Raw genomic sequence first — 57,671 nt, forward strand, 5'->3', positions numbered from 1 at the left:
AAGCACGCCGGTGCGAAGACCGTCGTCGTCCGGCTCGGCTACGGCACCGACGAACTGTCGGTGCAGATCGACGACGACGGCCGCGGCGGTGCGGCGCCTGCGGGCAACGGCATCCGCGGCATGACCGAACGCGCGCAGGCTCTCGGCGGCGAGGTGACCGCCGCTCCGCGCGAAGGCGGCGGTTACCGGGTGCGCGCCCGGCTGCCGGTGCGATGATGGGCCGATGATCCGGGTCCTGCTCGTCGACGACCAGCGGCTCGTCCGCGCCGGATTCCGGTCCATTTTGGATGGTGAGGACGACATCGCCGTCGTGGCCGAGGCCGCGAACGGGCGCGAAGCACTGCAAGCCGCGCACGACCACCACCCGGACGTCGTGCTGATGGACATCCGCATGCCCGTGCTCGACGGCCTCGCCGCCACCCGGCACCTCCTGGAAGACCCGAGCGTGCACACGAAGGTCGTCATCCTCACGACGTTCGACCTCGACGAAGACGTCTACGGCGCACTGCGCGCGGGCGCGAGCGGCTTCCTGGTCAAGGACACCGAACCCGAAGAGCTGATCCACGCCGTCCGGGTGGTGGCCCGCGGCGACGCGCTGCTGGCGCCGTCGATCACCCGGCGGCTGATCGCGGAGTTCGCCGCGCGCGTCACCCGCCCGGCGCCGTCGCCGGCCCTCGACCGGCTCACCGACCGCGAGCGCGAGGTGCTGTCCCTGGTCGCGTCCGGACTGTCGAACGACGAAATCGCCCGCGAGCTGACGCTCAGCCCGGCGACGGCGAAGACGCACGTGAGCCGCATCATGACCAAGACCGGCACGCGGGACCGGGCGCAGCTCGTCGTCCTCGCCTACGAGTCGGGCGCGGTGACGCCGCGCTGGCTGACGCCCTGAGCCGTACTCCCACGGGAGTACGGGAAACGCCTTAGGGGACACCGGCGGGAGCAGGGGAAGTGTCCTCCCGCGCGCGACGCGGAGCAGGGCCGGTTTCGCGAATCCTTGTCCACCATGGACACCATCACTCGCCCCACCGGGGGAAGCCTGGCCCGTGTGGCCGGCTGGGCGCAGCGTCACCGGTGGCTCGCCGTCGCACTGTGGGCGCTGGTCCTCATCGGCGTCACGGTCACGTCCCGCCTCACCGGCGACGCGTTCCACGACGACAACTCACTGCCCGGCACCGAATCCCAGCAGGTCGTCGACCTGCTCAAGACGACTGCGCAGGCCGGCGCGAGCGCGCAGATCGTGCTGAAGGCCGACGACGGGCTCGCCACGCATCGATCACTGATAGAGACCATGCTGGGCGATGTCCGATTGCAGCCGCACGTGCGGTCGGTGACCGAGCCGTTCGAGACGCTGTCGCCCGACGGGCGGATCGGCTACGCCACCGTCACCTTCGACGCGGCGTCGACCGACCTCCCCTACGACGACATCGTCAAGTTCGCTGACGCCGCGAAGCAGGTCGGCCCCGTCGAGGTCGGGCTGGCCGGCGATCCGGTCGAACGGATCTCCGGCGGCGGCGGGCCCGCGGAAGGCGTCGGGCTGCTCGCCGCACTGGTCATCCTCGTGTTCCTGTTCCGCTCGCTGCTCGCGGCCGGGTTGCCGGTGCTCACCGCGGTGTTCGCCGTCGGCAGCACGCTCGGGGTGATCACCGTCGTCTCGCACTTCGTCGACATCGCCGGCTACACGTCGCCGCTGATGATGCTGGTCGGGTTCGGCGTCGGCGTGGATTACGCGTTGCTCATCTTCTCGCGCTACCGCACGGAGATCCTCGCCGGGCACGACCGCGACACCGCCACCCGGCGCGCGCTCGACACCGCCGGCCGCTCGGTGCTGTTCGCCGGGACGACGGTGATCATCGCGCTGCTCGGCCTCCTCGCACTCGGGCTCGGCGGGCTGCGCGGAGTTGCGCTGTCGGTCGCGCTCACCGTCCTGATGACGATGCTCGCGTCGGTGACGCTCCTGCCCGCGCTGCTGTCGCTGTTCGGCAAGCGGCTCGAGCGCGGCATCCGCCGGCACGCCGCGAAACGCGACCACGGCAAGGTCTGGCGGCGGCTCGCGGACGGCGTCCAGCGACGTCCCGCAGCGCCGCTGGCGATCGGCCTGCTCCTCCTCATCGGACTGTCGATCCCGGCCGCGGGAATGCGCCTCGGGTTCGCCGACGCGAGCACCGACCCCGCCGGCTCGACCACGCGGAAGGCTTACGACCTGCTGGCCGAGGGTTTCGGACCGGGTTTCACCGGCCCTCTAGCAGTGATCAGTGTGGACGGCGATCCCGTCGCGGTGCAGCAGACGCTCGCGTCGACGCCGGGTATCGCCCGCGCACTGCCCCCGATGGGTCGGACCGTCCTCGCGTTCCCGACGACGTCACCACAGGACGAAGGGACCGCCGAGCTCGTAACGCGCCTGAGGGCCGATGTCCTCCCGAAACTGCCGGGTCACTACCTCGTCGGAGGCTCGGTCGCGGCCGCGACCGACTTCGCCGGCGCCGTCGCCGATCGGCTGCCGCTGTTCGTGCTGGTCGTCGTCGGGCTGTCCGCGCTGCTGCTGATGGTCGTGTTCCGGTCGATCCTCGTCCCGCTCAAGGCCGCCCTGCTCAACCTGCTGAGCATCGGCGCCTCGCTCGGTGTGATGACGCTGGTGTTCGGCGACGGCTGGTTCGGCGCGCAGCCCGGCCCGATCGAGGCATTCGTGCCGGTGATGATCTTCGCGATCGTCTTCGGGCTGTCGATGGACTACGAGGTGTTCCTCGTGTCGCGGATGCACGAGGAATGGCGGCGCACGGGCGACGCGCGGCTGGCGGTCCGCGAAGGGCTCGCCGCGACCGGCGGCGTCATCACCGCGGCCGGCGCGATCATGGTGCTGGTGTTCGGCGCGTTCTTGCTCGACCCGTCGCGGATGCTGGCGCAGTTCGGGCTGGGCCTGGCGGTCGCGGTGCTGCTGGACGCGCTGGTGATCCGCTGCCTGGTCGTCCCGGCGGTGATGCGGCTGCTCGGCGCGCGGGCGTGGTGGCTGCCGCGGTGGCTGGACCGCCGGCTGCCGCACCTCGCGCTGGAGCCGTGACGCGGGGATGGCCACCACAGCGTGGCGGCCATCCCCTCCCCCTCGGCGCGCGCCGGCCGACGTGGATCCCCGGCGCCGAGTGAAGCTACCGATCACGGGGGAACGCGGAAGGGTGCGCGGCGAGGTCGGCGACCTGGGGGTTTCGTGGCCGCCGGCGGCAGATTTGCCGGTCAGCTCCCCCAGGCCGCCGGTGCTTCGGACAGGCGGAACGCCAGCGTGCCGCCGGTCCGCAGGAAGGACGCGTCGAGCTTCCAGTCCCGCTGCGGCCGTCCGGACCGCCGGACGTCGGCGACGTACTTCCCGCTGCCGGACGTCGTGATCCGGATCGGCGCGCCACCCACCGGCCGGAGCACGGCGCTGGGGAACAGCGGGCTCGAAAGCAGCAGTTCCGCCGTACCCGGCGCCCGCGGGTAGAGGCCGAGCGCGGCGAAGACGTACCAGGCGGACATCGTGCCGAGGTCGTCGTTACCGGGCAGTCCCGACGGGCCGGTCGTGTAGACGGTGTTCACCAGCTGCCGGACGGTCTCCTGCGTCTTCGCCGGCTGCCCGAGCTCGTTGTACAGCCACGGAGCGTGGATGTCGGGCTCGTTCGTCGGGTCGTACTTGAGCGGGCCGCCGCCCTTGAGCTGCCAGTTCCCGCTCGCGTCGTGGAAGAAGCCGTCGAGGCGGGTGACCGCGGCGGCCTTGCCGCCCATGGCGTCGGCGAGCCCGGACACGTCCTGCGGGACCATCCAGGTGTAGGCCGCCGCGCTTCCCTGCGCGAAGCCGCGGTCGCTCGCGGGGTCGAACGGGGTCACCCAGCCGCCGTCGACGTTGCGTGCCTGCGCGTACCCGGTGGCGGTATTGAAGACGTTCCGCCAGTACGCGCCCCGCGCGTGCAGTTCCGCAGCTTCGCGCGTGCGGCCCAGCAGCTCCGCGAAATGTCCGATTGCCGAGTCGGCGACGGCGTCTTCGAGCGTCTCGGCGGCGCCGCCCCAGCAGTGGCAGACGTCGTTGGGTGCGTAGTGCGACGTCAGGTACTGCGCGAGATTCGGCCGCTGGCCGACGCACTGGCCGGGGCAGCCGCCGTCCTGCAGGCCCTCCGGCCGGGGCACGGTCGCCTGCCGGTACAGCGAGTCGAACGCGCCGCGGTAGTCGAAGTTGCGCACGCCCATGGCGTAGATCGTCGCGACTGTCGCTGCGGAAGGGTCGCCGGTCATCACGTGCGTTGCGCCGTTGACGTGCACCCAGCGGTCCCAGACGCCGTCGTTCTGGCGGGCGTAATTGTACAGCGACTGTACGAAGTTCCCGGCCACGCGCGGTTCCAGCAACGCCAGCAGCTGCACCTGCGCGCGGTACTGGTCCCAGCCGGAGAAGTTCGAGTACTGCGCGTCCTGCCCGCGCTCGACGCGGTGGGGTTGCCGGTCCATGCCCGGGTACTGGCCGTCGACGTCGCTGACGACATTGGGCTGCTGGAAGCTGTGGTACAGCGCGGTGGTGAAGACGATCCGCTGGTTCGCCGTGCCCCCGCCGACGTCCACGCGGCTCAGCTCGGCGTTCCAGGCCTTCTTCGTCCTCGCGGCGATGCTCTCCACCGTGGACCTGTCCGATTGCTCGGTCCGCAGGTTGCGTTCCGCGCCTTCGAGGGAGACGTACGAGATCGCGATCCGCATGGTGACGTCGCTGCCGGGCGCGAAGGTGACGTAGCCGCCCGAGCCGCGTCCGGCGCGGTCCTTGCCGGTCGCGTAGCCTTCGCCGCCGGTCTGGTCCAGGCCGCCGGGCTGGAGGGTTGCGTCCTTCCACGTCCCGGTGCCGGCGAAGGGCTGGTCGAACCGCGCGGTGAAGTACAGCCGGTAGTAGGACTTGCGGTTGTTGACGCCGCCGTTCGCGCGGCGGCCGCAGAACGCGCCGGTGAGCACGGACCCGGTCACCGCGCGGTTCGCCGGGTCGAGGTGGGTCGCGGCGTCTTCGCTGCCGTTGAGCGAGTTCGACGTGCGGAAGAGCAGGGACGCGGATTTGCCCTGCGGGTAGTGCAGGGCGACGACCGCGGAGCGTTCGCTCGCGGCCGCGTCCGTCGTGACGCCGTTCTGCAGGCCGAGACGGTATCGTCCCGGCGTTGCGGCTTCGTCGGCGTGGCTGAAGTTGCTCGCGTAGACGGCGTCGGTGGTATCGGCGGTCGGCGAGGAGGTGACGTCGCCGGCGAAGGGCAGGATCGGCACGTCGCCGGCGGCGCCCGGGTTGCAGCCGGCGCCGTTGACGTGGGTGAGGCTGAAACCGCGGATGCGGGTGGTGTCGTACTGGTAGCCGTTGGCGGCACCGGTCGAGGTCTGGTCGCCGCGGGTGCTGGTCGGGCTCCAGGCGAGCATCCCGAACGGCGCGGTCGCACCGGGATAGGTGTTGCCGTCGCCCGCCGAGCCGATGAGCGGGTCGACGAAGTCGGCGGGGCTGAGGTCGGCGGCCGTTGACATCGTTGTCAACGTCGACGCGAGGAGGGCGGCGGCGAGTACCACCGTGACAGGACGGCGCATGGGCGGAGGTTAACGCGCGTTCAGTGGCTTTCGGGCGAACGCAAACGGACAACCTGCCGGACACTTCGGCCCGCGGCGAACGCTCCGGCGCCTACGTTCGCGGTCATGGAGATCAAGCCCCGCATCCTGTACTTCGGCACGCCGGTGGTGCTGCTCAGCACCGAGAACGACGACGGCAGCGCGAACCTCGCCCCGATGTCGTCGGCGTGGGCGCTCGGCTGGACGGTGGTGCTCGGGATCGCCGCCGACGGGCAGACCGCGCACAACCTGCGCGCGCGTCCGGACGTCGTCGTCAACCTGCCCGCTCCGGAGCAGTGGGAGGCCGTCGAGCGGCTCGCGCCGCTGACCGGTCGCACTCCGGTCCCGGAGACCAAGCCGATGTTCCGCCACGAGCCGGCGAAGTTCGAGGCTGCGGGGTTGACGCCGGTACCGTCGCGGCTCGTGCGCCCGCCGCGGGTGGCGGAGTGTCCGCTGCAGCTGGAGGCTCGAACAGTGATAGGGCAATCGGACACCGGCCGGGAGTTTCTGATCGTCGAAGCCGAGGTGCTCGCGGTGCACGCGGAGCCGAGCCTGGTGGTGCCGGGCACCGAGCACGTCGACCCGAAGGCGTGGAGTCCGCTGATCTACAACTTCCGGCACTACTTCGGGCTCGGCGCCGAACTCGGGCACACCTTCCGGTCCGAGACACGCTGAAGGGGCCCTCCCCGGCCGGGAGAGCCCCTTCAGTGACTGCACTTATTCGTAGATCTCGCCCTTGGCGGCCTTGTCCACCAGCGACTGCGGCGGCTCGAAGTGGTCGCCGTAGCGGGCGGCCAGCTCACGGGCCCGGTCGACGAAGCCCTGCAGGCCACCCTCGTACTGGTTGATGTACTGGATGACACCGCCCGTCCACGCCGGGAAGCCGATGCCGAAGATCGAGCCGATGTTGGCGTCGGCCACCGACGTCAGCACGCCCTCGTCGAAGCACTTGACCGTCTCCAGGGCCTCGGCGAAGAGCATCCGCTCCTTGAGGTCCTCGAACGGCACCTGCGCCGAGCCGGACTTGAACGCGTCGCGCAGACCCGGCCACAAGCCGGTCCGCTTGCCGTCTTCTCCATAGGAGTAGAAGCCCGCGCCCGTCGAGCGGCCCTTGCGGTCGAACTCCTCGACCATCCGGTCGATCACGGTCTCCGACGCGTGCGCCTTCCACGTGCCGCCCGCGGCCTCGATCGCCTCGCGGGTCTCCTTGCGGATCTTGCGCGGCAGGGTCAGCGTCAGCTCGTCCATCAGCTGCAGCGGCGGCGCCGGGTAGCCGGCCTGCGAACCCGCCTGCTCGATCGACGCCGGCTCGACGCCCTCGCCCAGCGCGGCGACGGCCTCGTTGATGAACGTGCCGATCACGCGCGAGGTGAAGAAGCCGCGGCTGTCGTTGACGACGATCGGGGTCTTCTTGATCTGCAGCGTGTAGTCGAAGACCTTCGCCAGCGTCGCCGGCGACGTCTTCTCGCCGCAGATGATCTCGACCAGCGGCATCTTGTCCACCGGCGAGAAGAAGTGGATCCCGATGAAGTCCTCGGTGCGCTGCACGCCCTCGGCGAGGGTGGTGATCGGCAGCGTCGAGGTGTTGGAACCCAGCACCGCGTCGGCGTTGACGACGCTCTCGATCTCGCCGAACACCTTGTGCTTCAGCTCGACGCTCTCGAACACGGCCTCGATGACGAAGTCGACGCCCGCGAAGTCGGCCGGGTCACCGGTCGGCTTGATCTTCGCCAGCAGCGCGTCCGACTTCTCCTGTGTGGTCTTGCCGCGCGAGAGGGCCTTCTGCTCGAGCTTCTCCGCGTAGCCCTTGCCCTTCTCGGCCGCCTCCTGCGAGACGTCCTTGAGGACGACGTCGATGCCGGCCTTCGCCGACACGTACGCGATAGCGGCGCCCATCATCCCGGCACCGAGGACGCCGACCTTCTTAGCGGTGTACTTCTCGAAGCCGTCGGGACGCGAACCGCCGGAGTTGATGGTCTGCAGGTCGAAGAAGAACGCCTTCGTCATGTTCTTCGAGACCTGGCCGGTCGCGAGGTGGATGAAGTAACGCGTCTCGATCTGGATCGCGGTGTCGAAGTCGACCTGCGCGCCCTCGATCGCGGCGGCCAGGATCGCCCGCGGCGCCGGCATGTTCGCGCCCTTGATCTGCTTGCGCAGGTTCGCCGGGAACGCCGGCAGGTTGGCCGCGAAGCTCGGGTTCGACGGGGTGCCGCCCGGGATCTTGTAGCCCTTGACGTCCCACGGCTGCACGCCGCCCTCGGGGTTCGCCTTGATCCACGCCTTCGCGGCGGGGACGAGCTCCTCGACCGTGCCGACGAGCTCGTGCACCAGGCCGAGCTCCAGCGCCTTGGCCGGACGGTGCCGCTGGCCCTGCAGCAGGACGTTCAGCAGCGCGCTCTGGATGCCGAGCAGGCGCACGGTGCGCACGACGCCACCGCCGCCGGGCAGCAGGCCCAGCGTCACCTCGGGCAGGCCGATCTGGCTGCCCTTGACGTCGGCGGCGATGCGGTGGTGCGTCGCCAGCGCGATCTCCAGGCCACCGCCGAGCGCGGCGCCGTTGATCGCCGCGACGACCGGCTTGCCGAGCTGCTCGATGCGGCGCATCTGGCCCTTCATCGCGCCGCTGCCCTCGGTCAGCTCGACCGCGTTCTCGGGCTTCGCCTGGATGAGGTCGTTCAGGTCGCCGCCGGCGAAGAACGTCTTCTTCGCGGACGTGATCACCACGCCGGTGATGGAGTCCTTCTCGGCCTCCAGGCGGTCCACCGTGACGCCGAGCGACTCGCGGAAGGCGGCGTTCATCGTGTTCGCCGACTGGTTCGGGTCGTCCAGGGTCAGGGTGACGATGCCGTCGGAGTCCTGCTCCCAGCGGATGGTCTTGCTCTCGGCCATTGTGGTCCTCACACCCGCTCGATGATGGTCGCGACGCCCATGCCGCCGCCGATGCACAGGGTCACCAGGGCGCGGCGCGCCTGGCGGCGTTCCAGCTCGTCGACCACGGTGCCGACCAGCATCGCGCCGGTGGCGCCGAGCGGGTGGCCCATGGCGATCGCGCCGCCGTTGACGTTGACCTTGTCCTCGTCGAGGTGCAGGTCCTTGATCCACTTGAGCACGACGGACGCGAACGCCTCGTTGAGCTCCCACAGGTCGATGTCCTCGGGCTTGAGGCCCGCGGCCTTCAGGACCTTCTCGGTGGCCGGCGTGGGGCCGGTGAGCATGATCGTCGGCTCGGAGCCGATCGACGCGGTCGCCACGATCCGGGCGCGCGGGGTCAGCCCGAAGGTCTTGCCGACCTGCTCGGAGCCGACGAGGACCAGCGCGGCGCCGTCGACGATGCCGGAGGAGTTGCCGCCGGTGTGGACGTGGTTGATGCGCTCGACCGAGTGGTACTTCTGCAGCGCGACGGCGTCGAAGCCGCCCAGCTCGCCGATGCCGGCGAAGGCGGGCTTGAGCTTGCCGAGGCCCTCGACGGTCGAGCCGGGACGGCGGTGCTCGTCGTGGTCCAGGACGGTGACGCCGTTGATGTCCTTGACCGGGACGACGGACTTGGCGAAGTAGCCGCCGGACCAGGCCGCCTCGGCGCGGTCCTGCGAGCGGACGGCCCAGCGGTCGACGTCCTCGCGGGAGAAGCCTTCGATGGTCGCGATCAGGTCGGCGCCGGTGCCCTGCGGGACGATGTAGTTGTCGTACGCGGTGGCCGGGTCCATGAACAGCGCGCCGCCGTCGGAGCCCATCGGCACGCGCGACATCGACTCGACGCCGCCGGCGATGATCAGGTTGTCCCAGCCGGAGCGGACCTTCTGCGCGGCGGTGTTGGTGGCCTCGAGACCGGAGGCGCAGAAGCGGTTGAGCTGCACGCCCGCGACGGTTTCGGGCAGGCCGGCGTTCAGCGCGGCGGTGCGCGCGATGACCGCGCCCTGCTCGCCGACCGGGGAGACGACGCCCAGGACGATGTCGTCGATCGCCTTCGGGTCGAGGTTCGGGTGGCGGACCTTCAGTTCGTTGATTAGACCGACCACCAGGTCGACCGGCTTGGTGCCGTGCAGGGCACCGCCCTTGTTCTTGCCGCGAGGCGTGCGGATCGCCTCGTAGATGTAGGCCTCGCTACTCACTGACTACTCCTCGCGAGCGTTTCGGACGTCGTTGTGCCTAGCCGTGTCACGGCCGACTATACCGGCCAGTAGGGCTAATGCCCATTAACATATCGCCGGATAACCCCATGGTGTCAATGGGTTGCAGGTGTGCCATGAGCCGCTATCGTTCACTCACCATGACCGACGTCGAACGCAGCTCGCGCCCCCGCGACCGCAAGGCCCAGCTGGCCGCGGTGGCGGCGGAGCTGTTCCGCGCGCGGGGCTTCCCCGGCGTCGGCATCAAGGACATCGCGGACGCGGCCGGCGTGACCGGGCCGGCGTTGTACCGCCACTTCGCGGACAAGCAGGCGATCCTGGCGTACGTCGTCCTGAGTGGTTTCGAGGACCTGGAGGCGGCGACGGCGGAGGCGCTGTCGGACTCGGCTCCACCCGACGGACAGCTGAAAGACCTGCTCGGACGGCTCGCGACGCAGGCGGTCGAGCGTCGCGAGATCGCGGCGCTCTGGCGCTGGGAGGGACGTCACCTCCCGAAGGGAGACCAGCGCGAGATCGCGCGCCGGTCGACGCTGGCGCTGACAGCGTGGTCGAAGGTGCTGCTCGTGCAGCGCCCGGAGCTGCCGGCCGAGGACGCGGAGCTGCTCTGCTGGGCGGCTCTATCAGTGTTCGGGAGCGTGTCGGTGCACCACACGTCGGTGGCGCGCCGCCGGTTCGCCGCGCTGCTGGTCGAGCTGGCGTGGGCTGTGCTGAACGCCACACTCCCGGCGCCGTCCTCCGAGCCGCCGTCCCCGGTGCTGAGCCTGGGCACGCCGTCGCGCCGCGAGCAGGTCCTGGCGGAGGCAACGGCACTGTTCGCCCAGCGCGGCTTCCACGACGTCAGCATGGAGGACATCGGAGCGGCCGCGGGCATCGCGGGCCCGAGCGTCTACCGCCACTTCCCGAGCAAGGCGGCACTGATGGTGGCCATCGGCCACCGCGCGGCGGACCGCCTGGCGCTGGCGGCCGAGCAGGCCCTCCGCGCACCGGACGAGCACACGGCGTTGCGCCGGCTGGCTGCGTCGTACGTGCACACGATCCTGCACACGCCGGAGCTGCTGGTGTCGTTCTCGGCGGACCGGGTGACGATGCCGGACCGCGACAAGGCAGACCTGCTGCGGGTGCAACGCGGCTACGTGGGCCAGTGGGTGACGTTGCTTTCGGCAGTGCGCCCGGAGCTGCCCGCGCGCGAAGCGAAAATTACAGTCCATGCAGCGTTAACGATCGCTAACGACCTGGCCCGCACCCGCCGCGTGGCCTCCCGCGCGAACTTCGAGGCCGAGCTGACGACGTTGCTCCACACCGCGCTCGGCGTCGGCTGATCGGCGCACGGCCTCCGTCCCTGTCGCAACCGCTCGGAATGCGGGACAATGAAACCGGGCCGACGGGGTCCGTTCTCCCTGCGAGAGGGGAAATCGTGACGCAGCAACCGCGCTCGGGCGGAGAAGCGGGAATCGATTCGGAGCTTCTCGACCTCGGCGGCGTGTCGCTCGCGCGGCTGCGCACCCTCGACGGCAGCGAATTGCGCAAGGCGTTACGGCATGCGGTCGAAAGGGTCACCTACATCCCGGTGACGGCAAGCGAGGGCCAGGGCGCGAAACGGGTCGATTGAGAGGCGGTACTTCCGGTGCCCAACGGCCAAAACGCCCTCGGACTCGGCACGCACCATCTCCCGTGGCCGGACTTCGACTCGCTCGCCCGGTCCGAGGGCGACCCGGGTCCGGTCCGCGGACTCCGGGCGGCGGAACGCAGCCGCCGGCTCCTGCTGCTGCGCTCGCTGATCGACCAGACGACCAAATCGGCCGATCTGTTCACCCCGCTGCCCTCGCCCGAAACGGCCTGGGAATTGCTCGCCAGGGTCGAACGCGTTGCGCCCGCGGAGATCGAGCTGATTCTCGCGCACCCCTACACCGGCAGCTGGGCCGGCTACACGACCCGGTTGTGCCGCCAGGACGTCACCGGGGTCTGCCCGTTCTGGGTGCATATCGGGCATGTCCACGCCCTCGCGGCCGCCGCGGCGATCCGCGCCGGACTCCCGTTCGAGACGGAAGTCCCGGTTTGGCAGGGAAAGGTTTCCCTGCCGACGCTGGGAATGGCGACCCTCCGCACCGACGCCCCGTTTTCGGTGGCGCGGGTGAGCTGCCGCAACGGCGAAGCGAAGGTGGAGAACCAGGGTTCGCTCGTGCGGCTTCCCAAGGACCGCACCACCGACGCCCCCGGCTGGTGGGGGGTCCGCGAAGCGGTGATGTGGTCGGGCGAGCGGCGGCTGGCCGTCCGGCTCGACGACCTCGATCCCTACCGAGGACTGTACGAGCCGCTGCCGCCGCGCCGGCTGACGTCGGTGGAGACCGAGGCGTGGCGCACGGCTCTCGGCGATGCCTGGCACCTGCTGGCCACCCTGCTGCCCGGCCTCGCCGACACGCTCCCGGAAGGGCTCGACTCGCTGGTCCCCGATCCGGCCGTCCCGTTCCGGCTGCCCAGTGCGTCGACCGGCGAGGCGTTCGGCAGCGCCATCATCGCCTACGGCGACCACGCCCCGACCCTCGCGGCCGCCCTGGTGCACGAGTTCCAGCACATCCGGCTCGGCGGGCTGCTGCACCTGGCCCGGCTCTACGTGGACGATCCGCGGGAGCGGTTTTACGCGCCGTGGCGAGAAGATCCGCGTCCCATCGGCGGTGTGCTGCACGGGATCTACGCCTTCTTCGGCGTGACGATGTTCTGGCGCGCCCTCGCCGCCGCCGAGCCGGACGACCAGCTCGCCGCGTTCGAATTCGCGCTGTGGCGGGCCCAGACCTGGCGCACGCTCAAGGTGATGCGCGCGGATCCGAGCCTCACCACGGCCGGCCGGCGATTCCTCGACGGCGTCGCGGAACGGCTCGAACCGTGGCAGGACGAACCCGTCGCGCCAGGACCGGCCACGTGGGCCGTCGCGGCAGCAAGGGATCACTACGCGGCCTGGCGAATTCGTCACCTGCGCCCGGATCCGGCGACGGCCGACACGCTCGCAGCTGCGTGGCGGGCAGGCCGGTCGCGCCCCGGCGCCGGGCCGCTGCCGGAACTGCGAGACCCGACCCCCGTCCCGGACGGCCCGTGGCACGACGCCCGCACGGACCTCCTCCGGCTCCGGCTCGGTCCCGGCGGCGAAACCGCGCTGGCGAACCGGGGCCCCGCGGTGCCCGGCGTGACGGAGGGGGATCTCGCTTGGGCAGCGGGACGCGCGGAGGACGCCGTCACCGGCTACCGCAGGCTGCTGTCGCGGGAACCCGACGATCCGTGCGCGCTGGTGGGCCTCGGGCTGGCCCTCGCCGCACGCAGCGCCGGCCCCGCGTCCCGGGCCCTGCTGCACCGCCCGGAACTGGTCCGGGCGGTGCACCGCCTGCTCCGCGACGACACCGGCACGGCTCCACCCGTCGAATCGGTCGCCGGGTGGATCGGCCGCTTCACGAACTGACTACATCGGCATCGGGTCGATGTCGCAGTCGGCCCGGATTCCCTGGGACGCGTTGATCGTGCCGGGGTGGTCTTCGCTCAGCACCAGCCGGTACCGGACCATCACGTCCTCGTAGAGCCGGTCCGCCTCCGCCGTCTCGCCCAGCACGCGCAGGTCGATCGACCGGTTCAGCTGGACTGCCAGCGTGGTCGGGTGGTCGGTGCCCAGCACGCGGCGAGTCCGCTCGAGTAGATCGGCGTCCATGACGGCCGCCTCGTCGATCCGGTCGAGCGCGAACAGGTCGCTCGCGACGTTGATCGCGCACACGATCGTGTGCGGGTGGTCCTCGCCGAGCTGGCTGCGGAACTCCTCGAGCGACCGCTCGTCCAGCACTCGCGCACTCGCCGGATCACCGGACAACCGCAGGCTCACGCCGAGGTCGAGCGCCGCGGACAGGGTGTGGGGGTGTTTCTCGCCCAGGCTTTCGCGGTAGAGGTCGAAAACCTGTTCACCCAGCGAGCGCGCCTTGCCGAACTCCCGAGCGTGCCGCAGGTCGATCGAGTGCCCGAGCGCGCACGCCATCGCGTTCGGATGCCGGTTGCCGTACCGGATCCTGAACCGCCGCAGCGCATCCGCGGACAACGCGCGGGCCGCTTCGTGGTCGCCGTCCTTGCGGGTCGCCACGGCCTGGTAGTACCGGCGGCGCAGGGTGCCGACGCTGTCGCCGCCGTAGAGCTGTTGCGCCCGCTCGGCGATGTTCTCCAGCTCGATCCGCGCCCACGCGTAGTCACCCAGCTCACGCTTGGCGATGACCATCAGCACCTGGGTGCCGATGGTCGTGACGTTGTCGAAGCCGAAGACTTCGACGCGCCGGTTGTAGGTGTCCTCGGCGAGCTCGCTTGCCCGCTGGTACTCGCCGGTGAGCAGCAGCGCGATGACGAAGTCGTGCGCGGCGACGAGGGCGATCGGGTCGTCTTGGCCGAACAGGCCCCGCGCCTTCAGGTACGTCTCTTCGTTGTACCGCCGCGCGTCCGCGAACTGCCCCTTCGCCTTGAGGATGAGCGCGTAGGTCAACTGTGCGTTGAGCGTCTCCTCGCTGTCCTGGCCCTTCGCCTCGAGGTACCGGCTCAGCGTGCGCTGACTCGTCTCCGCCGCCTTGGTGTACTTGCCCAGCGACCACTGGTAGTAGGCCAGCCGCTCCGACGCCTCCAGCTCCTGCAGCGGCGGATCGTCCAGCGGTTCTTCGCCTCGCTCGGCGCGGGCCAGCCGGTCCTTCTCCCACGTTCTGACGGCGAGCTCGGCCAGGTTCAGCGCGCCCTGGTGGTCACCCCAGTGGTGCAGGAACCGGAACAGGTTGATGACCAGCTGCCGCACCCACCCGTCGGTGCACTCGACGAGTTCCGCATCGTTGATGTGCGGCAGCACCTCCTGGTAGCGCGGCCACTGCCGGGGCGAGGACGGGTCGTTCGGGTCCAGGTTCGCCAGCAGCATGTGCGCACCGTGGCGCATCTCGAGCCGGTGCTGGTCGCTCATCCGGTTGCGCAGCACCAGCTGGACCAGCCGGTGCAGCAGGATCGTGTCGCTGCGGTGGTCGATCTTCGCGAGGCCGTAGCGGTTGATGTCGCGGACCGCGCGGGCGAGCCGCATCGGGTCGCGCAGGGCGGCGTCGAGTTCCGGGGAGATCGACACCCCGCGGACGCCGGCGAACAGGCTGCGGGTGATGGGCTCCGGGGCGAAGAACGCGCACACCTGCAGCAGCTGGTGGGCCGCCGGGCTGCGCGAGCTGAGTTCGTCGAACGACACGTTCCACGCCGCGGCGACGGAAACCTCGTAGTCGCGCGGTTTCGAGGTGTCGAGGATTTCGGCGACCTTCTCGTCGAACAGCCGCAGGTACTCCTCGGCCGACATCCCGGTCTCGGCCAGCCAGGCGGCCGCCTGCTCGATCGCCAGCGGCAGGTCGCCGAGCTTTTCGGCGATCCGGTCCGCGTCCTCGTCGGCCAGCTCGGGACCGCGGCGGCCGAGCAGCAGCTTGCTCTCCTCGCGCTCGAACACGGCGACTTCGAGCGGACGCGCGATCCCGGCCCAGTCCGGGTTCCGCGACGTCACGAGGATTTCGCCGGTGCCGCCGACCGGGAAGAACGGCCGGACCACGTCGGGGTCCTCCGCGGAGTCGAACACGAGCAGCCAGCGCCGGTAGGGCGCGCCGATCCGGAGGGCTTCGAGCACGGCGGGCACCGCGGTGATCGCCTCGTCGGCGCCCTCCAGCCGCAGGTGCTGGGCGAGCTCGGTCAGCGACGTGCGGATCGCCGTCGGCTGGGTCGCCTGGATCCACCAGACGACCTCGTAGTCCTGCAGGTGCCGGTAGATGTACTCGACCGCCATCTGCGTCTTCCCGATACCGCCCATGCCGTGCAGCGCGGCGGGCAGCACGGCGGTGGTCCCGACGCCGAGGCGCTGCCCCAGCTGGTCGAGCAGCTCCCGGCGACCGGTGAAGTTCGCGTTGCGCGGCGGGATCGCGCCCCAGACCGGCGGCGCTTCCTCGCCGGGGCGCCGCTCGTGGCGTTCGGTCGCCCGGACCTTGGCCACCACCTCGGCCCGCGACCGCGGGGGCAGCTCGGTCACCGCCACGTCGTCCGCCGGCGGGCCGGCGACGGGCTGGGTTGCATCGGGGTGGTTCCGGAGAACCGCGCTATCGGGCGCCTGGGACATCGTGTCACTCACCGGTTCGTTCTCTGTGATCGTCGTGCTGCTGTCTCTAAGCCTTGATCGGTCGCGACCCGGGCCGACTTGTGCCTCTGCCTCGATCGTGTCGAGTCGGTCGGCCCGGGACAGATACGGCCCGGAAAGGGCCCGCATCACCGCCCGTTCGAGGGCGACGTCCTCGGCGGTGTCGGCCGCCGGGTCCGGGTCGGGCGTGCTGTCGGGTTCGATCAGCGCCTCCCGCAACCGATTCAGGGCGGGGTGGTCACCGCCGAAGCGCTGCAGCGCCGTGTCGACCGCGCGCACGGTCTCCGAACGCCGCGCGCCGCTGAGGAGGACTTCGCGCACCTGCGCCGGGATCCGCCAGCCGGCGTCCTCCCACGAACTGCCGTCCCCGGCCGGTTCGAGCAGGCCGGAGGTGAAGACCTCGGCCAGGTGCGCCGGGCCCGAGTCGCTGACCAGCTTCGTCTGCAACGCGCGGGCGACGCCGACGCTGACCGGGACGGCGGCGAGCAGCGTGGCCAGCCGGTAGGCCGGCGGCGACGCCAAGCTGCGGAACCGTTTCACGCGGTCGCGGGCCGAAGGCGCTTCGGCGGGTTCGTCGGCCACCTCGGCCACGCGCGGCCGGTCGCGGGCCAGCAGCACCTTCGACGTCAGGCCTTCCCCGCCGCCGGTGACCAGGCCCGCCCACCAGCGCAGCCAGCGTGGCCCCAGTTCCAGCACGGGCACCGGCACCGCGCCCGTCTTGAGCTCTTCGGTGCCTTCGGGATCCAGCCAGCCGTCGAGCAGATCCCAGTGGTAGCGGCGGTTCGGGCGGAGCGCGCCGCGGACCGTCACGAGCGCGCGGTGCAGTTCCAGGCCGCCGCGACGCCAGAGCCGCTGCGGCATCAGGTTCACGATCGCGACCGGCATCGCGCGCGCCCACAGCGCGAGCACCGGCGAGACCAGGTCTCGGCGCCAGGCATCGCCGACGCCGTCGGTCAGCACGAGCACCACCCGGCTGCCGGACGGGTCCAGCAGTTCGGCGGGACCGCGGGCCGGGGTGTCCGACGTGCCGCCGCGCAGCACCGGGCCGAGCACCGTCCCGTCCTCGGCGTAGCCGGCCTTCCCGGTGTCCAGCAGGCGGAGCTGGACGGACCGGAAGGCGCCCAGCCGCTCCAGGAGCGTGACGAAGTCGGCGACGGTCGAACGCCAGAGGGCCAGCGACGGCGCGGCGTCGATGACGACGGTCAGGTCGAGCCACCGCCGCCTGCCCTGCGTCGTGATCGGGAACCAGCGCCCGGTCTCGGACGCGTTCTCGGCCGTCCTGGCTTCGTCGAGTTCGACGTCTTCCTCGCGCAGCGATCGCACCTTCTGCTTGAACGGCCGCAAAGCCCGGATCAGCTCCGCCTGCCGCGGCAAAGCGGGCGGGGCCGGCGCGACCTCGGTTTCCTCGGGCCCGAACGGGAACACCACCGCGGGCACCGACGGCGCTCGCGGATCGCCAGACGCGGTCCGGCCGCTCTGCACGGTCACGCCCACCAGTTCGACGCGGTCACCCGGGGCCGACGACGGCCCCGGCGCACCACCGGGTTCGCCGGACACCCCGGGTTCACCCGGATCGGTGACCGAAGGGCCTGCCGTGCCGGGCGGCCGGTACGCACTCGCCGGCGCCGGCTTCGGCGGGCTGCCCCGCATCACCGACGCCAGCAGCAGCGCGTCGGCGAGCTCTCGCCACGTCAGGTCGTGGGCGTCCGGAACGCCTGCCGGTCCGCCCGCCATTTCACGACACCAGGGAGTTCAGCTGGCGCCACAACGCGTCCACGAGCCGCGGCCACGAGTCGCCGTTTTCCGAGTAGGCACCGGAAGTGGCCAGGTAAACCGCGTCGAGCAGCTTGTCCGCGGGCAGGCCGCCGAGCGCCGCGCTGCGGGCGACGAACTCCTCGATCAGCCGGGACCGGTGCTCGTTGCCCGGGTCGACCGCGTGCGCCGCCACCATCGCGGCGAGCTGCTCGGTGTCCGGGTCCTTCGTTTCGAACCGCAGGCACCGGCGCAGGAACGCGGGCGGGAAATCGCGCTCGCCGTTGCTCGTGATGACGACGACCGGGAACGCCGCGCACGCGACCCGGCCGCCCTTGAGCACCGCGGTGCCGTTCGGATCGGCGGTGAACACCTCGACCAGCGGCGAACGCCGGGCGGATCTGGCCAGCTCGGGAATGGTGAATTCGCCGTCTTCGAAGACGTTCAGGAGATCGTGCGGGAGATCCGAATCGGATTTGTCCAGCTCGTCGATCAGGAGCACGCGCGGCAGCCGCCGCGGCAGGAATGCGGTGCCGAGTTCCGCGAGCCGGACGAATTCCCCGATCGGTGGATCGGGGTGCTCGCCGGACGGCGCAGCGGAAACGGCCGATCGGGTGCCGGCGGCCTGCGCGCGGCCGATCGCGTCATAGCCGTACAGACCCGATTTCAACGTGGTCAGCGACGTGATCGGCCACCGGAGTACCCGCCCCAGGCCCAGTTCCCGCGAAATGCGATAGGCCAATGTCGATTTACCGCTTCCCGGGCGCCCGGTGACGAGCAGCGGACGGCGGAGGTACAACGCCGCGTTGACCATCTCGACCTCGTGCGGGTCGACGTGCCGCGCCGAGAGGTGGTGTTCCAGGCCCAGCCTGCGGTCCGCTTCGCCATCGTCCGGCGGGACGAGATCCAGTTCCGGCAACGGGCCGCCGGTGAAGGAGCGCCACGGCGGCGCGGGCGGCAACCGTTCGGCGAGCACGACGTCCTGCAACGGCCGGCCGGTTCCGCGGTAGATCCACCAGTCGGGTGGCCCGTCAGGATGCACGGTTGTCACCGAATCCTCCCTGCTCGGAAGGGTCCGGTACGTCGTCGCCAAGGAACACCAGCCGGCTCGGGTCGTCCCACAACACCACCAGGTCACGGAAAACGTCGATATCGAACGGTACCTGCCGGCCCTGGAAAACCGCCTGACGGGACTCTTGCGTCCGGGCAGGCAAATCCCCCAATCGATCGCCACCGACAAGCCAGGCTACCACCTCACGCAAGACATCCGAACCGGCACTCGGGTGCCAGACAAGGGCCGGAAGGCCCGCCCGGAATGCCGTGAAAAGCTGATCATGCCCGGGAATGGGGCGGACCGGCGGCGACTCGCTGAGCACCATCATGACCCACTGCTGGTCACTCAGGATGGCCCCCAGCCGGAGCTGCTCTTCGGTGTCCTTCTCCCGGCAGAAATACACCCGATCCACCGAAGGATCGGTCATCAGCGCCGACCACCGCACCCGCCATCTCCGGTGCCATTGGCGCGAGTTCATCCGTTCCAGCGATCGGACGACGATCGGATAGGACAGGAAGAGCGGTTGCGGGTCACCGGAACGCCGCTCGGTCGCCCACGTGTGCACGGGAATGTTCAACAGCGAACGCGGCAGGACGAATTCCAGCACGACGTCGGCCGCCCGCCCGGACCAGGCCCGTTCCGCCTGGAGGACGAGATCGTCGACGTGGTCCTCGAGGTCGGGAGTCCGCACGAGGACGCTTTCGCCGCACGGCGGCGGCCACTCGTCCGGCTCGTCCTGGCGCCACGAGCACACGAGGTACCGGTCGGGTTCGATCCCGTCCGGCTGGACGACGATCATCAGGTGCAGTTTCCCGCCCTGGCGCCGGGTTTGCGCGAGCCGGGCGCGGAGATCTGCGAGTGCGGCGTCGAGCCGGTAGCGGCGCGCCTGCCCGTTCGTCCAGTCGCGCAGGGGCCCGCGGCGCGCCTCCGCGCACTCCGCGGCGATCAGTTCGACGAAGATCAACGCCGGCGGCAGCTCGCCCGGCGCGGCGTTGAAGTCCGCAAGGCAGCAGAAGGCCGCCCAGGCGTCCTCGAACTTCGGCGGTGGCGCGGAGTTCCGCGCGGCCTGGCGGGCCGCGGCGACCAGGCCCGACGGCGTGAACCCGGCCAGCCACCGCCGCAGCCGTTCCTGTTCGGCCTCCGGCACCACGTCGTGCACCGGCAGCGCCGAGACCAGCCGGTGCACTTCCGCGTACTCCGGCGTGCCCGGCCGCATCAGTTCGAGCACCGCGGCCAGGATGGCCATTCCGTCGTCGACCCGGCTGCAGATGTTCACGATCTCGATCAGCTGGTCACGCGCGGTCAGCTGATCCGAAATGGCGAACGGCACCTTGAGCGCGGCCCGGAGTTCGCCGAGCATCAGGGAGCGGATGGATCTGTCGTCGGCGAAGCCCGCTTCGACCAGGACGTCCACCAACGCCTTGCGGACCGCTATCCCCACCGTGGCCCGTCTCAGCCCAGACGACACCTGACGAACCACCTCCCCGCCCGGGAAATCGTGAGTTTACCCAGTTCCGCTTCCGCCTGAAGGGCAAAAGCTGGACATTGCTCAGCGAGCGGCGCTCCCGGGCCACCGTTCGACGAGTTCGGCGAGCCGCCCGGCCTGCGGTGATTCCGGGTCCAGGGTCCGGACCACCTCCAACAGGCGGCGCAGCCCGTCCTCGAACCGCAGGCACGTCCTCGCCAGCGCGATCACGTGGAGGCGGTCCTGGGACTGGTAGGAAACCTGGTCCGCGATTTCCCGGCGCGGGAACATTTCCAACAACAGCCGGCGGCTTTCCGCACCCCGGATGCACGGCACGGCCATCATCGCGTCGACCAGCGCCGGGAAATCGTCCGCCGCGTCGGACTGGCGCAGTGGCGGGGCACCGAGCAGGCGCAGCCAGGCGACCGTCGTGGTTTCCTTGACCGAAACCGGGATCCGCCGGTAATCGGCGGGTGCCGCCGCCGGGTCCTCCACCACGACGTCGTGGTAGAAGGTGTCGGAGGCCAGCAGGGCGAGTTCGGCACCGGTGGCCTTCTGCGCGACCTTGGCCTCCGGAGCGTCGAGCAACCGGAAGGTGAAGCTGACGGCCTTGCCGACCGAGCCGTGGCTGCCCTGCTGCACCTCACCGGCGTGCAGGGCGAGGCGCAGCTGGATCCGCGCGCCGTCGGAATGGACGGCGTTGTAGCGGCGCAGCTCGGCGTGCATGCGTTCGGGCAGCTGCGCGACGAGGTCCGCCTTCGCGATTTCGGGCGGCAGCAGGATCAACGCGCCGTCGCCGGTGTTCTCCACGAAGCAGACGTCCCAGGGGATGCCGGTCTCGGCGAAGGTGCCCTTGAGGACCGCCCAAAGGCCCTCGTGCACCTCGCGCAGGTGGACCAGGGTCCGGCCGGGATCGTTGTACCCGGCGACGTCCACGGCCATGATCGTCCGGTGCAGCGCGGCCGCAGAGGAATGCACGACCCACCTCCCCACGTCCCGGGCTCATTGTTTCAGACCCATGCACGCTCGGCCATGTTCGCGCAGGGCGTTACGCCGAAACCGGACCTTCTTGACCTTGTTTCGTCCATAATTCGTCGTGCCCACGAGACGCCTGCACCTGGTGAGCGCGGATGAGGACCACCGCGTCTCGACCATCGAGCTCTTCTTCGACCTGGTCTTCGTCTACGCCATCACCCAGACCACCCAGCTGATGGCCGACCACCTGAGCCCGGCCGGGGTCGGGCAGGGGCTGGCCATGCTCGCCGTGCTGTGGTGGTGCTGGTGCTCCTACGCCTGGCTCGGGAACACCATCCACGTCGACCACGGGATCGCGCGGCTGGCGATGTTCGGGGCGATGGCCGTGATGTTCCTGGTGTCGCTGACCATTCCCGAAGCCTTCGTCGACCACCCCGGCGGGCTGTTCGCGCCCGCTCTCTTCGTCGTCTGCTACGCGCTCGTGCGGCTGTTGCACCTCGTTGCCTACCTGGGCGCGGCGAAGGACGACCCGGGACTGCGGCGGGTGCTGCTCAAGATGTTCGTCGGGCTGCTGCCCAGCGTCGTCCTGCTCGGCGTCGCCGCCTTCCTGAGCGGGCCTTGGCAGCTCGGCTTGTGGGTGGTGGCGCTGGGAATCGATTACCTCAACGTCTACCTCACCGGACCCGACGGCTGGCGGCTCAACGCGCCCGCGCACTTCGCCGAACGGTTCGGGCTCATCGTGATCATCGCGCTCGGCGAGTCGATCGTGGCGATCGGCATCGGGATCGGGGCGCTGCCGATGTCGTGGCTGGTCGCCGGCGGTGCGGTGTGCGGGCTCGCGCTGGCCGCGGGGATGTGGTGGACGTACTTCGACGTCGTCGCGCGCGTCTCCGAGCACCGGCTCACGCGCGCGACCGGCGTCGAACGCACGAAGCTCGCCACCGACTCCTACACCTTCCTGCACCTGCCGCTGATCGCCGGGATCGTGCTGGTCGCCCTCGGGCTGAAGAAGGCGTTCCTCTACCTCGCCGACACCGAGCACCACACCCCCGGCGAGGCCCTGCACGGCGTGCCGATCTGGACGCTGACCGGCGGCCTCGCGCTCTACCTGATCGCGCTGAGCTCCCTGCGCAAGCGCAACCTCGGCAGCTGGAACGTCCAACGGCTGGTGCTCGGCGTGCTGCTGGTCGCGGCGACACCCTTGCTGGAGCACGTGCCCGCCGCCGTGTCGCTGCTGGTCGTCGCGGGGCTGGTGCTCGGGCTCATCGCGTTCGAACGGCTGCGCTTCGCCGAATGGCGCCGGCAGGTGCACACCGCGCACTCGTGACCGGACCCGCACTGGCGCGATCCCGTCTCCCGGGTTAACCTACTCGCGAGTAGGTAACGGGATGGAGGGCCACATGGCTGCGCCAAGGAAACGGGACGCGATGGGCTGGGGCCTGTCCGCGCTGACCCGGCTGGCCGGGAGCAAGGTCGTCGATCGAGCCGGGCTGCGCAAGCCCCTCGAGGACCTGGTCACCGCGGGCACCCGCAACGGCTTCCGCGTCGCCGGCGCGGCGACCCGGTCGTTCAAGTCGGTGCAGAAGCTGGGCAAGCCCGCGCGTCTCACGCCGGCCGCCGACACTGGGCTGTTCGACCTCACGCCGAGCGAGGACCAGCAGCTCATCGTCGAAACGGTGACGGAGTTCGCCGCCGAGCAGCTGCGCCCGGCCGCCGCGGACGCCGACGCCAAGCTCGAGGCGCCCGAGGGACTGCTGACCCGGGCCGCCGAGCTGGGCATCAGCCTGGTCGGCATCCCCGAGGAACTCGGCGGCGTCGGCACGGAACGCTCGGTGGTGACGAACGCGCTGGTCGCGGAAGCGCTCGCGCACGGCGATCTCGGCCTGGCCGTCGCCGTGCTCGCCCCCTCCGCGGTCAGCACCGCACTGGTCAGCTGGGGCGACGAGCAGCAGCAGGCCGACTACCTGCCGGCGTTCACCGGCGAGCACGTGCCGGCCGCGGCGCTGGCCCTGCAGGAGCAGAAAGCGCTCTACGACCCGTTCAAGCCCGCCACGAAGGCGCGCCGGACCCCGAAGGGCTACCAGCTCGACGGCGTGAAGTCGCTGGTCCCGCGGGCGACGCAGGCGGAGCTGTTCATCGTGTCGGCCGACCTCGAAGGCCGCGGGCCGGCGCTGTTCCTCGTCGAGTCGTCGAACGCCGGCGTGTCGATCGAAACCGAGCCGGCGATGGGCCTGCGCGGCGCCGCGACCGGCAAGCTGCACCTTTCGAGCGTCGCGCTGCCGGCGGGCGCGCTGCTCGGCGGCGGCAAGGCGGACGTCTTCGCCGAGGTCGTGCGGCTCTCGCGGCTCGGCTGGGCCGCGCTGGCCGCCGGGACCGCGAAGGCCGTCCTGGACTACGTCGTCCCCTACGTCAACGAGCGGGTGGCGTTCGGCGAGCCGATCAGCCACCGGCAGGCGGTCGCGTTCTCCGTCGCGGACATCGCGATCGAGCTGGAGGGCCTGCGGCTGGTGACGTTGCGCGCGGCGGCGCGGGCCGAGCAGGGCAAGTCCTACGCCCGCGAGGTCGCGCTGGCGCGGAAGCTGGCGGTGGACAAGGGCATGCAGATCGGCAGCGCGGGCGTGCAGCTGCTCGGCGGGCACGGCTTCGTCAAGGAGCACCCGGTCGAGCGCTGGTACCGGGACCTGCGCGCCATCGGCGTCATGGAAGGCGCCGTCCTTCTCTAGGCTTTCGAAAGGCGTGTTAACGATGATTAACTTGGAAGTTCCGAAGAAGGCCGGCGCGCTGATCAACCAGGCGTACCAGGCCGCGGCCGAGGTGTTCCGGCCGATCTCGCGCAAGTACGACCGCGCGGAGCACACGTACCCGAGCGAGCTCGACATGTTCGCGGCGCTGCTGGACGGCCTCAACTCCTCCGGCGAGGGCGGCGCGGGCGCGGCGGGCGTGCGCCGCTCCGGCTCCGACGAAAAGGGGAAGGGCAACCGCAACGGCGCAAACCTCAACGTCGTCCTCGGCACGATCGAGATGTGCTGGGGCGACGTCGGCCTGCTGCTGTCGATGCCCCGCCAGGGCCTGGGCAACGCGGCGATCAGCTCGGTGGCGACGGACGAGCAGCTCGAGCGCTTCTCGGGCATGTGGGCGGCGATGGCGATCACCGAGCCGGACTTCGGCTCGGACTCGGCGGCGGTGAGCACGACAGCCCGTCTCGACGGCGACCACTACGTGCTGAACGGCGAGAAGATCTTCGTGACGTCCGGCGAGCGTGCCGACGCGGTGGTCGTCTGGGCGACGCTGGACAAGTCCAAGGGCCGCGCGGCGATCAAGTCGTTCGTGGTGGAGAAGGGCACGCCGGGCTTCGAGGTGGTGCGCACGGAGCACAAGCTCGGCATCCGCGCCTCCGACACGGCGGTGCTGCGCTTCGAGAACTGCCGCGTCCCTCGCGAAAACCTCTTGGGCACGCCGGAGATCGACACGAAGAAGGGGTTCGCGGGCGTCATGCAGACGTTCGACAACACCCGTCCCCTCGTGGCGGCCATGGCAATCGGCGTAGCCCGCGCGGCCCTCGAAGAGACACGCTCGATCCTGACGGCGGCTGGCGTCACGATCGACTACGACCGCCCGGCGAACGCCCAGCACGCGGCAGCGGCGGAGTTCCTGCGCCTGGAGGCGGACTACGAGTCGGCGTACCTGCTGACCCTGGAATCGGCGTGGATGGCGGACAACCGCAAGCCGAATTCCCTGCAGGCGTCAATGGCAAAGGCCAAGGCGGGTCGATCGGTGGTGGAGATCGCCCTGAAGTGCGTCGAGCTGACCGGGGCGTACAGCGAGGAGTCGTTGCTGGAGAAGTGGGCTCGGGACGCGAAGATCCTGGACATTTTCGAGGGGACTCAGCAGATTCAGCAGCTCATCGTGGCTCGCCGGATTCTCGGGAAGACGTCTGCTGAGCTGAAGTAGTTGTGACGTAACGGAAAGCCGCCCGGTCGCTTGCCCATCGTTGGGGCTTTGCGACCGGGCGGCTTTCGCGTCGGCGGGGACCGGTTTCATGATCAGGCCGCCTCCAGGCCGTCATCGAGGGCAGGCCGTCCGAACACCGCGTCTACGGCCTCTCGTGCCCGTTGGTGGCTCGACGGCACGAGGTGCGTGTACGTCCGGAGCGTGAAGCCCGGGTCCGCGTGCCCAAGGTAGTCGGCCAGCTCGGTAATCGACACCGCACGCGCCAGGAGCGTCGAGGCGTAGAAGTGACGGAGCGCGTGCATCCCGTCCGCACGACCTCGGTACTTGACCTCGGCTGCCCGGAACGCTCCGTGCCAGACAACCTTCGTGAACAGGTCTCCGGAGTACAGCCGGCCACCTTCCCCGGTCATCAGCAGCCGCGCCGTCACCGGATCGCCGTCCGCGCTCTGCCAGGGCAGCGTGACGGCCACGGACGGGAACCGGTCCTCGTGGTCGTCGATCTCGGCCAGCATGGCGGCCGACAGCGGGATGGTTCGCTCCTTGCCTCGTTTGGGGAGCGCGAACATCATCACGCCCCTGACCGTCTTGATCTGTCGGCGAATCCGCACGGTCATTGCCGTTCGGTCGACGTCGTCCGGCGAGAAGCCAAGAATCTCACCTTGCCGCAGACCGAACCCAGCACCGAGCGGTACGGCGATCCTGAACCGTTCCACCAGCCCCGACCGCACGGCCTGCACCCGTTCCTCCGGCCATACGACGATCGGCGGGCTACTCGCGACCGGTCGCCGCACGGTCTTTGCGTGGCACGGGTTCTCACGAATCCGGCGGTCGTCCACGGCCGAGTCCATCACGCCGGAGACAGTATTGAACAAGACCGCCTGGTAGTTGTCCGAGAGCTTCCGCTCTTCCATCGAGCCGACCCAGTTACGAATGGTCGACGGCTTGATCTGCCCGACCTTCTTGGTCTCGAAGACCGGGTAGATCTGGCTTTCGAGCCGACTGAGGATGGTCGACCGCGTGCCCGGGTCCGGAGACTGGCTCTTCAGCCAGCTCTCCGCCTGCTGACGAAACGTCGTCATCGAGGCGCGCGGATCGATGTACTTGTCTTCGCGCTTGTCGGATTCGACGCCGATCAGGAAGTCCTCGGCGCGCTTCTTCTGCTTGTCCGCGAAAGACTTCGAGCGTTCGTTGTTGTCCGGGTCGAGGTAGCGGACCTTGTATCGCAGCCCGATGCCGTACAGCTCGGACCGTTCCATGACGGGCTTGCCCCGCGCGTTGAGGATGACCTTTCCGGTCACCGCATCCCGCGCGGGGCGATACCAACGATCTTGGATGTGTCCCATCAGGCCGCCTCCGCGTCGACCCAGGCGCGCAGCTTGGCCGGGTCATAGCGCAGGTGCCGGCCGATCTTCTTCACCGGCGGGCCCTCGCCGCGCCATTTCCACTGGTAGAGCGTCTTCACCGGGACGCCGAGGTACTCGGAGACGTCCTCGACGGTCCAGAGCCGATCGATGTTGCTGACGTTGTTCATTAGTCCCCCTTTGATCAGGCCGCGAGTCCAGTTGCCGAAGTTTCTGGAGGTCTCTCGGCGGCCAGTAGCGCCCGGTCGTACTCGGCCTTCCACGTGATCCGTTCGGCGATCGCACGCATGACCAGGTGCGGCCGGGGCGGTACCTGCGGGTCGCCGGGCTCGACCTTGCGCCAGACCTGCTGTGACCGGTCGGCCTCCGGCTTCTCGATCCCGACCGCCGCGAGCGCCTGGAGCACGAAGGCCCGCCGGTCGGCCTTATGGTCAACGAGCGTCTTGCCCGACCACTTCCGCGAGACCAGGACCCGGCGGCCGGGCAGCCCGAGCGTGGTCCGGCGGTGAGCCCGACCCTTGCAATGCCCTGGCGTGGTCTTGCCCGTGACACCCTTGGGCTGGACGCCGTAGAGCAGCCAGACCGCGCAACGCGGCGAACACGGCGTGACCGATAGCTCGGCGTGAAGCCGGTCGTGGTGATCGGCCTGGGCCGCGCTGTCCGCCTCAACCACCTCACCCGTGGATTTCGTGAGGTACTTGGTCAGGTAGCCGATGTGGCGGCCGGCCTCTTCAGTGCCGCCGAGGATGCCTTTCGAGTGCACCTGACGCCCGAACCGCACGACGTGCGCCGGACGCTCCACGGCCTCCACCGCGTCGTCCCACCGCGTCAGCGGCTGACGCGTCTCCGAGTCGACGAACCCGTGTTCGGGACCGTCCCAAACCGGGCGCCGGTCGGTGTAGACGATCTCTTCATGGGACGGCCACCAGACCTGGTGGTAGGTGGCTTCGGTGACCTGGCGGATCACGTCGTGCGGTACCGAGCCCCGGATGGCCGCGTGCAGGTGCGGAGCGGCCCGACGTTGGGGCTCGACCGTGGCGAAGTACTGGGCGTCCCAGCCGACGACCCGGCGCAGGTTCTGCCACCACCGGTCCACCAGCGCGGAGAAGTGCACCGCGTCCCGGGCTGCCCGCCGGTAGTCATATCGACTTGGGTCGACCGGGGAGCCGTCGCCACGGACCGGGCCGTAGGTGTCGCAGGTCAGGGTCACGAACATCGAGGGCCGGAACTTCCCCGCGAACTCCCGGCCGACCGTCGTCTTCGCGACCTTCCGTCGAGGCAGGTTCGGCGCGTCCTGCCGCCGCTTGGTCGACCGCTTCACAGCTCGCTTGGTCGGGACGTCGAGGGCGGGCAGCCGGCCCCGCATCCCGAGTTGCCGAAGTTCCGCATCAACCCCGGCGACCTCCTCCCGCAGCTCCTCAGCCTCCGCCTGGTCGTGCTCGGCCACCTCCCGATACGCCGCCACCAGGTCCGCCCGGTAAGTCAGCAGCTCCTGGTGATCCTCCGAGGGCGGCTCAGCGGCGAGGACAGGTTCTTCGGCCAGGTGCCAGCCCTCACGGCACTGGGCCTGCCGAAGCGCCTTCGCCTTCCGAGCACACGGCAGGCACACCGACTCCACAGTGGACCCGCAGGGCACCGGGACGTAACGGAGTTCGCCGGTCGTGGTGTCGCCGACCTCCATCGTGAAGGGCCGGACGCAGACGCCGTGCTTCTCCGCCGTCGCCTGGATGACGTTAGCCGCCAGCGGGGTCCGCATCCGATCGGCGCGTGTCTCACTCATCAGGCCGCCACCTCCCCGGGCGTCGACCAGCCACGCAGCAGGTAGACGGGCATGTCCTGCTTCGCCCCGGCCGGGAGGTCCGGGAACGTGCTCGGCTCGAACGGAACCACACCGAAGACGCGGACGGGGATCCCGCAGGGCGTCCGGCCGGTGATCGAGATGTGTACCCACCTCCCATCCCGCAGCCGCCACAACTGGGCCGAGACGTCGTCGAGCGTGTGCGCCCACACCACCAGCGCCCGAGCGACCTCGGACAAGCCATCGGCATCGAGCTGGACCTTGATCGGGCTCGACCAGGCGTTGACATCGACCGTGGCCACCGGCGGCAGTTGGTGGGAGTCCAGGTGATCACGGATGGCGTCGAGGAAGATCATCAGCCGGTTCACGCGGCCACCCCCTCACCGCCGTGCCGCAGATCCGCGACACCCCCATTGGTCACATACGCCTCCAGCGCCTTGACCGTGGAGTCGGAGACCCACCCGGCCCGGACGCGCAGCGGCTCACGGATGCCCTCGCCCCACACGTAGCCCACGCCAGCTTCGGAGTCGCCGATCCGGTTCGCCCACGCCCCACGCTCATACGCCCCGTCGCCGAGGACCATCCCGACGTGCGTCTTCGAGGTCACCCGCAGACACACCCGCCGGGTGAACAGCTCCCGGACCGGGACGGTGTCCTTGGTGGGCTCCTGAACGTAACCACGGACCGAGATCCCCAGCGCACGCCCCTGCGTCGTCAGCAGCGCGACACGCTCCACAATGGCCTCACGAGTCTTGCGATCCGTGTACTTCGTCAGCGCGCCGATCTCGTCGAACTCCAGCAGCTCCAACGGATAATCCGTCGACACCGGGATCGTCCGCAGCCGACCGGCGAACGCGCGCTTACGCGATTCCATCTCCTCCACCAGGCCGTCAAGCAGTTCCACGGCATCCTTGCCGCCGACCGCGTAGCGGGAGAAGATCCCACGCCCGTAGGCGAGTTCCATGCCCTTCGGGTCGATCCCGGACATGCGCACCACCCCGGCCCGGATCGCCAACGCGGCCGCCACGAGCGGGCACCACATCACCGAGTTCTTGCCCGCGCCCGAAGCACCGGCGGTCAGACAGTGCGCACCGGAGCCCAGCAGCGGCACCCGCCAGTCACGCCCATACTCGGTCCGCCCCGCCCAGACGTTGCGCAGGTCCACGCCGGTCGAGTCGACGCCGTCCGGCACCTGGGGGCCGGCCACTCCGCCGCCGAGCAGGTCACGCCGCTGGAAGTCGATCGACACGACGTTGGGTGCCAGTTCACGGACCTGGCAGCGAGCGACCTTGCGCGCGACGGCCAAGGCCCGGGCGGCCTCGTCGAAGTCCTCTGGCTTCTGCCCGGCCACGAGCTCCACCCGCACCTCGTCCCACGACGCGCCGGAGCGGACGTCGAGCACCTTGGGCAGCCGCGCATTCGGCCGGTTCGACGTCGACCGGGACAACGCACGTCGACGGCCGACGAGGTTCACGTTCACCACCACCGGCAACGCCTCGTCCCGCACCGACAGACCGCACGCGTGCAGCCACTCCGGCAGCTTCCGCCCGTAGACCGCCCACCGAGCCCACCACGAGCGCAGGAACCGCCAGCACCACTGATCGAACGAGACAGCATCGAACGCCCACCATGCCGCCGAGATGGCCGCGATGCTGCCCAGGATGATCGCCAAGGAGAACCAGCCGAGCAACTCGCACCAGGCGTAGACGGCGATCACGGTGAGGCTGGTCCGCCACCGGATCACGACCTGCGCGAGCATCCACACCACTGCCTTGCACAGCCACCACAGCGCTACGAACACCACGGCAGCCGCAGCCAGGGCTTCCAGGATCGAAGCCAGGGCACGGCCGACCTTGTGCAGCACCCACACGCCGAGACCGAGGCCGGCCAGGGCAACCACGAGAACACCAGGAGACGTCATCGTCGACCACCCCGCCGCGCCGCCGAAAGATCCAGCGGCAAGGCGCCCAAGCAGGACGCGCACTTGGTTTCACCCGGCAGCAGCCGAGCGAACTTCTGACATTCCGCGCAGCGCATCCGGGTGACCCCGGTTGACTGGAGTCGGTTGTCATCATTTATCGTCTGCATTGTTCACTTCTCCAGTGGACAGGCGCAGAACCGGCGAAAAGGTTGGTAGCCACGAACCGGTTCTGCGCTTCAAAGGGATCAAATTTGGGCGCACGGAGACGCGTTTCAGCGCCACACGTCCCCGCGCGCGTCAATCAGAGAATATTCGGATTTTCCGGTCTAATCAGTCCACAAGCGCGACCCTCTCCTCGTCACACTTGAGCTCCGCCTTCACTTCGCGAACCACGCGACCCCACATCATGTACGAGTTGACCTCAAGCGCCTGCGCCAATCCCACCATGATTTCGGCATCCCGCAGCCACCGGCACCCGCACTCCAACTCGGCGAGCTCCACTGCGCCAATACCGGCCCGCTCGGCCACCACCTCCACCGTCTCGTCCCGCAGCTCGCGTACACGCCGCAGCCACGAACCCACCACTGCACGATCACTCATCAATCCTCAATTCATCGACCGCCCGCGCGGTCTGCGTATCTCTCAAGGCCAACAAAGTGAAATCAACGCGGCCCTACCTCAGAGCGTCTGCCAATGCGTCGTCGCGCGCTTCGCTCAGCGTTTGAGGCCGCCGACCCTCAACCGGAGCCACCTTCGCCGCCCCCATCACGCTCGGCCGGAGCCGCCGCGCGGACCGTCAGCAGCGCCGCCAGCTCCTCGACCCCGTCCCGGAGCCGGTGCAGGAACGCCACGCAGGCCGGCCACGCGTCCGGCTCCCCGGGCACGGCCAGGGACACCACCGACGTTGACCCGGTCACCACCAGCACCGGTGGACTGGCCGGATGCGTCCCGGTCTCCTCGACCGTCACCGAATCCTGGGACTCGACCGTCCACGTCACGCCGAACCCGTCGACCCGAAGCCCCATCACCGTCTGCCTTACTCGCCCAATCCCGCGCCAACTCGGCAAATCCCTCGGCCGCCGACTCCAGAGCCGCCACGCACCACCATGGCAACCCCCGCGACTGGGCCAACTCGTGCCACGCCCGTGATACTCGCTCTGCTGCGTTTGCCGTGTTCATGGATGCGCCTTGGGAGAGCACCCGCGTCCCGTGCTCCCACGCCGCCATGTAGTCGCGGTATGCCTGCTCCCACGCCCGGACCAGCTCGCTGAACGCCGCAGCATCCCGAACCGGCCCGGACGTGTTCATCCCGCTCACGCCGCCTTGGCCGCAGCTTCGCCAGCCGTGGCCGAGCGCGCCGACTTCGAACCACTCCCGGCCGCCCTGAAGCCCGTCGCACGGAAGACGTAGGACTGGTACTTGAACTCGCCCTGCCCGGCCACCTTCGGCTCAGCCGTCAGCCCTTCCAGCTCGATCGGCCGCATACCCGGCAGCGCCTCCGAGGTAGCCGGAACCGGCTGCACGTCAGCCAGCAGCGTGATCTCGAACGAAGCCCGCTTCGCCCGCGTCTCGCCCGGATCGGTGACCGTGGCTTTCCACTGCCGCTTACCGGTCACCTCGTCCACCCGCTGCCGCGCCGGGCGATTGACAGCCCGATCCTCACGCGACTGGTACTCGTTGTCCGGCGACACTTCGCCCACCATCACCAAGCCCTGCGGGAACGCGTCGTCGAAGCCGATGTTGAACCGGTGTCCCTTGTCGATAGCCATGCTGAATTCCCTTGTGTCGTCTGTTAGTCGGTAGCTTCGGGAGGCTCTCCGCCTCGTGCCGCTGCGGCGTCCAGTGCCGCGCTCACCTCGTCCAGTTCCCTCCGCAGCACAGCGATGGCGTCGGAGTCCACGAGCAGGACCACCGGGAACGCCTTGCCGAACCGGACTTCCGCGCGGTTTGCGTACGTCAGCGCCGTGACACGAATCGGCAGATCAGCCGTGACGTGGATCTGAACCGTGTCGCGCATGCCACGCCGCGCTTACGCCGCACGTCGGCGAGGTACCGCACGCTCGTCCAAGCCAGCCGGCCGGACGGCGGTTGCTATGGTCACGCCTACCTCCTCGGTGTCCTGGCCACCGGGCCTGTCCCGGCAACCTGACACCCAGACTCCGCCAAAACGCGGGACGTGATCACCACGTGGCGGGACATCTCGGGACGTCCCTGGTACCGTCGAAGACGTCCCTACACGTCCCAAGGGGTGGCGATGCCGAACGAACGCTTGCGTGACGCGCTCCTGCGCAACGGCCTGACGTTGGAGCAGGTCGCCAAGGCCGTTGGGGTCGATCAGAAGACCGTCGAGCGCTGGATTACCAAGAACCGGACGCCCTACCCCAAGCACCGGCACAAGATCGCCGCCATGGCGCGCGAGTCAGAGACCTACCTGTGGCCGGACTCCGTGGCCCCGGAGCGCAAGGCCGAGACGGCCGCCGCCGAGCTAGTGCAGGTGTTCCCGCACCGCAACGCCGTCCCTGTCGAGCTGTGGGACCGGCTAATCAAGGAAGCTTCGGAGACCGTCGAGATCCTGGTACACGCGGCGTTGTTCCTGGTGGAACGTCCGCGGTTCATCAAGGACCTCACAGCCAAGGCAGCGGCCGGCGCGAAGATCCGGCTCGTCTTCGGAGATCCCGAAGGGGACAGCGTTGCGCTGCGCGGCGAGGAAGAGCAGTTGGGCGACGGGACGCTCGCAGCGCGCATCCGCAACGCCCTGGCGTTCTACCGGCCCCTCATCGGCGTCGACGGGGTGGAGATGCGGTTCCACAACACGACGCTTTACAACTCGATCTTCCGGTTCGACGACGAGATGATCATCAACACGCACGTTTACGGGTTCCAGGGAGCCCACGCTCCATCCCTCCACCTGCGGAGACTATCCGCTGGGGACCTCTTCGAGACGTACTCGGAGAGCTTCGAGTCAGTCTGGAACCTCGCCAAGCCAGCCACCTTTTAGGAGGCAGCATGACCCGAGTCGACTACTACAACGACCCAAACGCGCCCAAGGCCAACAGCATCGCGGTAGCGGTATCGGTGTTCATTCAGGACGACCAAGGCCAGATCTTGATGATCAAGCGCACCGACAACAACCTGTACTCGATCCCAGGCGGCCAACTGGAGCTTGGCGAAACCCTATCTGAGACTGCGGTCCGGGAGGTTCGCGAGGAGACCGGTTTTGAGTGCGAGATAGTGGGCGTGGTCGGCTTATACTCGGATCCGAAGCACGTTATCGCCTATGATGACGGCGAAGTCAGGCAAGAGTTCTCGATCTGCTTTCGCGCGAAGAAATTAGGTGGAGTTGCGCGCACCAGCAGCGAAAGCTCTGAAGTTGCCTGGCTAAAACGACAAGAGCTCGATCAGGTTAATATTCATCCTTCAATTCTCAAGAGAATCGAGGATTCACTCAATCCAAATTCCGACGTGGCATTCACATAACATTGAAAGCAAACCATTCTCAGGAGAACCCGTATGCTGCGGTACGGAATACGCGAACTAACATTCAAGGACGGTTCCACTGAAGACTTACCCATACAAGGACTGACTGTCGTCGTCGGCCCTAACAATGCCGGCAAGTCTGCCCTTCTTCGCGAGATCAATATGGCGGTGTTAAATGGAGTTATCTACCCTCAGCAATCGCTTTGGCTGAGGGCGATAGCGGCTGACCGAGAAAAAGATGAAGCCAAGTTTGACGAATGGTTTAGTCGAATCGGTAGACACCTACCATCCTGGGTTGCACAAGCAAATAATTTTGACTTTGGCATCTACGACCCAAATGGCCAGCAATTGTTGTCAAGGGATGGCGCACGCGCTCAGTGGTTCCAGGACTCACACCTAGGTGCACTCGCTCGCCATGTGGTCGTTCACCTAGAAGCGCTCGCTCGCGGCGGAATTCCGTTGGCGGCAGCTGCACGAGACCCACTCGCCACAGCATTCGAACCAATTCACAAACTATGGGATGATCGCGCCCTGGAAAAATCTTTCTCGGGAATGGTAAAGCGTGCCTTTGGGTTCGAGATTTGCCTGAACCGGTTCGCACAGCAACAGAAGCTGCTCATCGGCTCGGTGAAGAGCGAGGAAGAAACACTCCCACCAAGCAGGGAGCTAATGGAAGCCTACGCCAGGCTACAATCTATCGAGGAGCAAGGCGACGGAGTAAAAAGCTTCGTTGGAATCCTCTTGACCACCATCGCGTCTGATATGCCCCTAGTTCTCATAGATGAGCCAGAGGCGTTTTTGCATCCTCCCCAGGCGAGACTTCTAGGAAAATTCCTCGTAGAGAAAACCCCGAGCGATGGTCAGGTTATCGTTGCTACTCACAGCAGCGACGTTATCGAGGGCATACTCGATTCAAAAGGCGGAAAAGAAGTAAAAATTCTTCGATTATCGATTGACTCATCCGGCCGAAGGGTGCGAAACCCGCTTTCGGCAGCCCGGGTAGCAAACCTTTGGTCCGACCCACTGCTGCGGTACTCACGCATGCTCGACGGTCTATTTCAGCGCGGCGTAGTGCTCTGCGAGTCGGACGGGGATTGTCGGTTCTATTCCGCATGCTTGGACGTTCACCTATCGGGTCAAATTGAGCACGATTTGCACCTCACGCACACCAACGGAAAAGCCCGCTTAGCGAAAGCCCTCCGCGAACTTCGCGCATTCGATGTTCAGGCGGCCGTAATCGCAGATATTGACCTTTTAAACGACAAGGTCCTTATGCGTGATATTGTTGATGCCGCCAATGAAGACTGGGCACTGTACGAAGCCGACCTCGATTCATTGCTGAATGAAATGAAGAACCGAGCAGCCGGGGCAACCGTTCGAGAATTGAAAGTCGCAGTCCGCGAAGTCCTGCGACGACGAGATGACAGTAGCATTACAGATGCCGAGTCATCCGCAATTGCGAAGGCCGTGAAAAATAAATCTGGATGGTCGGAAATCAAACGCGCCGGGTTGGCCAGCCTTACGGGAGAGCCGAGGTTGGCAGCTAACAGGCTGATCGGCAACCTCGAAAAGGCTGGGATTTTCGTCGTTCCAGTGGGCGAACTTGAGCGGTGGTTCCCTGACGTCAATGCAGGTCATGGGCCATCTTTTGTTACGGCAGCTTTGGAGGCGGGAGCGCATAACAGTCCAACCGGTGAGCTAAGCAACTTCATGGCAAAGCTTGTCAACTACTTCGGCATTGACCACGAGGCCAGCTCGAAGGAATGAGCCCACGTCTGCTGCCGAACTTGGCTCTATGGGATCAAGAGCGCGCCGCCGCTGGCGGCGCGCCTGTCGCCTTCGTAGCCCCTCGCCTGGGCGGCCGCATCCGCTTCCGACACGGCGGGCTGCCGCTCCGCTTCGCCCGCCGGCCGGGCGGTGCGGCCGCCAGCGGGTCACCTGGCGCAGCGCCGCGCGGCGGCGACACATGGGTCCCCAGGGCCAACGTCGGCCTCCTCTGCGAGCGGCTGTCTCATATGGTTCGTTCGTGACTCGATCTCCGTTACGCACCGTCGTGAGGGACCTCCATCCCGACGCCGGATCGTGACAACGGCCGGTAGCACCGCGTCAAGACGGTGAAGCGTGTCTTGACCCGGCACCACCGGCCGCGTGCTGGCTTCGTATCGGGATGCAGGGGTAGGTGTGGCTGGTTCGCCAGGCCGTCTCCAGGCCGTCAGAGGCCAAGGAGCAGCGACAGACGACGAGAACTAGCGAGACGCATCAGCGCAGCTCAGAGGCCGTTTACGGCGAGATGAGCGAGACCAGCGAAATCCAGCTGAGAAATCCTGGACATCTTCGAGGGGACGCAGCAGATCCAGCAGCTGATCGTGGCCCGGCGGATCCTCGGGAAGACGTCAGCTGAACTGAAGTAAGACCACTGAAGGCCACCCGCCGACCGGGTGGCCTTCAGCGCGTTCAGGAAATCTGGTCGTCCAGGAACTCGTCCAGGTACCGCCACGTCGTGCCGCGGGCCTTGCGGCCGGTCAGGACGCCCAAGTGGCCGCCCGGGGCCGTCTTGAAACGGACCTCCGGGGCCTTGTCCAGCAGCTCCACCACGCGCTCCACCGACGGCCTCGGCGCGATTGTGTCGTTCTCGCCCGCCACCACCAGCGTCGGTACCCGGACCGACGACAGGGAAATGATGCGGCCGTTCAGGTCCACCTTGCCCTCCGCCAGGTCGTTCGTGCGGAACAGGCGGTGGTACAGCTGGCCGAACGTGCGCCCCGGGTAGGCGTACATGTTGCTCATGAAGTGGTCGACCGCCTCGATCTGGGCCAGGTAGTCCCGGTCGTCGAGGTTCTTCAAAATCGCCAGGGGCTTCGTGATCTCCTTGCTGATGCCCGTTGCGCGGAACACTCGGCTGACCAAATAGGACGGTGCGCCGCCGAAGGCGCGGTAGATCGGGGTCAGCAGGTGGCCGTTCGTCAGGTCGACCAGGGGGCGGAACGGGGCCACGATCGGGATCGCCGTGAAGTCCACCGGTGAGCCGATCGCGGTGATCGACGCGATCGGGAGGTCCGGCTGGTCGGCGTTCACCAGCAGCGAGAAGATCCCACCCAGCGACCACGACACCAGGTGCACGTCCTGGCCGCCCGCGTCGGCGCTCACGCGCCGGATCGCGCGGGGCAGGACCTCGTCGATCCAGTGCTCGATGCCCAGGCGGCGGTCGGAGAACGCGACCATGCCGTAGTCGACGAGGTAGGCGTTGCGGCCGCCCTCGACCAGGTGCTCGAGCAGGCTGCAGCCGCGGCGCAGGTCGAAGCAGATCGCCGGCGCCGCCAGTGGTGGCACCAGCAGGATCGGGGGCCCGGACACCGGGCGGCTGCTGTGCGTCATGCGGTACAGCGAACGGTTGGGGCCCTGGTCGATCAGCACCCGCGGCATCGGGCGCAGGTCGGCGACGCCGCCGTGCAGCACCTTGCCGACCACGTTCGACGCCGCGGCGGCCAGCCGTGCGGGTGGTGAAGCCATTTTCTTCGCGCCTCCTGGAAACGGACTCGGAGGCAATCTTGCCGGGCGAAGCGGGCGGACTCAACAGGGCCACGCCCGCAAGCACCCGGCAAGCACGTCCAAATCGGACAGTCGCTGGGCCGTCCGAGTTACTCCGCGCCCGCTCCCGGGGCGCTTTCCGCGGCTCGCTCTTCGTACGCCGCGCGGGCCGGGGAATGGGCCGCCGAAGCCAAAAGCCGGTCCGCCTTGAGCGCCCGCGAGAGCGCTTCGCCGAACCGCCGCGGGAGCAGCCGGGTGAGCTTGCCCATAGTGCCCACCGAGCGGGGCACGTAGACGTCGAAACGAGGCTTGCGCAGCGTGGATACGATGGCGTCGGCCACATCTTCCGGCCGCGAGGACTTGAACAGCTTCGCCTCGCCGAGGCCGCTCGCGAGTTCCGTCCGCACGATCGCCGGCATCACGCACGAGACGTGCACGCCGCTGCCGTGCAGTTCCAGGTGCACCGCCTCGGACAGCCCGACGACGGCGTGCTTCGTCGCGCAGTACGTCGCCGCGCCGGGGAAGCCGGCCTTGCCCGCGAACGACGCGATGTTGACGATGTGCCCGCTGCGCCGCGGCCGCATCCGCTTCACCGCCTCGCGGGTGCCGTGGATGACGGCGTGCAGGTTGATCTCCAGCTGGCGCCGGGTCATCGCGTCGGTCTCCGACTCGAGCTCGCCCAGCGGCATGATGCCGGCGTTGTTGATCAGCACGTCGATCCGGCCGTGCCGGCGTTCGACCTCGTCGAGGAACTCCGTGAAGCCGCGGATGTCGGTGACGTCCAGCGGCAGCGCGTCGGCGCCCAGCTCGCCGGCGGTCTTTTCGGCTCGGACCTGGTCGAGGTCGCCGATCACCACCTTCGCGCCCAGCCGGGACAGCGCCGACGCGGTCGCCGCGCCGATCCCCTGCCCGCCGCCGGTGATGACGACGACCTTGCCCGCGAGCTCCTCGGCCATGGCGACTCCTTCGTCTGTTGGCACCGCGTCAACAGTGTCGCCCGTCCCGCCGCGTCGCGCTACCCCACGCGTTGTTCCAGCACCTGACCGACCCAGTCGTCGACGGTGAACTGCACGGTCGGCGAAAACCCCTGGCTCTCGTAGTACCGCTGCAGCTCGCCGTCGCCGCCGGCCCAGCAGTCGACGCGCACGAGGTCGATGCCGCGCCGCCGCGCCTCGTCGAGCGCGTACTCGACCAGGCGTCCGCCGACGCGCCGCCCGGTGAACCGCCGGGACGTGATCAGCAATCGGACATACAGTTCACGCTCGTTAACCGCCGGGACGTGCGGATCGCGCTCCTCCGAGACGATCAGCGCGCCGGCGGCCTCGCCGTCGACGACCGCGATGCGCAACCCCGGGTCCGCGGCCATCGTCTTGACCCGTTCGACACGCGTGGGGACACGGCTCCACGGTTCGGTTCCCCACTGCTTCGAGCTGCCGCGCGCCACCAGCCATTCCACGGCTTCGTCGAAGAAGCGCAGCAGCGTGTCAGCGTCCCCAGAGTCACCCGATCGGATGACGATGTTGTCCATCTCCTCTGTCTACCGCACGGTGAGCACCCGCGGGCCGTCTTCGGTGATGGCGATGGTGTGCTCGACGTGCGCGGCGCGGCTGCCGTCGACGGTGAGCAGCGACCAGCCGTCCTCGGCGTGCCGGTAGGCGTCGCCGCCGCGGGTGAGCATCGGCTCGATCGCCAGCGCGAGTCCCGGCTTGAGCCGCATCCCGCGGCCCGCGCGGCCCTCGTTCGGCAGGTGCGGGTCCTCGTGCATCGCGCGGCCGATGCCGTGACCGCCGTGGTCCTCCAGCATGCCGTAGCCGGACGCGCGGCCGGCGGCGCCGATCGCGGACGAGATGTCGCCGAGCTTCGCGCCCGGTTGCGCGGCCGCGATGCCGGCGGCGAGCGCACGCTCGGTCGCCTCTATCAGTGATAGATCGGCGGGGTCGGCGTTCCCGACGACGAAGCTGATCGCGGCGTCGCCGTTCCAGCCGTCGACGATCGCGCCACAGTCGATGCTGACGAGGTCGCCGTCCTGGATGCGGTACGCCGTCGGGATGCCGTGCACGACGACGTCGTTGACGCTGGCGCAGATGACCCCCGGGTAGGGCGTCGGCGCGGACCGCGGCTGGTAGTGCAGGAACGACGGCTTGGCGCCGGCTTCGCTGATCACCTGCGCGGCGATCTCGTCCAGTTCGCGCAGGGAGACGCCGATCGCGGCGGCCTCCTTGACCGTGTCCAGCGTCTTCGCCACGACCCGCCCGGCTTCGCGCATGACCGCCAGCTCGGTTTCGGTTTTGATCTCGACCATGTCGATAACTATACCGGTATAAGTATTGGTGTCCAGCAGGTGGCGGCGACCTCGTTCAGCCGGTGGCTCGGTGCGTGTCATCCGGAGTTCAGGCAGCGCTGATTGACTTCTCCCGTTCCCCACCTCTCTCGCGACGAGGACAAAGTGACACAGTCAGGACCCGCCGGTGATCCGCTGGCCGCGTTCACCGTCGAACTCGAGGAAATCCAGGCGAAAGCCGCGGCCGCGCAGGAGAAACTGCGTTCCGCCGTCGCCACCGTGCAGTCGCCCGACGGGGCGGTCACGGTGACCGTGGGCCCGAGCGGCGTGCTGCAGGACCTCCGGTTCGGCCCCCGCGCGTACGAACGGCCCCCGCAAGCCCTTTCCGCCCAGGTCCTGCAGCTGATCGGCCGGGCGCAGCAGAAGGTCTCGGCCGAGGTCGCCGACGCGTTCAGCGGCATGGTCGGCGAGAGCTCGGCCGCCCGCGAGCTGCTCGACGAGTTCCTGCCGGCCCCCGAACCGGAGCCGGGAACGCCGCCGCCGGGCAAGAGCGACGTCTTCATGCCGGAGCAGGAAGCCGAGGACCGGCCGCCGCGGCCGCCGGCACCCCCGCACCGGCCGCCACCCGGCCCGCCGCAGCCCCCGCAGCACGGCCAGCCGCGTCGTCGTCCCCGGCCCGCGCCGGACGAGGACGACGGTGAAAGCAACCCCTGGTAGGACGGAGGAGGACCAGTGGTTTCCGGAGCAGGTTTCTCGGTCGACCCGGCCGAGCTGCAGAAGTTCAGCGAGTTCCTGTCGGGCAAGACGCAGCCGGCGGTGCAGGACGCCGCGAACCGGATGCAGGCCGCCAACGGGTTCGACAACGCCGCGTTCGGCATCCTGCTCGCGCAGGTCCTCGCCGTGCCCTCACGCATCACGATGGGCGTGATCACCGGCGAGATCAAGAACCTGGTCGGCGACATCGGCAAGTCCGCCGAAGACCTGAAGAAGGCCGCCGACACGTACGCGACCCACGACTCGAACACGGCCAAGGGTTTGAGCACCTTCGAGACGGAGCTGGGCAAGTGACCGTTCCCATCACGGCGTCGAACTCGACGACCGGCGCCGGCGTCTTCGACAGCTGGAAGCAGGTCGGCGACTCGATCGGCAAGGTCCAGACCGAGCACGGCGGCGACCTCGCGGCCGTCAGCGTCGAGCTGGGCATCAACGTCATCAGCGCCGTCCTCGACACCGTCGCGTTCGCCATGGACCCGCTGGCGAAGCTCATCGCGGCGGGACTGGGCTGGCTGATCGAGCACGTCTCGTTCCTGAAGTGGCCGCTGGACCAGGTCGCGGGCAACCCGTCCGAGGTCACGAAGGTCGCCAACGAGCTGCACAAGATCGGCGAGTCGCTGCGCAACACCGGCGAGGAGCTCGACAAGACGCTCCAGGCGACGATCACCCAGTGGCAGGGCAAGGGCTACGACAGCTTCATCAAGTCGATCAACGACCGGAAGGGCTGGATCGACGCCAACGCCAAGGCGGCCGACGTCGCCGGCTACATGGTCGAGACCACCGGGGCGCTGATCGGCGCGGTCCGCTCGCTGCTGCGCGACATCATCACGACGATCCTCGGCGACATCATCTCCACGATGCTGATCGCGCTCGCACTCGCCATCCCCACCTTCGGCGCGTCGATCGCCGTCGGGGTGACCAAGTGCGTCGCGACCGTCTCGGTGCAGGTCGCGGCGATGATGGCGAAGCTCGCCAAGGTCGTCGCCTACGCCGGCCGCACGCTGGCCCGCCTCACCGGGCTGTCGAAGCTGGTCAAGGGGAAGCCGGGCTCCTCGGGCGCGGGGCACGAGCTGTCGAACCTGCCGCCGCACGGTGGCGGGGTGCCGAACTTCTCGCGGCCGCTGCCGAAGCCGCCGGGCACCGCCGTCACCCACGACGGCCCCGGTGGCGGCGCCACGCCCAGCACGCGACCGCCGGGCGACGGCACGACCCCGAACTTCTCGCGGCCGCTGCCCCCGCCGGGCACCGCCGTCACCCACGACGGCCCGGGTGGTGGCGCCACGCCGAGCACCCGGCCGCCGGGCGACGGCACCACGCCGAACTTCTCGCGCCCGCTGCCGCCCCCGGCGCCCGCGCCGAAGCCGACGCCGCCGAAGTCGCACCTGAGCGACCAGGACATCTCGACGATCAAGAAGCACGAAGACTGGCTGAAGACGAAGTTCGGCGACAGCTACAAGAAGATGAAGTTCGTCGACGACTGGCTGAAGGCCAAGCACCCGGACTACTACCCGATGCTGAAGGCGCTTTCCGACGCGAAGAGCTCGAAGAACTTCGTCGGCTGGGCGGGCAAGGACATCGTGCAGGTCGACCGCGGCCTCACCGACATCCAGATGCAGGCGGAAGCCGCGTGGGCCGAGGAAGACAAGAAGCAGCAACAGCCGCAATGACGAACGAGGGGCACCTCCGGCGGAGGTGCCCCTCCTCGCCTGTCAGGCCACGCCGAGGTGGCGCGAGATCAGCATCTTCTGGACCTCGCTGGTCCCCTCGCCGATCTCCAGGATCTTCGCGTCCCGGTAGAAGCGCCCCACCGGGAACTCGTTCATGAACCCGTAGCCGCCGAAGATCTGCGTGGCGTCGCGCGCGTTGTCCATGGCCGCGTTGGAGGCCACCAGCTTCGCGATCGACGCTTCCTTCTTGAACGGCTCGCCGCGCAGCATCTTCGACGCCGCCTGGTAGTACGCCAGGCGCGCGGTGTGCGTGCGGATCTCCATGTCGGCGATCTTGAACTGGATCGCCTGGTACTCCCCGATCCGCTTGCCGAACGCGACGCGGTCCTTCACGTACTTGAGGCACTCGTCGACGCAGCCCTGCGCCAGACCCACCGAGACGGCGGCGATAGCGACCCGGCCTTCGTCCAGAATGGACAGGAACTGCGCGTACCCGCGGCCGCGCACGCCGACCAGGTTCTCCGCCGGGACCCGGACGTCCGAAAAGGACAGTTCGTGGGTGTCCGAGCAGTTCCAGCCGACCTTCGAGTACTTAGGCGCCACCGCGAAGCCCGGCGTGCCGGACGGGATGAGGATCGCCGAGATCTCCTTGCGGCCGTTCTCCATCACGTCGGTGACGGCGGTGGCCGTGACGAACCGGGTGATGTCCGTGCCCGAGTTCGTGATGAACGCCTTGCTGCCGTTGACGACCCATTCGTCACCGTCCAAAGAGGCCCGCGTGCGCGTCGCCCCCGCGTCCGAACCGCCACCCGGCTCGGTCAGGCCGAAGCCGCCCAGCGCGGTCCCCTCGCACAGCGCGGGGAGCCACTCTTCCTTCTGTTCCTGCGTTCCGAAGCGGAAGATCGGCATCGCGCCGAGGGAAACGCCGGCCTCCAGGGTGATCGCGACCGACGAGTCGACCCGGGCCAGCTCCTCCAGCGCCAGGCACAGCGCGAAGTAGTCACCGCCCATGCCGCCGAACTCTTCGGGGAACGGCAGGCCGAACAGGCCCATCTCCCCCATCTTCGCGACGATCGCGTACGGGAATTCTTCCTTCTCGTAGAGCTCGCCGATCACCGGGGCGACCTCGGCGTGCGCGAAGTCTTCGACGGTCTTGCGGAGCGAGTCGTACTCCTCGTCCAGGCGGAAGTCGATCACTGCTGCTCCTCTTGAGGGGTTACTACGGCAAGGGTCTCGTCCAGCGCGACCTGCTGGCCGGTCCGGACGGGGAGTTCGCTGACCACGCCGTCGATCGGCGCGGTGACCGTGTGCTCCATCTTCATCGCCTCGACGACCAGCAACGGCGTCCCGGCCTTCACGACGTCGCCCGCCGCGACCTTGACCACGAGCACGGTGCCCGGCATCGGGCTGGTGACCGGGCCCGCGCCGGCGGCCTCGCCGCGGGATGCCAGCACGAACTCCTGCTCCCCGAAGGGGAAGCTCAGCCCGTCGCGGGACAGCCAGACCGTCCTTTCCGGACCGCAGGCCTGGCGGTAGCGGTGGAACCCGCCGGCGTGCCGGATCTCAAGCACTTCGCCGTCACGCCGGGCCGAGACCCGCACCGGGTCGTCGTCGCCGACGAACACCGTCGCATCGGACGGCGTGCCCTGCACCCGGACCACCGCGCGGGCCGGGCCGGACTTCAGGCGGAACGTCACCCCACCGGAGCCGCCCATCCGCCAGCCGTCCGGCACGTCCCACGGGTCCACGACCGGCCCGGCCGGCTGCAGCTCCAGGAACCGGTCCAGCGCGGCCGCGACGAAGAACTCCGCGGGCACGTCCGGGGAAACGAGCTCGGCCAGCCGCCGGTCGACGAGCTCGGTGTCGAGCCGGCCGGCGCGGACGTCGGCGTCGCCCAGCAGCGCGCGCAGGAACGCGGTGTTCGTGCCGACGCCCAGCAACGCCGTGTCGGCCAGCGCCAGGTCGAGCCGGTGCAGCGCCGAGGCGCGGTCCGGGCCCCAGGCGATCACCTTGGCCAGCATCGGGTCGTAGTTCGAGCCGACGACCGCACCCGGCGTCATCCACGAGTCGACGCGGACGCCGTCCCCGGTCGGCTCGTGCACCGCCAGGACCGTCCCGCCGGTCGGGATGAACCCGCGCGCCGGATCCTCGGCGTACACGCGCGCTTCGACGGCGTGTCCATTGAGGACGATGTCGTCCTGCTTGAGCGCAAGCGGTTCCCCGGCCGCGACGCGGACCTGCCACTCGACCAGGTCGAGGCCGGTGACCAGTTCGGTGACCGGGTGCTCGACCTGCAGCCGGGTGTTCATCTCCATGAAGAAGAACTCGTCCGGGTTCTTCGCCGACATGATGAACTCGACGGTGCCCGCGCCGACGTACCCGACCGAGCGCGCGGCCTCGGCCGCCGCCGAGCCCATCTTGTCGCGGGTGGCCTCGTCCAGCAGCACCGACGGCGCTTCCTCGATGATCTTCTGGTGCCGCCGCTGCAGGCTGCACTCGCGCTCGCCGAGGTGCAGGACGTTGCCGTGCGTGTCGGCGAGCACCTGGATCTCGATGTGCCGCGGTGTGGTGACGAACCGTTCCACCAGCAGCGTGTCGTCGCCGAAGGACCCCTTGGCCTCGCGCCGCGCGGACTCGATCGCCGCGTCCAGCTCCTCGGGCACGTGCACCAGCCGCATGCCCTTGCCGCCACCGCCGGCCGACGGCTTGAGCAGCAGCGGATACCCCACCTTCTCGGCGGCTTCGGCGAAGCCGCCCGCGGGAATGTCCACATCGGACGTACCGGGCACGACCGGGACGCCGGCCTTCGACACCGTGGCCTTGGCGCGGATCTTGTCGCCCATGGCGTCGATCGCGGCCACCGGCGGGCCGATGAACACCAGCCCGGCGGCCTCGCAGGCGCGCGCGAACTCGGCGTTCTCCGCGAGGAAGCCGTAACCGGGGTGCACGGCCTGCGCCCCGGTCGACACCGCGGCGTCGACGATCGCGGAGATGTTCAGGTAGCTCTTCGCCGCTTCCGCCGGGCCGATGCGCACCGCCGTGTGCGCCTCGCGGACGTGCCGGGCGTCGGCGTCCGCGTCGCTGTACACCGCGACCGCGCGGATGCCGAGGGCCCGCAGCGTGCGGATGACCCGGACCGCGATCTCGCCCCGATTGGCGACCAGCACTGAATCGAACATCATCACATCCGGAAGACGCCGTAGTTGACTTCACCAAGGGGTGCGTTCGCCGCGGCCGAGAGGGCGAGGCCGAGGACCGTGCGGGTGTCCGCCGGGTCGATGACGCCGTCGTCCCACAACCGTGCGGTGGAGTAGTACGGGCTGCCCTGCGCCTCGTACTGCTCGCGGATCGGGTCCTTGAACGCCTCTTCGTCCTCGGCCGACCACTCGCCGCCGCGGGCCTCGACGGCGTCACGGCGGACGGTCGACAGCACCGAAGCCGCCTGCTCGCCGCCCATCACCGAGATCCGCGCGTTCGGCCACATCCAGAGGAACCGGGGCGAGTAGGCCCGGCCGCACATCGAGTAGTTGCCGGCACCGAACGAGCCGCCGATAACGACCGTCAACTTCGGCACGCGCGCGCACGCCACGGCGGTGACCATCTTCGCGCCGTGCTTGGCGATGCCGCCGGCTTCGTACGCGCGCCCGACCATGAAGCCGGTGATGTTCTGCAGGAACAGCAGCGGGATCGAGCGCTTGTCGCACAGTTCGATGAAGTGCGCGCCCTTCATCGCGGACTCGGCGAACAGCACGCCGTTGTTCGCGATGATGCCGACCGGGTGGCCGTGGATCCGGGCGAACCCGGTGACCAGCGTGGCGCCGTACTCCTTCTTGAACTCGCCGAACCGGCTGCCGTCGACGATCCGGGCGATCACCTCGCGCACGTCGTAGGGCACGCGCGGGTCGGTGGGCACGACACCGTACAGCTCGGCCGGGTCGACGGCGGGTGCTTCGGTCGGCAGGACGTCCCACGGCCGCGGCGTGCGCGGCCCGAGCGTCGAGACGATCTGCCGGACGATCCGCAGCGCGTGCGCGTCGTCGTCGGCCAGGTGGTCGGTGACGCCGGACTGGCGCGCGTGGACGTCCCCGCCGCCCAGTTCTTCGGCCGTCACGACCTCGCCGGTCGCCGCCTTCACCAGCGGCGGGCCGCCGAGGAAGATCGTGCCCTGGTTCCGGACGATGACGGCTTCGTCGCTCATCGCCGGGACGTACGCGCCGCCGGCGGTACAGGAGCCGAGCACGGCGGCGATCTGCGGGATGCCGCGCGCGGACATCGTCGCCTGGTTGTAGAAGATCCGGCCGAAGTGTTCACGATCCGGGAAGACCTCGTCCTGCCTGGGCAGGAACGCGCCGCCGGAGTCCACCAGGTAGACGCACGGCAGGTTGTTGTGCAGCGCGACCTCCTGGGCGCGCAGGTGCTTCTTCACCGTCATGGGGTAGTAGGTGCCGCCCTTGACGGTGGCGTCGTTGGCGACGACCACGCACTCGCGCCCGGCGACCCGCCCCACTCCGGTGATGATCCCGGCGGACGGCGCCTCGTCGTCGTACAGTCCGTTCGCGGCCAGTGGCGAGAGCTCCAGGAACGGCGAGCCCGGGTCGAGCAGCGTGTCGACGCGGTCGCGCGGGAGCAGCTTGCCCCGGTCGACGTGCCGCGTGCGCGCCTTCTCCGGGCCGCCGAGCCGGGCGCTCGCCAAACGTTTGCGGAGGTCCTCGACCAGCTCCGCGTGCGATGTCGCGTTGCGGGCGTAGGCCTCGCTGTCCGGGGACGCCGCAGTCCCCAGTGCCGGCGTGTCCATGGGCTCCCTCGACGTTAGCGGTCGTTAACCTCCGGCTCGATGTTAGCGACCGCTAACGTGGGTGTCCAGTCGCTGGAATGCGGAAAAGGCCACCCCGGCGGACCGGGGTGGCCTTCAGCGTGCTTCCGGCGGGAACGGCTCAGCCGATCGCCGCCCGCAGCGGGGCGTAGTAGCCGCCGGACTGGCCGGCCACGGTCGGGTGATAGGACTCGATCACCGGCCAGGTGAGGCTGTGCAGGTAGTCGTCGGCCGAGGAGCAGATGTTGTGGCCGACGAACGACGGCCGGACGTCGACGAACGTCGCCCCCGCCGACGCCGCGCGCTGCTGGATGACCGACGCGAGCGCGTCGGCGCCCGAGTTGATCGCGGTGCGCTTGGTGTCGCTCAGCCCGACCCAGCAGGAGCCGGGCACGGTGTAGAAGCGCGGGTAGGACAGGACGACGAGCCGGGCGCCCGGCGCCTTGGCCTTGATGGCGTTGTAGGTGTTGGTCAGCAGTGGCGGCAGCGTGTTGGCGACGTAGGTCTTCGCCGTGTTGACGCGGTTCACGCAGTCGGAGTCACTGCCCAGCGTGCAGGTCTGGATCACGTCGCTGAACCCGGCGTCGTTCCCGCCGACGGTCACCGTGACGAGCGTGGCCGAGGCGGGGATCGAGTTCGCCTGGTTGATGACGTCGCCGGTGCGGGCACCGGAGCACGCCAGGAACGTGAACGAGGTTCCGCTGTGGGCGTTCGCCCACAGCTGCGGATAGGCCTTCGAGCTGCGGTAGCAGCTCCCGGAACTGCCGTAGCTGCCGGCTCCGACCCCCGAGGAGTAGGAGTCGCCGACCGCGGCGTAGACGGTCCCGGCGGCCTGGGCGAGGCCCGTGACGCCGAGAGAAGCAAGGACAACGGCCCCCAGGGCCGTACTCAACCGTAGGAGGGATCGCCGGAACTTACGGGTGGGAACAGCCATGGGTCACTCCTTTGTGACAGGGCCGACGCAAATAGCACAGCAGGTGGAAGCCCCACGAGGAACCCCTAGTTACCGGTAGGTACCCACTCGGCCCACACCGGAAGGATGAAACCGCGGTAAGCGCGGGTTAACCGCCCTTTCCAGGGCGTGACGCGAACGCGCGGCCCCGGCTCCCGCACTGCCGGGTGACAGCAGCCCCGCGCACCGGCGCGGCCGCTCCGGAGCGGCCCGATCACCGCTCGGTGTTAGCGCTCGCTAACCTGCCGCTCTAATATGGCTGGATGCCGGCCAACTCCATCCCTCTCGTCAACGGCGAGAAGGCGAACAGACGCGAACAGATCCTGTCCGCGGCCGCCGAGCTGTTCGCCCACCACGGCTTCCACGGCGTCGGCATCGACGACATCGGGGCCGCCGTGGGCATCTCCGGGCCCGCGCTCTACCGGCACTTCCGCAGCAAGGACGCGATCCTCGGCGAGATGCTCAACTCGATCAGCCGGTACCTGCTCGACGGCGGCACGGAGTGGGCGAGCCGCCCGGTCGACCCGGACGACACGCTGGCCGGGCTGGTGGCGTTCCACGTCGGCTTCGCGCTCTCGCACCCGGCCCTGATCACCGTTCAGGAGCGCAACCTCGCGAACCTCACCGACACCGACCGCAAGCAGGTGCGCGCGCTGCAACGGCAGTACGTCGAGGTGTGGGTGCGGGTGATCCGCGAAGCCCTCCCGGAGCTGGGGGAACTGCAGGCGCGGTCGGCGGCACACGCCGTGTTCGGATTGATCAACTCGACGCCGTACAACCGCCATCTCGGTGACGGCGAACTCGCCGAACTGCTCTGCCGGCTCGCGCTGGGTGCCCTCCGCGCGGCGGGATGACCACCCGCGGATCAAGGTATCCCCACGAGGGCCGTCGCTGGTGTTTGATGGGGCACGTGGACCCGGATTGGAGCGAGCAGGAGCGCCGGCTCGTCGAGAAGGCCCAGCGCGCGTTGACCGCGCTGAGCCTCGGCGACGACGCCGAAGCGCTGGGCGAGGTCGCCCCGTCGGCCGCCGAGCCGCAGGCCCGCGCGGACGAAACGAAGGCCCTGATGCTGCTGCTCTTCGGCGAGTGCAGCGCGATGGTGTCCACCCTCGGCGACGGCGGCAGTGCCCCGGTGAAGGTCCAGGTGTTCGACGAAGACGGCGAAGAGGTCTCGATCGACCAGGCCGACCCGCCGGTCCGGACCGCGGTCCGGACGCTGCTCGCGGAGGTGCACGGCAACACCGAAGCCGCGCAGGAGCAGGTCGAGATCGCCCTCGCGAACGCGGCGCCGGACGAGGTCGACAGCCTCGTCCTGCAGGCGCTGCGCTGGACCATCCGGCTTTCGGTGGAGTGCCTCGACCGCGACCTGCCGGTGGCGCCCTGGATCTCCGAAGCCGTCTCCGACTAGGGGCCCCTGAACCGGGCGATCAGCCCAGCAGGTGCTTCACCAGGGCCGAGATCTGCCCGGTTTCGATCAGGAACGAATCGTGGCCGTACGGCGACGACACGACCGACGGCTCCGGCGTCCCGGCGATGCCGGCCGCGATCTCCGCCGACTGGTACAGCGGGTAGAGCCGGTCGCTGTCGACGCCCCCTATCACCGATCGAGCGGTCACCCGGCCCAGTGCGGCCGCCACGCCGCCGCGGCCGCGGCCGACGTCGTGGGTGTTCATCGACTCCGTCAGCACCAGGTAGCTGTTCGCGTCGAAGCGGCGCGCCAGCTTGCCCGCGTGGTGGTCCAAATAGGACTCGACGGCGAACCGGCCGCCGCGCAACGGGTCCTCGTCGCCCTGGTGGGTCCGGCCGAACCGCTGGGCCAGCTCCGGTTCGCTGCGGTAGGTGACGTGCGCGATCCGCCGCGCGATGCCGAGGCCCTGGAAGGGGCCCTCCGGCGCCGCGTAGTAGTCGCCGCCGTGGAAGAACGGGTCGCTGCGGATCGCGTGCAGCTGCGGCGACGCCCACGCGATCTGCTCGGCCGAGGCCCGCGCGGCCGACGCCAGCACCAGCACCGCCGCCACGCGCGAGGGCAGCGACACCGCCCACTCCAGCGCGCGCATCCCGCCCATGGACCCGCCGACGACGGCCGCCCAGCGCGCGACGCCCAGCGCGTCCGCCAGCAATGCCTCGGCCGCGACCTGGTCCCGCACCGTCACGACGGGGAACCGGCTGCCCCACGGCGTCCCGTCCGGGCCGGGTGACGACGGCCCGGTCGAGCCCTGGCAGCCGCCCAGCACGTTCGGGACCACGACGAAGTACTCGTTCGTGTCCAGGGCCTTGCCCGGCCCGATCAGCCCGTCCCACCAGCCCGCGCTCGAGTGTCCCGGCTCGGCGGGGCCCGCGGCGTGGCTGTCGCCGGTCAGCGCGTGCTCGACGAGGACCGCGTTGGACGCGTCGGAGTTCAGTGACCCCCAAGTTTCGTAAGCGATCGTTAACTCCGGCAGGACGCCACCGGCCTCCAGCGCGAACGCGCCGGAGGCGGTGACGAACTTCCGGCGGCCCGGCGGATCCCCGATCCGCCAGGCGCCGGTGACGGGCCCAGCCGTCACAGTGCTGCCTTGGCCGCCCGGAATCCGGCTTCCAGGTCGGCCTTGAGGTCCTCGATCCCCTCCAGCCCGACGGCGAGCCGGACCAGCCCGGGCGTGACACCGCTGGCCAGCTGCTCCTCCGGGGTGAGCTGGCTGTGCGTGGTCGACGCCGGGTGCACGATCAGGCTGCGGACGTCGCCGAGGTTCACCAGCTGGCTGTGCAGCTCGGTGCCGTCGACGAACTTCCGGCCCGCGTCGACGCCGCCGCGCAGGTCGAACGACAGGACCGCGCCCGCGCCGCGCGGCAGGTACTTCTGCGCCGCGGCGTGGAACGGGCTCGACGGCAGGCCGGCGTAGTAGACCTTCTCGACCTCGTCGCGCTGCTCGAGCCACTCGGCCAGCGCCTGCGCGTTCTGCACGTGCCGCTCGATGCGCAGCGACAGCGTCTCGATGCCCTGCAGGATCAGGAAGCTGTTCAGCGGCGCGATCGCCGCACCGGTGTCGCGCAGCAGCTGGACGCGCGCCTTCGCCGCGAACGCGCCCGGGCCGAGCGCCTCCCAGTACTTCAGGCCGTGGTAGCTCGGGTCCGGCTCGGTGAAGCCCGGGAACTTCGCCGGGTCCTGGCCGAAGTCGAACGTGCCGCCGTCGACCAGCACGCCGGCGATCGTCGTGCCGTGGCCGCCGAGGTACTTCGTCGCCGAGTGGATGACGACGTCGGCGCCGTGCTCGATCGGGCGCACCAGGTACGGCGTCGGGATGGTGTTGTCGACGAGCAGCGGGACGCCGGCTTCGTGCGCGACGTCGGCGACCGCGCGGATGTCGAGGACGTTGCTGCCGGGGTTGGCCAGGGTCTCGCCGAAGAAGAACTTCGTGTTCGGCCGGACCGCGGCACGCCACTGGTCGAGGTCGTCCTGGTCGTCGATGAAAGTGACCTCGATGCCGAGCTTCGGCAGCGTGTAGTGGAAGAGGTTGTAGGTGCCGCCGTAGAGCGACGGGCTCGAGACGAAGTGGTCGCCCGCGCCGGCGAGGTTCAGGATCGCCGCCGTGGTCGCGGCCGAGCCGGACGCGAACGCCAGTGCCGCGACACCGCCTTCCAGCGCGGCGACCCGCTGCTCCAGCACGTCCTGGGTCGGGTTCATGATCCGCGTGTAGATGTTGCCGGGCTCGGCGAGGCTGAACAGGTCGGCGCCGTGCTGGCTGTCGCGGAAGACGTACGACGTCGTCTGGTAGATCGGCGTCGCCCGCGCCCCCGTGGCCGGGTCCGGCGCGGCGCCCGCGTGGATCTGCCTGGTCTCGAAGGACCACGCCGAGGTGTCGTCCGCGCTCATCGGTTCTCCTTGCGGCTCAAGGGGTTTCATGGAGGACTACCCGGCCGAAGCTACTTGGGCCGAACGGCCCACCCAACAGCTCCCACGTCCTGGGATACCCCTCGCCTTGCCAAGCAAATCTCTCTGTATCTAAGATACTCACACAGGGAGATTCACGGGCTGGGAGGTAGTCATGACCGAGCGGGTTCAGGTGCTGGTCGTCGGGGCCGGGCTGGGCGGGTTGTCCGCGTCACTGTTCCTGGCGCAGGCGGGGGTGGACGTGCTGACCGTCGAGCGGCACGCCGGGACGTCGGTGCATTCACGCGCCGCCGGGCAGAACTGGCGCACGATGGAGTTGTTCCACTGGGCGGGAATCGACCACGAGGTGCGGGCGGCGAGCCCCCGCGCGTCGCAGGGACTGCGGATCACCGTCGCGACCAGCCTGGCCGGCCGGGTGCTGCACCGGATCGTCGACGACGGCAGCGAGTTCGACGTCTCGGCCGCGACGACCCTGCCGGCCGGCATGGCCGGGCAGGACGTCGTGGAGCCGATCCTGCTGGCACACGCGGAAAAGGCGGGCGCGCGGGTGCGGTTCCGGACCGAACTGACCGACCTGGTCCCCGGCGACGGCGGCGTCACCGCGACGCTGCGCCACCGCGACTCCGGCGAGGAGACGGTGGTGCACGCGGACTACGTCGTCGCCGCCGACGGCGGCCGCAGCGGGATCCGGCAGCGGCTCGGCATCGGGACCACGGGCTTGGACGCGCTGAGCCACTGCCTCGGCGTCGTGTTCGACGCCGATCTCGGCGACCGGGTCCTCGCGGGCGTCACCGACCTGTTCTACCTGCAGCACCCGGACTTCACCGCCGCGCTGACCAACACCGACGTGCCGCACCGGTACGTCTTCGCGCCGGACTACCACCCGGAACGTGGCGAGAGCCCGGCCGGCTTCCCGCCCGAGCGGCTCGTCGCGATGATCCGCGCCGCCACCGACCTGCCCGGGCTGGCGCCGGAGATCGTCTGGACCGGCTCGTGGGAGATCGCCGCGCGGCTCGCCGACCGGTTCCGGTCCGGGCGGGTCTTCCTGATCGGCGACGCGGCGAAGGTGACGCCGCCGACCGGCGGGATGGGCGGCAACACCGCCATCGGCGACGCCGCGGACATCGCGTGGAAGCTCGCCGCGGTGCTGCGCGGTGAAGCGGGCGAAGGGCTGCTCGACACCTACGAAGCCGAGCGCCGGCCGATCGCGCGGATGGTCATCGACACCTCGCTGCACAACATGAAGGCGCGGATGCACCCCGAGCTCGACGTCTCGGGCCTGTCGAAGCCCGAGGACCCGCTGGGCATCGCGCTCGGGTTCCGCTACCGCTCGACGGCGGTGCTCGCGGAGGGCCCGGACGACGGCGAGCGCGTCGAAGACGTGCACGCGCCGACCGGACGGCCGGGCTTCCGCGCACCGGGCCTGCAGTCCACCGTCGACCTGTTCGGGCGTTCGTGGGTGCTGCTCTGCGCCGCGGACGGCTCGCGGTGGCAGCCGGCGGCCGCGGACGTCGCGGCGGAGCTGGGCGTCCGCCTGGACTGCCACGTGCTCGACGACGCCGTGTTCGCCACGCGGCACGGCCTGTCGGCGGGTGGGACGGTACTGGTCCGTCCCGACGGCATCGTCGCGTGGCGCGCGCGGGGTCCGGTCGAGGCCCCGGCCGCCGAGCTGGCGCGTGTCCTGACTGCGGTGCTGTCCCGCTAGCCGCCCCGAAGCCGGCGCGGCTGCCGCGCCGGCTTCGGGGACAGCCTCACCCCGCCGCGGAGTGCCGGCCGACGCCGGCGAAGTGCTCGTGCAGCTCCCGCACGTGCTGGGCCCAGAACAGCTGACGTCCGCCGCGGGTGCGCGGCACCGCCAAGCCGCGTTGGCTCGCGAGCCGGTAGAACCCGGGCCCGGCGTCGTCGGCGCCGAGGTGCCGGACGAGCGCCCCGAGCAGCCGCCCGCCCGATTCCTCGAACCCGGCTTCGGAGATGCGGTCGAGCAGGCAGGCCATGCTCGCGCGGCCCGCGCCGGTGGTGAAGTCGAATCCGGCGACCCCGGTGCGCCGGGACAACGCAGCGGCGAATTCGCCGTACGAAGTCGTCCTGTCCGCGACCGCGCGGGCGATCAGAATCGCCTTGCCCGCCGCGATCATCTTTTGCCATTCGGCCACGTCACGTCCGTACAAGGCGGTCACCTCGCGCTTTCCTCGGCGAAACCATCCGGTCGATCGCGAGAGGATGCCACACGCGCCGGCCACGCTCACACCGGGGCAGGTTTCGAGCACCACAAGGAAAAACCGGACACCGACGATGGTTCCACAGTAGCCGGACGGGCGGTTTGTTTTCGGATCCCCGGCGGCAACGGCAAGAGTTTTCCGCAATTGCGAAAATCGGGGGAACGGGCTGGGAAACCGCCCGCGGATGTCATAGAGTCGGCCCCTCTCCGGACCCGCGAACGATCATCGGGTCCGGCAATTCGCGATACGCAGGAGCGCCGTGAGCGATATCCGAGCCCGACCTGACCCGCGCTCGCCGAGCGGTCAAGAGCCTGGCGCTCTGACCCCGTGAACGCCTGCCGGGGCGGCCCGTCCGCCCGCCGCCGCCCCGGCAGGCCCCGCGCTCAGCGCCGGCCGAGCACCCAGTGGAACGTCGCCGGCCCTCCCGGGGCACGTGCAGGACCGAATAGAACGCCGTCACCGCGTCGAAGCTGCCGTCCGGAAAGGACAGTCCGGTCATGTCGGCCCGCTCGAACCGCGCGCCGGGGACGTTCCGCCGCGCGAGGTCCAGTTGCGTCGCGGAGACGTCGACGCCGAGCACGTCGTGCTCCTCGGCGAGCGCGGCGGTGCACGGCACTCCGGCGCCGCAGCCGAGGTCGAGGACGCGGGCGCCGCCGGCGAGCCGTCCGGTCAGCTCGCCCAGGAACCGCAGCCGCGGGTCGTCGGGGATCCGCGCGCTCCATTCGAGGTACCGCTCCGCCACGCGGTCGTAACCGCTTTCCACGATCCGCCGGGCCTCGCTCACGCCCGCGACCCTACCGAGCCGCCCACCCCTTTCTCGGCGACAATGAGCGAGTGGTTTCGGTGCGCAGCGTGGTCGACCGGGTGGGGCCGACGCTGCTGCACGCGCTCCAGCTGCCCGACGACTCGCCCGCCGTCGCCGACGTCGTCATCGCCGAACCCGGCGGGGCGGTCACCCTGGCCGCCGGCGACCTCGTGCTGGGCGTCGCGACGACCAGTCCCGAAGACGCCGCCGAGCTGGTGAAGCAGAGCGCCGGGCAGGGGGCCGCCGCCGTGCTGCTCAAGCCGCCGCTGGCCGCGAAGCCGCCGGTCAAGCGGGCCGCGAAGGCCAGCGGGATCGCGCTGATCCAGGTGCACGCGGCGACGTCGTGGGCGCAGCTCGTCTGGCTGCTGCGGACCGTCCTGGACGCTCTCGCCGACGAGTCGGAGGACCTCGACCCCGGTTCCGGCGACCTGTTCCGGCTGGCCGACGCCGTCGCGAGCGTCGTCGACGCGCCGGTGACCATCGAGGACACCAACTCGCGCGTCCTCGCCTACTCCGCGCGCCAGGACCTGACCGACCCCGCGCGCGTCGCCACGATCATGGGCCGCCGCATCCCCGACGACGTGCTCGCGCGGTTCCGGTCGCGCGGGGTGTTCCGCGAGCTGTCCCGCGGCCGGCAGACGATCTTCGTCCCGGCCCAGCGCGACGGCACGCTGCCGCGGCTGATCGTGCCGATCCGGATGGGCGGCGAACTGCTCGGGTCGATGTGGGCGGTGGTCGCCGGGCCGGTGTCCGACGAGCGCGCGGCCGCGTTCGCCGACGCCGCCCCGGTCGTCGCGCTGCACCTGCTGCGGCGCCGCGCGCACACCGACGCGCAGCGCCGCGCGTCGGCCGAGCTGCTGCGCGCGGTGCTCGAAGGCCGCGCGAACCCGCGCAAGGCGATGGCCGAGCTCGACCTGTCCGACGAGCCGCACCGCGTGGTCGTCATCGAGGTCACCGGCGGGGACGGGCGCGACGCCGAGGGGCTGCGGCTGGCCATGCTCGAACGGATCTCCCAGGGCATCGGCCGCCGCCCGGTGGCGACCGAGCTCGCCGGGCTGCTCTACGCCGTGGTCCCGGACCGGCCGGGTCCCGGCGGCTGGGCGGAACTGCGCGCGGCTCTCGTCGCGACGGGACCGTCTCGTCGTATCGGCGCTCCGCGTGCGGCGGCCGGCGCCCCCGGCGAAATCGGCGACCTCTCGGTGTCGCGCGCCCAGGCCGACGAGGCCCTCGGCCTGCTGCGCGCCGAACTCCTCGCCGAGCGCGTGATCGCCTTCGACGAAGCCTGGACGGCGTTGACGCTGCACCGCGGCGCGACGGCGGCGGCCGCGGCGCGCGTCGCCGACCTCGGCCCGCTGAGCACCCTGCGCGCGCACGACGAGACGGGCCGGGCCGGCTACGTCGAGACGCTGTACGAGTGGCTGCGCCACCCCGGCGACCCCCGGGCGGCGGCGCAGGAGCTGCGGATCCACCCGAACACCCTCCGGTACCGGATGCGGAAGCTGCTCGAACTGGTCCCGCTGGACCTCGACGACCCCGACGTCCGGCTGGCCCTGCTCACCCAGCTCGTCGCCAGGCGCTGGAGTTGATGGGCCATTCGGCCCAATTCGCGACCTATGCCTTACTCCGCATGGATCGCGCCGAACGTCCGGAGTGTCTTTTCCCACCGAAAGGTGGTGGATTCCGAAGATCGCGTGGCGCATTTTCTCCTCACCACCCCGGGTAGCCGGGTCGTTGCAAGAGGAGTTCGCCCATGAGCAGTTCGGAGCGGTTCGGTCGGGCCGTCAAGCTGGGTGCGGTGTCCGCGCTTTCCCTGGTCGCGCTGGTCGTCCCGGCCGCAGGAGCCGGGAGCGCCGTCGCGGCGCCGAGCGGCGACTGCTTCACCCCCGCCCACGCCGCCGACCGCGGCAAGGACGGCCACGCCGACACGGTGTCCCCGGCGGAGGCGGCCCGCATCGAGGCCGACATGCAGAGCAAGCTCGCCGGCAAGCGCACGGCCCGCACCGCCCAGGCCGCCGCGGTCTCGATCCCGGTGTACTTCCACGTCATCACCAGCGGCTCGACCGGCAACCTGCCCGCGTCGACCATCAGCAAGCAGATCTCGGTCCTGAACAGCGCGTACGCGTCGAGCGGCTTCAGCTTCTCGCTCGTCAGCACCGACTACACGAACAACTCCACCTGGTACAACGGCATCACCGACGGCACGTCGGCCGAGCGCAACATGAAGAACGCGCTGCGCAAGGGCGGCAAGAACGCGCTGAACATCTACACCGCCAGCCTCGGCGACGACCTGCTCGGCTGGGCGACGTTCCCGTCGAACTACAGCTCCCAGCCGAAGCTGGACGGCGTCGTCATCCTCGACGAGTCGCTGCCCGGCCGGTCGGCGACGAACTACAACGAAGGCGACACGGCCACCCACGAGGTCGGCCACTGGATGGGCCTCTACCACACGTTCCAGGGCGGCTGCTCCGGTTCGGGCGACTACGTGTCGGACACCCCGGCCGAAGCCACGGCGACGTCCGGGTGCCCGACGAACAAGGACACCTGCACCTCGACGGGCAAGGACCCGGTCCACAACTTCATGGACTACAGCTACGACAGCTGCATGTACGAGTTCACCGCGGGCCAGGCCACGCGGATGCAGAGCTCGTGGACGGCGTACCGCGCCTGACGCCCGCTCCCGCGGCGAAGTCCGTGAAGGCCACCTCGGGTTCGAGGTGGCCTTCACGGCTTTTCAGACGACCAGCAGCGTCTTCCCCACCGTGGCGCGCGACTCGATCGCCGCGTGGGCGTCCGCGGCCTTCTCCAGCGGGAAGCGCCGTCCGATCACCGGCACCAGCCGGCCCGCCGCCGCCTCCGCCAGCGCCGACTCCGTGAACGCCCGCATCCGCTCCGGGCTCCCGATCCCCCGCACCAGCGTGACGTCCCGCGCCGCGGCGTCCTCTTCGGACACTTCGGCCCACGATCCGCCGGCCAAGCCGTAGACCGCCATCCGGCCGCCCGGGCGCAGCAGCCCGAACGCCGCCGTGCCGATCGCGCCGCCGACGCCGTCGAACACGACGTCCACCTCGCCGGCCGCCGTCGTCCAGTCCGGCCGCAGGTAGTCGACGACCACGTCGGCCCCCAGCACGCGGGCCGTCTTCGCCGGC

50 protein-coding genes (2 of these 50 cut by a window edge) are annotated in these 57,671 nt (G+C 69.6%); 21 read left to right on the forward strand and 29 right to left on the reverse strand.

Annotated features, from left to right (window positions below; translation table 11 throughout):
* The 3 genes from ABZW17_RS13940 to ABZW17_RS13950 form a co-directional block, all read left to right on the forward strand.
* Positions 1-216: the 3' end of a sensor histidine kinase gene (locus ABZW17_RS13940; protein ID WP_354813138.1), read on the forward strand. It extends 852 nt beyond the left edge of the window; the window shows 216 of its 1,068 coding nt (coding positions 853-1,068); its start codon lies beyond the left edge, outside the window; its stop codon occupies positions 214-216.
* A gap of 7 nt (positions 217-223) precedes the next feature.
* The gene (locus ABZW17_RS13945; RefSeq protein WP_354813140.1) at positions 224-889 is read left to right on the forward strand and encodes a response regulator transcription factor; all 666 of its coding nucleotides are present in this window, start codon (positions 224-226) and stop codon (positions 887-889) included.
* A gap of 114 nt (positions 890-1,003) precedes the next feature.
* Positions 1,004-3,055 (forward strand): MMPL family transporter, encoded by a 2,052-nt coding sequence (locus ABZW17_RS13950; RefSeq protein WP_354813142.1) that lies wholly within the window; start codon positions 1,004-1,006, stop codon positions 3,053-3,055.
* 170 nt (positions 3,056-3,225) lie between these two features.
* On the opposite strand, the gene ABZW17_RS13955 is transcribed toward ABZW17_RS13950, so the two are convergent.
* Entirely contained in the window at positions 3,226-5,562 is a 2,337-nt protein-coding gene (locus ABZW17_RS13955) for a GH92 family glycosyl hydrolase (protein ID WP_354813144.1), read from the reverse strand.
* A gap of 105 nt (positions 5,563-5,667) precedes the next feature.
* Here ABZW17_RS13955 and ABZW17_RS13960 point away from each other — a divergent pair, with 105 nt between their 5' ends.
* Positions 5,668-6,255, forward strand: a complete 588-nt coding sequence (locus tag ABZW17_RS13960; protein ID WP_354813146.1) for a flavin reductase family protein — start codon at positions 5,668-5,670, stop codon at positions 6,253-6,255.
* A 42-nt stretch (positions 6,256-6,297) separates the two neighbouring features.
* On the opposite strand, the gene ABZW17_RS13965 is transcribed toward ABZW17_RS13960, so the two are convergent.
* Both ABZW17_RS13965 and ABZW17_RS13970 read right to left on the reverse strand, forming a co-directional pair.
* Positions 6,298-8,469, reverse strand: a complete 2,172-nt coding sequence (locus ABZW17_RS13965; RefSeq protein ID WP_354813148.1) for a 3-hydroxyacyl-CoA dehydrogenase NAD-binding domain-containing protein — start codon at positions 8,467-8,469, stop codon at positions 6,298-6,300.
* 8 nt (positions 8,470-8,477) lie between these two features.
* Entirely contained in the window at positions 8,478-9,689 is a 1,212-nt protein-coding gene (locus ABZW17_RS13970; protein ID WP_354813150.1) for an acetyl-CoA C-acetyltransferase, read from the reverse strand.
* A 158-nt stretch (positions 9,690-9,847) separates the two neighbouring features.
* Between ABZW17_RS13970 and ABZW17_RS13975 the strand changes: the two genes are divergently transcribed.
* The 3 genes from ABZW17_RS13975 to ABZW17_RS13985 all read left to right on the forward strand — a co-directional run bounded on the left by ABZW17_RS13975 (position 9,848) and on the right by ABZW17_RS13985 (position 13,155).
* Positions 9,848-11,026 (forward strand): TetR/AcrR family transcriptional regulator, encoded by a 1,179-nt coding sequence (locus tag ABZW17_RS13975; RefSeq protein WP_354813152.1) that lies wholly within the window; start codon positions 9,848-9,850, stop codon positions 11,024-11,026.
* Positions 11,027-11,121: 95 nt separating this feature from the next.
* Positions 11,122-11,316 (forward strand): hypothetical protein, encoded by a 195-nt coding sequence (locus tag ABZW17_RS13980; protein ID WP_354813154.1) that lies wholly within the window; start codon positions 11,122-11,124, stop codon positions 11,314-11,316.
* Positions 11,317-11,331: 15 nt separating this feature from the next.
* On the forward strand, positions 11,332-13,155 hold the full coding sequence (locus ABZW17_RS13985) for an HEXXH motif domain-containing protein (RefSeq protein ID WP_354813156.1): 1,824 nt from the start codon (positions 11,332-11,334) through the stop codon (positions 13,153-13,155).
* On the opposite strand, the gene fxsT is transcribed toward ABZW17_RS13985, so the two are convergent.
* From fxsT to ABZW17_RS14005, 4 genes are all read right to left on the reverse strand, one after another.
* A complete protein-coding gene (gene fxsT, locus ABZW17_RS13990) occupies positions 13,156-17,595 on the reverse strand; it encodes an FxSxx-COOH system tetratricopeptide repeat protein (RefSeq protein ID WP_354813158.1) in 4,440 nt (1,479 codons plus the stop codon). It abuts the gene before it with no gap.
* Between the two features lies 1 nt (position 17,596).
* Positions 17,597-18,655, reverse strand: a complete 1,059-nt coding sequence (locus ABZW17_RS13995; protein ID WP_354813361.1) for an AAA family ATPase — start codon at positions 18,653-18,655, stop codon at positions 17,597-17,599.
* Positions 18,645-20,081, reverse strand: coding sequence for a hypothetical protein (locus ABZW17_RS14000; RefSeq protein WP_354813160.1), 1,437 nt, complete (start codon positions 20,079-20,081; stop codon positions 18,645-18,647). The genes ABZW17_RS13995 and ABZW17_RS14000 overlap by 11 nt, the downstream gene beginning before the upstream one ends.
* A gap of 135 nt (positions 20,082-20,216) precedes the next feature.
* Positions 20,217-21,110, reverse strand: a complete 894-nt coding sequence (locus ABZW17_RS14005; RefSeq protein ID WP_354813162.1) for a hypothetical protein — start codon at positions 21,108-21,110, stop codon at positions 20,217-20,219.
* A gap of 118 nt (positions 21,111-21,228) precedes the next feature.
* Here ABZW17_RS14005 and ABZW17_RS14010 point away from each other — a divergent pair, with 118 nt between their 5' ends.
* The 3 genes from ABZW17_RS14010 to ABZW17_RS14020 all read left to right on the forward strand — a co-directional run bounded on the left by ABZW17_RS14010 (position 21,229) and on the right by ABZW17_RS14020 (position 25,058).
* Positions 21,229-22,434, forward strand: a complete 1,206-nt coding sequence (locus ABZW17_RS14010) for a low temperature requirement protein A (protein WP_354813164.1) — start codon at positions 21,229-21,231, stop codon at positions 22,432-22,434.
* Between the two features lie 100 nt (positions 22,435-22,534).
* The gene (locus ABZW17_RS14015) at positions 22,535-23,830 is read left to right on the forward strand and encodes an acyl-CoA dehydrogenase family protein (RefSeq protein ID WP_354813362.1); all 1,296 of its coding nucleotides are present in this window, start codon (positions 22,535-22,537) and stop codon (positions 23,828-23,830) included.
* Between the two features lie 22 nt (positions 23,831-23,852).
* Positions 23,853-25,058, forward strand: a complete 1,206-nt coding sequence (locus ABZW17_RS14020) for an acyl-CoA dehydrogenase family protein (RefSeq protein WP_354813166.1) — start codon at positions 23,853-23,855, stop codon at positions 25,056-25,058.
* Positions 25,059-25,150: 92 nt separating this feature from the next.
* Here the strand turns inward: ABZW17_RS14020 and ABZW17_RS14025 are convergent, their stop codons facing one another.
* From ABZW17_RS14025 to ABZW17_RS14065, 9 genes are all read right to left on the reverse strand, one after another.
* Positions 25,151-26,401, reverse strand: a complete 1,251-nt coding sequence (locus ABZW17_RS14025; RefSeq protein WP_354813168.1) for a site-specific integrase — start codon at positions 26,399-26,401, stop codon at positions 25,151-25,153.
* Positions 26,401-26,589 (reverse strand): helix-turn-helix domain-containing protein, encoded by a 189-nt coding sequence (locus ABZW17_RS14030; protein WP_354813170.1) that lies wholly within the window; start codon positions 26,587-26,589, stop codon positions 26,401-26,403. The genes ABZW17_RS14025 and ABZW17_RS14030 overlap by 1 nt, the downstream gene beginning before the upstream one ends.
* A 14-nt stretch (positions 26,590-26,603) precedes the next feature.
* Positions 26,604-28,199, reverse strand: coding sequence for a replication initiator (locus ABZW17_RS14035; protein ID WP_354813172.1), 1,596 nt, complete (start codon positions 28,197-28,199; stop codon positions 26,604-26,606).
* The gene (locus ABZW17_RS14040) at positions 28,199-28,585 is read right to left on the reverse strand and encodes a hypothetical protein (protein ID WP_354813174.1); all 387 of its coding nucleotides are present in this window, start codon (positions 28,583-28,585) and stop codon (positions 28,199-28,201) included. Before ABZW17_RS14040 ends, ABZW17_RS14035 begins: the two co-directional genes overlap by 1 nt.
* The gene (locus ABZW17_RS14045) at positions 28,582-30,138 is read right to left on the reverse strand and encodes an FtsK/SpoIIIE domain-containing protein (RefSeq protein WP_354813364.1); all 1,557 of its coding nucleotides are present in this window, start codon (positions 30,136-30,138) and stop codon (positions 28,582-28,584) included. Before ABZW17_RS14045 ends, ABZW17_RS14040 begins: the two co-directional genes overlap by 4 nt.
* A gap of 330 nt (positions 30,139-30,468) precedes the next feature.
* Entirely contained in the window at positions 30,469-30,738 is a 270-nt protein-coding gene (locus ABZW17_RS14050; RefSeq protein WP_354813176.1) for a hypothetical protein, read from the reverse strand.
* Positions 30,739-30,875: 137 nt separating this feature from the next.
* A complete protein-coding gene (locus ABZW17_RS14055; protein WP_354813178.1) occupies positions 30,876-31,163 on the reverse strand; it encodes a hypothetical protein in 288 nt (95 codons plus the stop codon).
* 288 nt (positions 31,164-31,451) lie between these two features.
* Entirely contained in the window at positions 31,452-31,907 is a 456-nt protein-coding gene (locus tag ABZW17_RS14060; protein WP_354813180.1) for a hypothetical protein, read from the reverse strand.
* Positions 31,908-31,930: 23 nt separating this feature from the next.
* Positions 31,931-32,155 (reverse strand): hypothetical protein, encoded by a 225-nt coding sequence (locus tag ABZW17_RS14065; RefSeq protein ID WP_354813182.1) that lies wholly within the window; start codon positions 32,153-32,155, stop codon positions 31,931-31,933.
* Positions 32,156-32,392: 237 nt separating this feature from the next.
* On the opposite strand from ABZW17_RS14065, the gene ABZW17_RS14070 reads away from it, so the two are divergent.
* From ABZW17_RS14070 to ABZW17_RS14080, 3 genes are read left to right on the forward strand one after another with little or no spacing between them, the layout of a single operon-like run.
* A complete protein-coding gene (locus ABZW17_RS14070) occupies positions 32,393-33,136 on the forward strand; it encodes a DUF5919 domain-containing protein (protein ID WP_354813184.1) in 744 nt (247 codons plus the stop codon).
* Positions 33,137-33,144: 8 nt separating this feature from the next.
* Entirely contained in the window at positions 33,145-33,615 is a 471-nt protein-coding gene (locus tag ABZW17_RS14075) for an NUDIX domain-containing protein (RefSeq protein ID WP_354813186.1), read from the forward strand.
* A 33-nt stretch (positions 33,616-33,648) separates the two neighbouring features.
* Positions 33,649-35,382: an AAA family ATPase gene (locus tag ABZW17_RS14080; protein ID WP_354813188.1), complete on the forward strand. Its 1,734-nt coding sequence runs from the start codon at positions 33,649-33,651 to the stop codon at positions 35,380-35,382.
* Positions 35,383-36,069: 687 nt separating this feature from the next.
* Here the strand turns inward: ABZW17_RS14080 and ABZW17_RS14085 are convergent.
* The 4 genes from ABZW17_RS14085 to map form a co-directional block, all read right to left on the reverse strand.
* Entirely contained in the window at positions 36,070-37,125 is a 1,056-nt protein-coding gene (locus ABZW17_RS14085) for an alpha/beta hydrolase (RefSeq protein ID WP_354813190.1), read from the reverse strand.
* A gap of 128 nt (positions 37,126-37,253) precedes the next feature.
* A complete protein-coding gene (locus ABZW17_RS14090; protein WP_354813192.1) occupies positions 37,254-38,099 on the reverse strand; it encodes an SDR family oxidoreductase in 846 nt (281 codons plus the stop codon).
* A 59-nt stretch (positions 38,100-38,158) separates the two neighbouring features.
* Positions 38,159-38,671 (reverse strand): GNAT family N-acetyltransferase, encoded by a 513-nt coding sequence (locus tag ABZW17_RS14095; protein WP_354813194.1) that lies wholly within the window; start codon positions 38,669-38,671, stop codon positions 38,159-38,161.
* A 9-nt stretch (positions 38,672-38,680) separates the two neighbouring features.
* Positions 38,681-39,445: a type I methionyl aminopeptidase gene (map, locus tag ABZW17_RS14100; RefSeq protein WP_354813195.1), complete on the reverse strand. Its 765-nt coding sequence runs from the start codon at positions 39,443-39,445 to the stop codon at positions 38,681-38,683.
* Between the two features lie 144 nt (positions 39,446-39,589).
* Here map and ABZW17_RS14105 point away from each other — a divergent pair, with 144 nt between their 5' ends.
* The 3 genes from ABZW17_RS14105 to ABZW17_RS14115 are packed head-to-tail and all read left to right on the forward strand — an operon-like array spanning position 39,590 to position 41,865.
* Entirely contained in the window at positions 39,590-40,141 is a 552-nt protein-coding gene (locus ABZW17_RS14105; RefSeq protein ID WP_354813196.1) for a YbaB/EbfC family nucleoid-associated protein, read from the forward strand.
* 15 nt (positions 40,142-40,156) lie between these two features.
* Positions 40,157-40,492: a hypothetical protein gene (locus tag ABZW17_RS14110; RefSeq protein ID WP_354813197.1), complete on the forward strand. Its 336-nt coding sequence runs from the start codon at positions 40,157-40,159 to the stop codon at positions 40,490-40,492.
* Positions 40,489-41,865, forward strand: coding sequence for a hypothetical protein (locus ABZW17_RS14115; protein ID WP_354813199.1), 1,377 nt, complete (start codon positions 40,489-40,491; stop codon positions 41,863-41,865). Before ABZW17_RS14110 ends, ABZW17_RS14115 begins: the two co-directional genes overlap by 4 nt.
* Positions 41,866-41,907: 42 nt before the next feature.
* On the opposite strand, the gene ABZW17_RS14120 is transcribed toward ABZW17_RS14115, so the two are convergent.
* The 4 genes from ABZW17_RS14120 to ABZW17_RS14135 form a co-directional block, all read right to left on the reverse strand.
* Positions 41,908-43,062, reverse strand: coding sequence for an acyl-CoA dehydrogenase family protein (locus tag ABZW17_RS14120; RefSeq protein ID WP_354813201.1), 1,155 nt, complete (start codon positions 43,060-43,062; stop codon positions 41,908-41,910).
* Entirely contained in the window at positions 43,059-45,044 is a 1,986-nt protein-coding gene (locus tag ABZW17_RS14125; RefSeq protein ID WP_354813203.1) for an acetyl/propionyl/methylcrotonyl-CoA carboxylase subunit alpha, read from the reverse strand. Before ABZW17_RS14125 ends, ABZW17_RS14120 begins: the two co-directional genes overlap by 4 nt.
* Before the next feature lie 2 nt (positions 45,045-45,046).
* Positions 45,047-46,660, reverse strand: coding sequence for a carboxyl transferase domain-containing protein (locus ABZW17_RS14130; RefSeq protein WP_354813205.1), 1,614 nt, complete (start codon positions 46,658-46,660; stop codon positions 45,047-45,049).
* Positions 46,661-46,799: 139 nt separating this feature from the next.
* Positions 46,800-47,570, reverse strand: a complete 771-nt coding sequence (locus ABZW17_RS14135; RefSeq protein ID WP_354813207.1) for an SGNH/GDSL hydrolase family protein — start codon at positions 47,568-47,570, stop codon at positions 46,800-46,802.
* 323 nt (positions 47,571-47,893) lie between these two features.
* On the opposite strand from ABZW17_RS14135, the gene ABZW17_RS14140 reads away from it, so the two are divergent.
* A complete protein-coding gene (locus ABZW17_RS14140) occupies positions 47,894-48,484 on the forward strand; it encodes a TetR/AcrR family transcriptional regulator (RefSeq protein WP_354813209.1) in 591 nt (196 codons plus the stop codon).
* Positions 48,485-48,531: 47 nt separating this feature from the next.
* The gene (locus ABZW17_RS14145; protein WP_013229665.1) at positions 48,532-49,038 is read left to right on the forward strand and encodes a hypothetical protein; all 507 of its coding nucleotides are present in this window, start codon (positions 48,532-48,534) and stop codon (positions 49,036-49,038) included.
* Between the two features lie 19 nt (positions 49,039-49,057).
* On the opposite strand, the gene ABZW17_RS14150 is transcribed toward ABZW17_RS14145, so the two are convergent.
* Both ABZW17_RS14150 and ABZW17_RS14155 read right to left on the reverse strand, forming a co-directional pair.
* Positions 49,058-50,176, reverse strand: coding sequence for a homoserine O-acetyltransferase (locus ABZW17_RS14150; protein WP_354813214.1), 1,119 nt, complete (start codon positions 50,174-50,176; stop codon positions 49,058-49,060).
* Positions 50,173-51,483 (reverse strand): bifunctional o-acetylhomoserine/o-acetylserine sulfhydrylase, encoded by a 1,311-nt coding sequence (locus ABZW17_RS14155; protein ID WP_354813216.1) that lies wholly within the window; start codon positions 51,481-51,483, stop codon positions 50,173-50,175. Before ABZW17_RS14155 ends, ABZW17_RS14150 begins: the two co-directional genes overlap by 4 nt.
* 172 nt (positions 51,484-51,655) lie before the next feature.
* Between ABZW17_RS14155 and rdmE the strand changes: the two genes are divergently transcribed.
* Positions 51,656-53,206, forward strand: coding sequence for an aklavinone 12-hydroxylase RdmE (rdmE, locus tag ABZW17_RS14160; protein WP_354813218.1), 1,551 nt, complete (start codon positions 51,656-51,658; stop codon positions 53,204-53,206).
* Positions 53,207-53,252: 46 nt separating this feature from the next.
* Here the strand turns inward: rdmE and ABZW17_RS14165 are convergent, their stop codons facing one another.
* Positions 53,253-53,654 carry a hypothetical protein gene (locus ABZW17_RS14165; protein ID WP_354813220.1) on the reverse strand — a complete coding sequence of 134 codons (402 nt, stop codon included), beginning with the start codon at positions 53,652-53,654 and terminating at the stop codon, positions 53,253-53,255.
* Positions 53,655-53,907: 253 nt separating this feature from the next.
* The gene (locus tag ABZW17_RS14170; protein WP_354813222.1) at positions 53,908-54,504 is read right to left on the reverse strand and encodes a class I SAM-dependent methyltransferase; all 597 of its coding nucleotides are present in this window, start codon (positions 54,502-54,504) and stop codon (positions 53,908-53,910) included.
* Positions 54,505-54,554: 50 nt separating this feature from the next.
* Between ABZW17_RS14170 and ABZW17_RS14175 the strand changes: the two genes are divergently transcribed.
* Both ABZW17_RS14175 and ABZW17_RS14180 read left to right on the forward strand, forming a co-directional pair.
* Complete coding sequence (locus ABZW17_RS14175; protein ID WP_354813224.1) at positions 54,555-56,111, forward strand: helix-turn-helix domain-containing protein; 1,557 nt, start codon at positions 54,555-54,557, stop codon at positions 56,109-56,111.
* A 164-nt stretch (positions 56,112-56,275) separates the two neighbouring features.
* On the forward strand, positions 56,276-57,193 hold the full coding sequence (locus tag ABZW17_RS14180) for a zinc metalloprotease (protein WP_354813226.1): 918 nt from the start codon (positions 56,276-56,278) through the stop codon (positions 57,191-57,193).
* 63 nt (positions 57,194-57,256) lie between these two features.
* On the opposite strand, the gene ABZW17_RS14185 is transcribed toward ABZW17_RS14180, so the two are convergent.
* Positions 57,257-57,671, reverse strand: partial view of a zinc-binding dehydrogenase gene (locus ABZW17_RS14185; protein WP_354813228.1) — the end only. 521 nt of this gene lie beyond the right edge of the window; 415 of the gene's 936 nt are visible here — the last part of the coding sequence; its start codon lies off the right edge, out of view; its stop codon occupies positions 57,257-57,259.

Source organism: Amycolatopsis sp. NPDC004625, assembly GCF_040609695.1.
Classification (GTDB): domain Bacteria; phylum Actinomycetota; class Actinomycetes; order Mycobacteriales; family Pseudonocardiaceae; genus Amycolatopsis.

What these genes read in the sequence shown, in the direction of transcription:
- ABZW17_RS14050 (WP_354813176.1), bottom strand. Translation starts at nt 30,738, where the DNA reads ATGAGTGATCGTGCAGTGGTGGGTTCGTGGCTGCGGCGTGTACGCGAG.
- ABZW17_RS13960 (WP_354813146.1), top strand. Translation starts at nt 5,668, where the DNA reads ATGGAGATCAAGCCCCGCATCCTGTACTTCGGCACGCCGGTGGTGCTG.
- ABZW17_RS13965 (WP_354813148.1), bottom strand. Translation starts at nt 8,469, where the DNA reads ATGGCCGAGAGCAAGACCATCCGCTGGGAGCAGGACTCCGACGGCATC.
- ABZW17_RS14140 (WP_354813209.1), top strand. Translation starts at nt 47,894, where the DNA reads ATGCCGGCCAACTCCATCCCTCTCGTCAACGGCGAGAAGGCGAACAGA.
- ABZW17_RS14085 (WP_354813190.1), bottom strand. Translation starts at nt 37,125, where the DNA reads ATGGCTTCACCACCCGCACGGCTGGCCGCCGCGGCGTCGAACGTGGTC.
- ABZW17_RS14020 (WP_354813166.1), top strand. Translation starts at nt 23,853, where the DNA reads ATGATTAACTTGGAAGTTCCGAAGAAGGCCGGCGCGCTGATCAACCAG.
- ABZW17_RS14030 (WP_354813170.1), bottom strand. Translation starts at nt 26,589, where the DNA reads ATGAACAACGTCAGCAACATCGATCGGCTCTGGACCGTCGAGGACGTC.
- ABZW17_RS14065 (WP_354813182.1), bottom strand. Translation starts at nt 32,155, where the DNA reads ATGCGCGACACGGTTCAGATCCACGTCACGGCTGATCTGCCGATTCGT.
- ABZW17_RS14035 (WP_354813172.1), bottom strand. Translation starts at nt 28,199, where the DNA reads ATGAGTGAGACACGCGCCGATCGGATGCGGACCCCGCTGGCGGCTAAC.
- ABZW17_RS14075 (WP_354813186.1), top strand. Translation starts at nt 33,145, where the DNA reads ATGACCCGAGTCGACTACTACAACGACCCAAACGCGCCCAAGGCCAAC.
- ABZW17_RS14070 (WP_354813184.1), top strand. Translation starts at nt 32,393, where the DNA reads ATGCCGAACGAACGCTTGCGTGACGCGCTCCTGCGCAACGGCCTGACG.
- fxsT (WP_354813158.1), bottom strand. Translation starts at nt 17,595, where the DNA reads ATGGCGGGCGGACCGGCAGGCGTTCCGGACGCCCACGACCTGACGTGG.
- ABZW17_RS14145 (WP_013229665.1), top strand. Translation starts at nt 48,532, where the DNA reads ATGGGGCACGTGGACCCGGATTGGAGCGAGCAGGAGCGCCGGCTCGTC.
- ABZW17_RS14015 (WP_354813362.1), top strand. Translation starts at nt 22,535, where the DNA reads ATGGGCTGGGGCCTGTCCGCGCTGACCCGGCTGGCCGGGAGCAAGGTC.
- ABZW17_RS14090 (WP_354813192.1), bottom strand. Translation starts at nt 38,099, where the DNA reads ATGGCCGAGGAGCTCGCGGGCAAGGTCGTCGTCATCACCGGCGGCGGG.
- ABZW17_RS13975 (WP_354813152.1), top strand. Translation starts at nt 9,848, where the DNA reads ATGACCGACGTCGAACGCAGCTCGCGCCCCCGCGACCGCAAGGCCCAG.
- ABZW17_RS14060 (WP_354813180.1), bottom strand. Translation starts at nt 31,907, where the DNA reads ATGGCTATCGACAAGGGACACCGGTTCAACATCGGCTTCGACGACGCG.
- ABZW17_RS14055 (WP_354813178.1), bottom strand. Translation starts at nt 31,163, where the DNA reads ATGGGGCTTCGGGTCGACGGGTTCGGCGTGACGTGGACGGTCGAGTCC.
- rdmE (WP_354813218.1), top strand. Translation starts at nt 51,656, where the DNA reads ATGACCGAGCGGGTTCAGGTGCTGGTCGTCGGGGCCGGGCTGGGCGGG.
- map (WP_354813195.1), bottom strand. Translation starts at nt 39,445, where the DNA reads ATGGTCGAGATCAAAACCGAAACCGAGCTGGCGGTCATGCGCGAAGCC.
- ABZW17_RS14080 (WP_354813188.1), top strand. Translation starts at nt 33,649, where the DNA reads ATGCTGCGGTACGGAATACGCGAACTAACATTCAAGGACGGTTCCACT.
- ABZW17_RS14130 (WP_354813205.1), bottom strand. Translation starts at nt 46,660, where the DNA reads ATGGACACGCCGGCACTGGGGACTGCGGCGTCCCCGGACAGCGAGGCC.
- ABZW17_RS13955 (WP_354813144.1), bottom strand. Translation starts at nt 5,562, where the DNA reads ATGCGCCGTCCTGTCACGGTGGTACTCGCCGCCGCCCTCCTCGCGTCG.
- ABZW17_RS13945 (WP_354813140.1), top strand. Translation starts at nt 224, where the DNA reads ATGATCCGGGTCCTGCTCGTCGACGACCAGCGGCTCGTCCGCGCCGGA.
- ABZW17_RS14045 (WP_354813364.1), bottom strand. Translation starts at nt 30,138, where the DNA reads ATGACGTCTCCTGGTGTTCTCGTGGTTGCCCTGGCCGGCCTCGGTCTC.
- ABZW17_RS13950 (WP_354813142.1), top strand. Translation starts at nt 1,004, where the DNA reads ATGGACACCATCACTCGCCCCACCGGGGGAAGCCTGGCCCGTGTGGCC.
- ABZW17_RS14095 (WP_354813194.1), bottom strand. Translation starts at nt 38,671, where the DNA reads ATGGACAACATCGTCATCCGATCGGGTGACTCTGGGGACGCTGACACG.
- ABZW17_RS14155 (WP_354813216.1), bottom strand. Translation starts at nt 51,483, where the DNA reads ATGAGCGCGGACGACACCTCGGCGTGGTCCTTCGAGACCAGGCAGATC.
- ABZW17_RS14025 (WP_354813168.1), bottom strand. Translation starts at nt 26,401, where the DNA reads ATGGGACACATCCAAGATCGTTGGTATCGCCCCGCGCGGGATGCGGTG.
- ABZW17_RS14180 (WP_354813226.1), top strand. Translation starts at nt 56,276, where the DNA reads ATGAGCAGTTCGGAGCGGTTCGGTCGGGCCGTCAAGCTGGGTGCGGTG.
- ABZW17_RS14125 (WP_354813203.1), bottom strand. Translation starts at nt 45,044, where the DNA reads ATGTTCGATTCAGTGCTGGTCGCCAATCGGGGCGAGATCGCGGTCCGG.